This is a genomic window from Bradyrhizobium sp. AZCC 1693 (genome assembly GCF_036924745.1).
Taxonomy (GTDB): Bacteria; Pseudomonadota; Alphaproteobacteria; order Rhizobiales; family Xanthobacteraceae; genus Bradyrhizobium.
Genome location: NZ_JAZHSD010000001.1, coordinates 2,489,943 through 2,547,613 on the forward strand (window position 1 = coordinate 2,489,943; position 57,671 = coordinate 2,547,613).

General features: G+C 63.7%; 43 protein-coding genes and 3 pseudogenes (2 of these 46 cut by a window edge). 20 read left to right on the forward strand and 26 right to left on the reverse strand.

The window, feature by feature from the left end; genetic code table 11:
* The 6 genes and pseudogenes from V1293_RS12080 to hpaR form a co-directional block, all read right to left on the reverse strand.
* Positions 1-1,001, reverse strand: a pseudogene (locus V1293_RS12080) (circularly permuted type 2 ATP-grasp protein) (it extends 1,511 nt beyond the left edge of the window).
* 28 nt (positions 1,002-1,029) lie between these two features.
* The gene (locus V1293_RS12085; RefSeq protein WP_334509706.1) at positions 1,030-4,305 is read right to left on the reverse strand and encodes a transglutaminase family protein; all 3,276 of its coding nucleotides are present in this window, start codon (positions 4,303-4,305) and stop codon (positions 1,030-1,032) included.
* Between the two features lie 237 nt (positions 4,306-4,542).
* Complete coding sequence (locus tag V1293_RS12090; RefSeq protein ID WP_334509708.1) at positions 4,543-6,066, reverse strand: UxaA family hydrolase; 1,524 nt, start codon at positions 6,064-6,066, stop codon at positions 4,543-4,545.
* A gap of 182 nt (positions 6,067-6,248) precedes the next feature.
* Positions 6,249-7,028, reverse strand: a complete 780-nt coding sequence (locus tag V1293_RS12095; RefSeq protein ID WP_334509710.1) for an HpcH/HpaI aldolase family protein — start codon at positions 7,026-7,028, stop codon at positions 6,249-6,251.
* A 51-nt stretch (positions 7,029-7,079) separates the two neighbouring features.
* Positions 7,080-8,165, reverse strand: a complete 1,086-nt coding sequence (locus tag V1293_RS12100; RefSeq protein ID WP_334509711.1) for a malate/lactate/ureidoglycolate dehydrogenase — start codon at positions 8,163-8,165, stop codon at positions 7,080-7,082.
* 201 nt (positions 8,166-8,366) lie between these two features.
* Positions 8,367-8,903 (reverse strand): homoprotocatechuate degradation operon regulator HpaR, encoded by a 537-nt coding sequence (gene hpaR, locus V1293_RS12105; protein ID WP_442894234.1) that lies wholly within the window; start codon positions 8,901-8,903, stop codon positions 8,367-8,369.
* A 135-nt stretch (positions 8,904-9,038) separates the two neighbouring features.
* On the opposite strand from hpaR, the gene hpaH reads away from it, so the two are divergent.
* The 6 genes from hpaH (at position 9,039) to V1293_RS12135 (ending at position 15,420) form a co-directional block, all read left to right on the forward strand.
* Positions 9,039-9,845, forward strand: coding sequence for a 2-oxo-hept-4-ene-1,7-dioate hydratase (gene hpaH, locus V1293_RS12110; protein WP_334509712.1), 807 nt, complete (start codon positions 9,039-9,041; stop codon positions 9,843-9,845).
* A gap of 29 nt (positions 9,846-9,874) precedes the next feature.
* Positions 9,875-10,273 (forward strand): 5-carboxymethyl-2-hydroxymuconate Delta-isomerase, encoded by a 399-nt coding sequence (locus V1293_RS12115; protein ID WP_334509713.1) that lies wholly within the window; start codon positions 9,875-9,877, stop codon positions 10,271-10,273.
* Positions 10,266-11,801 (forward strand): 5-carboxymethyl-2-hydroxymuconate semialdehyde dehydrogenase, encoded by a 1,536-nt coding sequence (gene hpaE / locus V1293_RS12120; RefSeq protein ID WP_334509715.1) that lies wholly within the window; start codon positions 10,266-10,268, stop codon positions 11,799-11,801. The genes V1293_RS12115 and hpaE overlap by 8 nt, the downstream gene beginning before the upstream one ends.
* Positions 11,802-11,900: 99 nt before the next feature.
* Positions 11,901-12,884 carry a 3,4-dihydroxyphenylacetate 2,3-dioxygenase gene (gene hpaD / locus V1293_RS12125; protein WP_334509717.1) on the forward strand — a complete coding sequence of 328 codons (984 nt, stop codon included), beginning with the start codon at positions 11,901-11,903 and terminating at the stop codon, positions 12,882-12,884.
* A gap of 11 nt (positions 12,885-12,895) precedes the next feature.
* Positions 12,896-13,765 (forward strand): fumarylacetoacetate hydrolase family protein, encoded by an 870-nt coding sequence (locus V1293_RS12130; protein WP_334509719.1) that lies wholly within the window; start codon positions 12,896-12,898, stop codon positions 13,763-13,765.
* Between the two features lie 29 nt (positions 13,766-13,794).
* Positions 13,795-15,420, forward strand: coding sequence for a thiamine pyrophosphate-dependent enzyme (locus V1293_RS12135; RefSeq protein ID WP_334509721.1), 1,626 nt, complete (start codon positions 13,795-13,797; stop codon positions 15,418-15,420).
* 112 nt (positions 15,421-15,532) lie between these two features.
* Here V1293_RS12135 and V1293_RS12140 read toward each other — a convergent pair whose 3' ends face one another.
* The 5 genes from V1293_RS12140 to V1293_RS12160 form a co-directional block, all read right to left on the reverse strand.
* Entirely contained in the window at positions 15,533-16,768 is a 1,236-nt protein-coding gene (locus V1293_RS12140) for an MFS transporter (protein ID WP_334509723.1), read from the reverse strand.
* Between the two features lie 239 nt (positions 16,769-17,007).
* Positions 17,008-17,661, reverse strand: a complete 654-nt coding sequence (alkB, locus tag V1293_RS12145; protein ID WP_334516708.1) for a DNA oxidative demethylase AlkB — start codon at positions 17,659-17,661, stop codon at positions 17,008-17,010.
* Between the two features lie 12 nt (positions 17,662-17,673).
* Positions 17,674-18,414 (reverse strand): 2OG-Fe(II) oxygenase, encoded by a 741-nt coding sequence (locus V1293_RS12150; RefSeq protein WP_334509725.1) that lies wholly within the window; start codon positions 18,412-18,414, stop codon positions 17,674-17,676.
* A 178-nt stretch (positions 18,415-18,592) separates the two neighbouring features.
* Positions 18,593-19,279 (reverse strand): DUF2848 domain-containing protein, encoded by a 687-nt coding sequence (locus V1293_RS12155; RefSeq protein WP_334509727.1) that lies wholly within the window; start codon positions 19,277-19,279, stop codon positions 18,593-18,595.
* Positions 19,272-20,621, reverse strand: a complete 1,350-nt coding sequence (locus V1293_RS12160; RefSeq protein WP_334509729.1) for an amidase — start codon at positions 20,619-20,621, stop codon at positions 19,272-19,274. Before V1293_RS12160 ends, V1293_RS12155 begins: the two co-directional genes overlap by 8 nt.
* A 201-nt stretch (positions 20,622-20,822) precedes the next feature.
* On the opposite strand from V1293_RS12160, the gene V1293_RS12165 reads away from it, so the two are divergent.
* From V1293_RS12165 to V1293_RS12180, 4 genes and pseudogenes are all read left to right on the forward strand, one after another.
* The gene (locus V1293_RS12165) at positions 20,823-21,236 is read left to right on the forward strand and encodes a Zn-ribbon domain-containing OB-fold protein (RefSeq protein WP_057863339.1); all 414 of its coding nucleotides are present in this window, start codon (positions 20,823-20,825) and stop codon (positions 21,234-21,236) included.
* Positions 21,237-21,241: 5 nt separating this feature from the next.
* Positions 21,242-22,375, forward strand: a pseudogene (locus V1293_RS12170) (thiolase C-terminal domain-containing protein); the annotation flags it as partial.
* A gap of 115 nt (positions 22,376-22,490) precedes the next feature.
* Positions 22,491-23,405 carry an SDR family oxidoreductase gene (locus tag V1293_RS12175; protein WP_334509731.1) on the forward strand — a complete coding sequence of 305 codons (915 nt, stop codon included), beginning with the start codon at positions 22,491-22,493 and terminating at the stop codon, positions 23,403-23,405.
* 381 nt (positions 23,406-23,786) lie between these two features.
* Complete coding sequence (locus V1293_RS12180; protein WP_442894344.1) at positions 23,787-24,722, forward strand: SMP-30/gluconolactonase/LRE family protein; 936 nt, start codon at positions 23,787-23,789, stop codon at positions 24,720-24,722.
* Between the two features lie 187 nt (positions 24,723-24,909).
* On the opposite strand, the gene ppc is transcribed toward V1293_RS12180, so the two are convergent.
* The 3 genes from ppc to V1293_RS12195 form a co-directional block, all read right to left on the reverse strand.
* On the reverse strand, positions 24,910-27,702 hold the full coding sequence (gene ppc, locus V1293_RS12185; protein WP_442894345.1) for a phosphoenolpyruvate carboxylase: 2,793 nt from the start codon (positions 27,700-27,702) through the stop codon (positions 24,910-24,912).
* A gap of 255 nt (positions 27,703-27,957) precedes the next feature.
* Positions 27,958-29,499: an acyl-CoA synthetase gene (locus V1293_RS12190; protein ID WP_334509737.1), complete on the reverse strand. Its 1,542-nt coding sequence runs from the start codon at positions 29,497-29,499 to the stop codon at positions 27,958-27,960.
* A 128-nt stretch (positions 29,500-29,627) separates the two neighbouring features.
* A complete protein-coding gene (locus V1293_RS12195; protein ID WP_334509739.1) occupies positions 29,628-30,443 on the reverse strand; it encodes a crotonase/enoyl-CoA hydratase family protein in 816 nt (271 codons plus the stop codon).
* A gap of 101 nt (positions 30,444-30,544) precedes the next feature.
* On the opposite strand from V1293_RS12195, the gene V1293_RS12200 reads away from it, so the two are divergent.
* On the forward strand, positions 30,545-31,417 hold the full coding sequence (locus V1293_RS12200; protein ID WP_334509741.1) for an SDR family oxidoreductase: 873 nt from the start codon (positions 30,545-30,547) through the stop codon (positions 31,415-31,417).
* Positions 31,418-31,673: 256 nt separating this feature from the next.
* On the opposite strand, the gene V1293_RS12205 is transcribed toward V1293_RS12200, so the two are convergent.
* Positions 31,674-32,990 carry an ISNCY family transposase gene (locus V1293_RS12205; protein ID WP_334508238.1) on the reverse strand — a complete coding sequence of 439 codons (1,317 nt, stop codon included), beginning with the start codon at positions 32,988-32,990 and terminating at the stop codon, positions 31,674-31,676.
* 195 nt (positions 32,991-33,185) lie between these two features.
* Here V1293_RS12205 and V1293_RS12210 point away from each other — a divergent pair, with 195 nt between their 5' ends.
* On the forward strand, positions 33,186-34,766 hold the full coding sequence (locus V1293_RS12210) for a fatty acid--CoA ligase (protein ID WP_334509743.1): 1,581 nt from the start codon (positions 33,186-33,188) through the stop codon (positions 34,764-34,766).
* A gap of 166 nt (positions 34,767-34,932) precedes the next feature.
* Here V1293_RS12210 and V1293_RS12215 read toward each other — a convergent pair whose 3' ends face one another.
* Entirely contained in the window at positions 34,933-36,207 is a 1,275-nt protein-coding gene (locus V1293_RS12215) for an acyl-CoA dehydrogenase family protein (protein ID WP_334509745.1), read from the reverse strand.
* 224 nt (positions 36,208-36,431) lie between these two features.
* Here V1293_RS12215 and V1293_RS12220 point away from each other — a divergent pair, with 224 nt between their 5' ends.
* Entirely contained in the window at positions 36,432-37,211 is a 780-nt protein-coding gene (locus V1293_RS12220) for an enoyl-CoA hydratase-related protein (RefSeq protein ID WP_334509747.1), read from the forward strand.
* A 140-nt stretch (positions 37,212-37,351) separates the two neighbouring features.
* On the opposite strand, the gene V1293_RS12225 is transcribed toward V1293_RS12220, so the two are convergent.
* The 3 genes from V1293_RS12225 to V1293_RS12235 are packed head-to-tail and all read right to left on the reverse strand — an operon-like array spanning position 37,352 to position 39,508.
* Positions 37,352-37,732: a DUF6285 domain-containing protein gene (locus V1293_RS12225; RefSeq protein WP_334509749.1), complete on the reverse strand. Its 381-nt coding sequence runs from the start codon at positions 37,730-37,732 to the stop codon at positions 37,352-37,354.
* A gap of 1 nt (position 37,733) precedes the next feature.
* Complete coding sequence (locus V1293_RS12230) at positions 37,734-38,720, reverse strand: phosphotransferase family protein (protein ID WP_334509751.1); 987 nt, start codon at positions 38,718-38,720, stop codon at positions 37,734-37,736.
* Entirely contained in the window at positions 38,717-39,508 is a 792-nt protein-coding gene (locus tag V1293_RS12235; RefSeq protein ID WP_334509753.1) for an enoyl-CoA hydratase/isomerase, read from the reverse strand. The genes V1293_RS12230 and V1293_RS12235 overlap by 4 nt, the downstream gene beginning before the upstream one ends.
* Positions 39,509-39,674: 166 nt before the next feature.
* Here V1293_RS12235 and V1293_RS12240 point away from each other — a divergent pair, with 166 nt between their 5' ends.
* Positions 39,675-40,454 (forward strand): SDR family NAD(P)-dependent oxidoreductase, encoded by a 780-nt coding sequence (locus V1293_RS12240; protein ID WP_334509755.1) that lies wholly within the window; start codon positions 39,675-39,677, stop codon positions 40,452-40,454.
* 378 nt (positions 40,455-40,832) lie between these two features.
* Here the strand turns inward: V1293_RS12240 and htpX are convergent, their stop codons facing one another.
* Complete coding sequence (gene htpX, locus V1293_RS12245) at positions 40,833-41,774, reverse strand: zinc metalloprotease HtpX (protein ID WP_334509757.1); 942 nt, start codon at positions 41,772-41,774, stop codon at positions 40,833-40,835.
* 317 nt (positions 41,775-42,091) lie between these two features.
* Here htpX and V1293_RS12250 point away from each other — a divergent pair, with 317 nt between their 5' ends.
* The 3 genes from V1293_RS12250 to V1293_RS12260 all read left to right on the forward strand — a co-directional run bounded on the left by V1293_RS12250 (position 42,092) and on the right by V1293_RS12260 (position 44,766).
* On the forward strand, positions 42,092-42,472 hold the full coding sequence (locus V1293_RS12250; protein ID WP_334509759.1) for a VOC family protein: 381 nt from the start codon (positions 42,092-42,094) through the stop codon (positions 42,470-42,472).
* 278 nt (positions 42,473-42,750) lie between these two features.
* Entirely contained in the window at positions 42,751-44,025 is a 1,275-nt protein-coding gene (locus V1293_RS12255; RefSeq protein ID WP_334509761.1) for an acyl-CoA dehydrogenase family protein, read from the forward strand.
* Positions 44,026-44,145: 120 nt separating this feature from the next.
* Positions 44,146-44,766: a flavin reductase family protein gene (locus V1293_RS12260; RefSeq protein ID WP_334509763.1), complete on the forward strand. Its 621-nt coding sequence runs from the start codon at positions 44,146-44,148 to the stop codon at positions 44,764-44,766.
* Here V1293_RS12260 and V1293_RS12265 read toward each other — a convergent pair.
* Together V1293_RS12265 and yghU are read right to left on the reverse strand one after the other, a co-directional pair.
* Complete coding sequence (locus tag V1293_RS12265) at positions 44,763-45,515, reverse strand: alpha/beta fold hydrolase (protein ID WP_334509765.1); 753 nt, start codon at positions 45,513-45,515, stop codon at positions 44,763-44,765. The two genes, V1293_RS12260 and V1293_RS12265, sit on opposite strands and share 4 nt — an antisense overlap.
* A gap of 21 nt (positions 45,516-45,536) precedes the next feature.
* A complete protein-coding gene (yghU, locus tag V1293_RS12270) occupies positions 45,537-46,430 on the reverse strand; it encodes a glutathione-dependent disulfide-bond oxidoreductase (protein ID WP_334509768.1) in 894 nt (297 codons plus the stop codon).
* Positions 46,431-46,687: 257 nt separating this feature from the next.
* On the opposite strand from yghU, the gene V1293_RS12275 reads away from it, so the two are divergent.
* Positions 46,688-47,839, forward strand: a complete 1,152-nt coding sequence (locus V1293_RS12275; RefSeq protein WP_334509770.1) for an aminotransferase class V-fold PLP-dependent enzyme — start codon at positions 46,688-46,690, stop codon at positions 47,837-47,839.
* A 134-nt stretch (positions 47,840-47,973) separates the two neighbouring features.
* Here the strand turns inward: V1293_RS12275 and V1293_RS12280 are convergent.
* Positions 47,974-49,633: pseudogene (locus tag V1293_RS12280) on the reverse strand (flavin-containing monooxygenase).
* A gap of 231 nt (positions 49,634-49,864) precedes the next feature.
* Between V1293_RS12280 and V1293_RS12285 the strand changes: the two are divergent.
* Positions 49,865-50,998: a nitronate monooxygenase gene (locus V1293_RS12285; RefSeq protein WP_334509774.1), complete on the forward strand. Its 1,134-nt coding sequence runs from the start codon at positions 49,865-49,867 to the stop codon at positions 50,996-50,998.
* A gap of 132 nt (positions 50,999-51,130) precedes the next feature.
* Positions 51,131-52,669, forward strand: a complete 1,539-nt coding sequence (locus tag V1293_RS12290; RefSeq protein WP_334509776.1) for an acetyl-CoA acetyltransferase — start codon at positions 51,131-51,133, stop codon at positions 52,667-52,669.
* 170 nt (positions 52,670-52,839) lie between these two features.
* On the opposite strand, the gene V1293_RS12295 is transcribed toward V1293_RS12290, so the two are convergent.
* From V1293_RS12295 to V1293_RS12305, 3 genes are all read right to left on the reverse strand, one after another.
* On the reverse strand, positions 52,840-54,588 hold the full coding sequence (locus V1293_RS12295) for a methyl-accepting chemotaxis protein (RefSeq protein ID WP_334509778.1): 1,749 nt from the start codon (positions 54,586-54,588) through the stop codon (positions 52,840-52,842).
* A gap of 261 nt (positions 54,589-54,849) precedes the next feature.
* Positions 54,850-55,575 (reverse strand): helix-turn-helix domain-containing protein, encoded by a 726-nt coding sequence (locus V1293_RS12300; protein WP_334509780.1) that lies wholly within the window; start codon positions 55,573-55,575, stop codon positions 54,850-54,852.
* Between the two features lie 694 nt (positions 55,576-56,269).
* Positions 56,270-57,671, reverse strand: partial view of a methyl-accepting chemotaxis protein gene (locus tag V1293_RS12305; RefSeq protein ID WP_334509783.1) — the 3' portion only. Its footprint extends 299 nt past the window's final position; 1,402 of the gene's 1,701 nt are visible here — the last part of the coding sequence; the start codon falls outside the window, past its right edge; it ends in the stop codon at positions 56,270-56,272.

The window sequence follows — 57,671 nt, forward strand, 5'->3', positions numbered from 1 at the left end:
CCCGGCATGTTGGCGACGACGACGCCGTTCTTGCGCAGCACGTCGACCAGGCCGGGCACGCCGAGATGCGACGACGCATCGAGTTCGAGCGGGTCGAGAAAATTCGAATCGACCCGGCGCAGCAGCACGTCGAGCCGCTTCAGGCCGGCGACGGTGCGGATGTAGATGCGGTCGCCGCTGACGGCGAGATCGTCGCCCTCGACCAGGAGAAAGCCGAGATAACGCGCCAGGGTGGCGTGTTCGAAATAGGTCTCGCTGAAGGCGCCCGGCGTCAGCAACCCGATCCGCGGCTCGTCGCGGTCGGCGCTGGCGCGCAGTGAATCCCGGAATGCCTCGAAGAACGGCGCCACGCGCTCGACATTCATCGACTTGTAGAGGTTGGAAAAGGCGCGCGACAGCACCAGGCGATTTTCCAGCGCGTAGCCCGCACCGGACGGCGCCTGTGTGCGGTCGTTGAGCACCCACCAGCGCCCATCGGGGCCGCGGCCGACATCGGCCGCATAGAAATGCAAATAACGGTTGCCCGGCGGTTTGACGCCGCAAACCGCGCGCAGATATTCGTTGCTGCCGGCAATCGCAGCCGCGGGCACCGCGCCATCGGTGACCAGCCGGCCCTCGCCATAGAGATCGCGCAGCACCATTTCGAACAATTGGGCGCGTTGGGCGATGCCCGCGGTCAGTTGCTGCCAATCGGCCTCGTCGATGATGAGCGGCAAATGGCTGAGCGGCCAAAGTCGGTCGGCGGTCTCGCCGGGCGCGCGATAGGTGACGCCGGCCTCGCGCAGATGCCGGTCGGCGGAGGCGAAGCGGCGCTCGATATCGGCTGGCGACAATGCGGCGAAGGCATCGAAGAAACGGCTCCACGCCGCACGGGGTGCGCCGTCCTGACCGATATATTCGTCAGGGATTCCGGGCAGCCGCGCATAGTCGCGCGTCCATTGCGCGATCCGGCGCTGGCCCGGACGGGCCTTGCTTTCCTGATTGCTGCCTTGGTCTGCCATTCCGATTCCCCGAGAGCGCCGCTCCCGATTAGATCAGGAGCGGCGTCCTCAAGTCGAGCGTCAAAGGGAATTCATTTGTGCGTTCCTCGGGCGCAGGCTCGATCCTGCCCGGGGTGTGACCGTGGTCCTGAAACCGGGCCAGCCGCCGGGCTTCCGCCTCATAGGAATTGACCGGCTTGGTATCGTAACTGCGCCCGCCGGGATGGGCGACATGGTAGACGCAGCCGCCGAGCGAGCGGCCGTTCCAGGTATCAATCAAGTCAAATGTCAGCGGTGCGTGAACCGGAATGGTCGGATGCAGGCCCGAGGCCGGCTGCCAGGCCTTGAAACGGACGGCGGCAACGGCCTCTCCGGAACGCCCCGTCGGCGTCATCGGCATCCGCCGGCCGTTGCAGGTCACGACATGGCGTCCCTCGACGAAGCCGGTTGCCTTGACCTGCAGGCGTTCCACCGAGGAATCGACATAGCGCACGGTGCCGCCGGCCGAACCCTCTTCGCCGAGCACATGCCAGGGCTCCAGCGCCTGACGCAATTCCAGCGCGACGCCGCCATGATGGACGCGGCCGAACACCGGAAAACGAAACTCGAGCTGCGCCGAATACCATTCCGGCGAGAACTCGTAGCCGGATTGCCTGAGTTCATCGAGCACACCAAGAAAATCCTCCCAGAGGAAATGCGGCAGCATGAAGCGATCGTGCAGCGCGGTGCCCCAGCGCACGAACTTGCCCTGTTGCGGTTCTCGCCACAGCTTTGCGATCAGCGCACGGATCAACAATTGCTGCGCCAGCGACATCCGCGGATCGGGCGGCATTTCGAGCGCGCGGAATTCGACCAGCCCGAGGCGGCCGGTCGGCCCATCGGGCGAATAGAGCTTGTCGATGCAGATTTCGGCACGGTGGGTATTGCCGGTGATGTCGACCAGGATATGCCGGAACAGTCGATCGACCAGCCACAACGGGGCCTCGATATCGGGCGGCGGCACATGGGCCAGCGCGATTTCCAGTTCATAGAGCCCGTCATGCCGCGCCTCGTCGATGCGCGGGGCCTGGCTGGTCGGGCCGATGAACATGCCGGAGAACAGATAGGACAGCGACGGATGGCGCTGCCAGTACAGAACGAGACTCTTTAGCAAGTCGGGGCGGCGCAGGAACGGCGAATCCTGCGGCGTCGAGCCGCCGACCACGACATGATTGCCGCCGCCGGTGCCGGTGTGGCGGCCATCGACCAGAAAACGGTTGGCGCCGAGCCGGACTTTTGCGGCGTCTTCATACAGGCCAAAGGTGATATCGACCGCCTCGCGCCAGTTTTGCGCCGGCTGGACGTTGATTTCGATGACACCGGGATCGGGCGTCACCTTGATCACCTCGACACGCGGATCGTAGGGCGGCCCGTAGCCCTCGACATGAACCGGGACCTGCAGTTCCTCGGCGGTCGCCTCCACCGCCGCGATCAGTTCGAGATAGTCTTCGACCTTTTCGACCGGCGGCATGAAGACACACAACACGCCGTCGCGGATTTCGACCGACGCCGCCGTGCGTACCGGCTTGGGCTTCGGTTGCGGCTTCGGTGCTACTTTCGAAGGCACGCCTTCTGCCGCAGCGTCCTTGTCCTCGACGGCCAATTCGAGCCGCGGCTCCATCGGATCCTGCTCGACGACATAAGGGTATTCTTCCGGCGGGACATGCGGCAGCGACGACATCGGCAGCCGCAGACCGAGCGGAGAATCGCCCGGTATCAGGAACAGATGGCCGCGCCGAAGCTGCCAGCATTCGCTCATCCAGCCGGAAGCGTCCGCGCCCGCGTGCTGAACCGGCAGCACGAATCCCTTGGGCTTGTTCAACCCCTCGTCGAACACCCGCGCCATGCGTGAGCGCTCTTCCGCGTCGGCCAGCCTGGAGTCGCTGGGATCGACATTGACCGGCAGCCCGGCTTCCTTCTGCAACCAGTGCGCAGGATCTTCATATGCCGGGATGACATAGCCGACACCGAGACCTAGCCGCCTCGCAGTGCCTTCCATGAACGCCTTCGCGTCTTCGATTGTCGACTTGCGCGGGCTGTCGATCTTCGCGATCAGCTCGGCGTTTTTCCAGATCGGCACGCCGTCCTTGCGCCAATAGAGACCGAAGGCCCAGCGCGGCAGGCTTTCGCCCGGATACCATTTGCCCTGCCCGTAATGTAACAGCCCGCCCGGCGCGAAACGCGCATGCAGCTTGCGGATCAGCTCGTCCGCCAGCGCCTGCTTGGTCGGGCCGATGGCGGCGATGTTCCATTCCGCTGATTCCAGATCGTCGACGGAGACGAAGGTCGGCTCGCCGCCCATGGTTAGCCGCACGTCGTCGCGGCTGAGATCGGCGTCGACCTGTTCGCCGAGCGCATCGAGGCGCCCCCAGGATTCATCGGAGAACGGCCGGGTGATCCGCGGCGCCTCGCGGATGCGCCGGACACTCATCTCGAAACCGAATTCGACATTGGCAAAGCCGGCGCTACCCGAGATCGGCGCTGCCGATCGGTAGTGGGGCGTGGCGGCGACGGGGATGTGCCCCTCGCCCGTCAGCATGCCCGAGGTGACGTCGAACCCGATCCAGCCCGCGCCGGGAAGATAGACCTCGGCCCAGGCGTGCAGATCGGTAAAATCGCTTTCGACCTCGCGCGGGCCCTCGACCGGGTCAATGTCGGGACGCAATTGCATGAGATAGCCGGAGACGAAGCGCGCCGCGAGGCCGAGATGCCGGAAGATATGGATCAACAGCCATGCCGAGTCGCGGCACGAGCCGAAGCCGGAAGCCAGCGTCTCCTCCGGCGTCTGAATGCCCGGCTCCATCCGGATGACGTAGCTGATCTTCTTCTGCAGTTGCGCGTTGAGCTCGACCAGGAAGTTGACGGTGCTGTCGGCCTCGCGCGGAATCTCCTTCAAGTAAGCCGCGAACAGCGGCCCCTGCTCTGAGGTGGCGAGATACGGCGCAAGCTCGGTCTTCAGATCGTTGGTGTACTGAAACGGAAAAGAGGTGGCGTAACTCTCGACAAAGAAATCGAACGGATTGACGACTGTCATCTGCGCGGTGAAGTCGACTTCGATCTTCAGCTCAGACGTCTTCTCCGGAAACACGAATCGCGCCAGCCAGTTGCCTTGCGGATCCTGCTGCCAGTTCACGAAATGATTTGTTGGCGTGACCTTGAGCGAATAGCTCAGGATCGGCGTGCGCGTATGCGGCGCCGGGCGCAGGCGAACGGTTTGCGGGCCGAGATCGATCGGTCGGTCATATTTGTAGTGCGTGACGTGGTGTAGTGCGACGAAGATCGACACGGACCGGAGACTCCAGCGGCTTTTTTAAGCAGAACACCGGTTCCGGGTGGGATCAAGCATTAACAACGGGCACGGTGTGCCTACGGGAAGTGCGGAACGCAGTCGTCCCTGCGAACGCAGGGACCCATACCGCGTGATCTATCGGGAAGGCAGTTTGGTCGACACTTCCCGCAATAACAAAGGCCGGTGGTTATGGGCCCCTGCGTTCGCAGGGGCGACGCGAGAGGAGTGCGAGAACTACATCGTCGCCCCAAGCACCCAGGGCGCGAACTCGGCGCCGCCGAAATCAAAACTCTCGCTCTTGGTCGGCTGTCCGGATGCCGTTTTCAGCATCAGCTCAAAAATGCGCTGGCCGCATTGCTGCACGGTTTCCTCGCCGTCGAGGATGGTGCCGCAATTGACGTCCATGTCGTCTTCCATTTTCTTGTACATCGGCGTGTTGGTCGCAAGCTTGATCGATGGCGCGGGCTTGCAGCCGAACACGCTGCCGCGGCCCGTGGTGAAGCAGACGAGATTGGCGCCGCCGGCCACTTGGCCCGTGGCCGCCACCGGGTCGTAGCCGGGCGTGTCCATGAAGACAAAACCCTTCTTGGTGATGGGTTCGGCGTAATTGAGCACGTCGACCAGATTGGTGCTGCCGGCCTTGGCCATCGCGCCCAATGATTTTTCCAGGATCGTGGTCAGGCCGCCGGCCTTGTTGCCCGGACTCGGATTGGCGTTCATCTCGGCGCCCTCGCGCCTGGTGTATTCCTCCCACCAGCGCATCAGCCCGACGAGCTTTTCGCCGACTTCGCGGCTGACCGCGCGGCGCGTCAACAGATGCTCGGCGCCGTAGGTCTCCGGAGTTTCCGAGAGGATCACCGTGCCACCGTGGGCAACCAGGAGATCGCTCGCCGCACCCAAGGCCGGATTGGCCGATACGCCGGAGTAACCGTCGGAGCCGCCGCATTGCAGCGCCACCGTCAACTCGCTGGCCGGCACCGGCTCGCGCTTTACTTTATTGGCGTCGGTCAGCGCCTCCTTCACGAAGGCGATCCCGGCCTCGACCGTCTTGCGGGTGCCGCCGACTTCCTGGATGTCCATCGCGCGCAAGCGGCCAGCGAGTTTCTGTTCCTGCATCAGGCCGCCGATCTGGTTGACCTCGCAGCCGAGGCCCAGCACGACGACGGCGGAGAAATTCACATGCCGCGCGTAACCGCCGAGCGTCCGGCGCAGCAGCGCCAGCGGCTCGTCCTGCGTCATGCCGCAGCCGGTCTTGTGGGTCAGCGCCACTACGCCGTCGACATTCGGGAAATCGGCCAGCGGGTTATCGCCGGTAAATGGATTCTTCTTGAACATGTCGGCGACGATGCCGGCGACATGGGCGCTGCAATTCACCGAGGTGAGGATGCCGATATAGTTGCGCGTCGCCACCCGCCCGTCGGCGCGGCGGATGCCGTCGAAGGTTGCCGGCAGATCGAAATTCGGCACCGGCTTGACGTCGACGCCGAACGCATAATCCTTGGCGAAATCGCCCATGCCGCAGTTTTGTGTATGAACGTGCTGGCCCGGCGCGATCGGCGCGGTGGCAAAGCCGATGATCTGGCCGTAGCGGCGCACCGGCTCGCCCACGGCAATCGGTTTGATCGCAACCTTATGACCGGCCGGGATCCGCTCGGTTGTAGTCACGCCGTCCGCCACCACCATGCCCGGCGGCAGGCTCGCGCGCGCGATCAAGACGCCGTCGTCGGGGTGCAGGCGGATGACGGGGGCCGGGGTCATTTGGGTGTCTCCTTGGTTCGCTCACCTCTCCCCGTCCTTTACGGGGAGAGGTCGAATTCTCGCAACGCGAGAATTCGGGTGAGGGGCATGGCACAATGTCAAACGCTAACACAGCATTCGCGGATAGAGGCCCTTCACCCCGCCCTCTCCCCGCAAGAGCGGGGCGAGGGAGAAGTAAGAGCTTACGCCTTCCCGGCCGAATCCTTGCGGGTCTGGTTCACCTGCATCCTGGCGTAGGTCGACATCAGCCCGACTTCGTTCGAGAGCGTCACGAGCTTGAAGCCCATGTTGATGGCGCGCACCGCGCCTTCGGCGCCGGAACAGTGGATGCCGGGATTGAGGCCGCGCTTGCCGCATTCCTTGACGATCTTCTCATAGATCTTGAGGATTTCCGGCTCGTCGCGGTCGAGCTTCGGCACCAGGCCGTAGGAGAAGCCGAGATCGGACGGGCCGATATAGACGCCGTCGATGCCTTCGACGTCGAGGATCGCTTCCATGTTCTCGACCGCGGTCCTGGTCTCCATCATCGGCAGCAGCACGATCTCATCGTTCGCCGTCTGCTGATAGGTGCCGGCCGAGCCGTACATGCCGGCGCGGATCGGACCGTTGGAGCGGACGCCCTTCGGCGGATATTTGGCGTAGGAGACGAGGTTCTTGGCTTCCTGCGGGGTGTTGACCATCGGGCAAATCACGCCATAGGCGCCGCCGTCAAGCACCTTGCCGATGATGCCGGGCTCGTTCCAGGGCACGCGGACCATCGGGGTCACGGGATGGGCGTGCATCGACTGGAAGCATTGCACCATCGACAGATAATCCTGCACGCCGTGCTGCATGTCGACGGTGACGCTGTCGAAGCCGCATTGCGCGATCACTTCGGCAGAGAAGCCGGATGGAATCGCGAGCCACGCGTTTACCACGGCCTTGCCGGAGGCCCATGCTTTCTTGACGTTGTTGGTAGCCATTGATCGCTTTCCCTTTGTGATCGTTACGATTGTTGGAGTTCGCGGAGTTGATTAGCTGGTGGCGCGCTGGATGCTGGCCTCGCTGACGCCGACCTCGCGGGCGGTGTTGACGATCGCAGCCCAGGTGTCATCCGGCAGCGGTACGCCGTTCCTGGTGCGCTCGGCGCGTGTCTTGCGTTCGGGGTCGCCGGGGACCAGCACGGCATCGACGCCAGTGATCGGCTTGGTCTTCCGGATGAAGTCGGTGTAGCGCGAGATTTCGTCGTCGAAGTAGCCAGTGGTGTCGATCACCTTGGGGTCGACATAGAAGGCGAGCATGCCATTGGCGAACTGGCGGCCGCCCGAGGTGGCGCCGGTACCAGTCAGCGCGCCGCCGAGCAGCTCGCAGATGAAGGCCAGCCCCGATCCCTTGTGCTCGCCGAACGCGCGGATCGCACCGGTGCCCTTGGTATGGTCGCGCGGCCCATCCGGCGTGTAGGGACCATAGAGCACGGACGGCTCCTCGCTCAGCGTGCCATCGGCATCAACGAGCGCACCGGTCGGCAGCTTCTTGCCGCCACGGCTCGCCACCAGCACCTTGCCCTCGGCGACAATCGAGGTGGCGAAATCGAGCACGATCGGGTCCTGCCCCTTGCGCGGAATGCCGACGCAATAAGGCGCGGTCGAGAGCCGCTTCTGCACGCCGCCAAATGGCGCGACCAAGAGCGAGCCCGCGGCGTTGACGAAGTGGACCGACACCAGCCCTTCGGCGGCGGCCATTTCGGCCCAGTCGCCGACGCGGCCGATGTGTCCGGCGTTGCGCAGCGCAATCGCCGACAACCCCGCCTTCTTGCATTTCTCGATGCCGGTCCGCACCGCGAACGGCGTCACGGTCTGGCCATAGCCGAACTTGCCATCGACCACGGCGAGCGACGGCGTATCGACGACGATCTCGGGGGTCTGGTTGGGAACGACGTTGCCGGTCTTCTTCCAGCGGATATAGACCGGAACCCGGATCACACCGTGGCTGTCATGGCCGGTGAGATTGGCCGTCGTCAGATAGGTCGCGATGCGCCGGGCTTCCTCGGGCGAGGATTCCGAATGGGAAAACACCTCTGCGACGAAATCGATCAGATTGTTGAGTTGGATGGTGACCATTTTCGGATTTCAGCCCTGACCTTGCACCGGGAAAGCCGGCGATATCAGCGGCAAACCCTGGAACTCCCACACCGGTTTTGATGACCGGCTTGGCCGGCACTTTGAGCGAAAAATCGCGCGCGTGTCCACCATTAGACAAATGATTGCAATCATTTGCGCGGCCGTTATGCATCGGGCCGGTAGCTTCATGCAAATTTGCGTTTACTCGTCGGTATCAGCCTCTGCCTCACCGGCCACTTCCATTTCCGCAAGGCCACGTTCGAGCTCGGCCAGCATGTCCTGTAGCTCGGCGAGCTTGCGCGCGCCGTAGCGATTGGTGATCTCGGCGTAGATTGCTTCCGAGGTCGGCGCGACGGCCTCGATCAGCTTCAGCCCCTTGGGCGAGATCGACACCACGCCGCGGCGCAGATCGGCCTCGGCGGTCCGCCGCTCGATCAGATCGCGCGCCTCGAGGTCGCGCAGGATTCGCGACAGGCTCGGTCCCAGCAAAAACGCGACGCGCGCCAGCTCCGTGACCTCGATGGTATCCACCGCCGTCAGCGCGCGCAGGATCCGCCACTGCTGCTCGGTCAGCCCATGGTTGCGCAAGGACGGACGGAACTGGCGCATCACGGCTTCGCGCGCACGCAGAAGCGACATCGGCAGCGAGCGGGAGAATTCGCGCATCGGTACGCCACGCATCTCGCCCGCTTTGCCGGCGCCCCCATGCGATCCGTCCGGCGATTTCTTGGCTGCCATCTTCAGTCGTCCGCCATCAGGAATCGTTGATCGAGAGAAGGATAAAGTTTTGCGTTGCAACAAGCACCAAATCAGTTTGCGCGATATCACTTAACATGTTAAACATATTTCAGCACCCTCTTTTTGCGAATGCATATGGCCCTTTCCCAGGACGAAATCCGCAAGTCCGCCGAACGGCTCGATCGCGCCGAAAAGACCCGGAAACAGATCCGGCAGCTTTCGCTCGAACATCCCGGCATAAGCATCGAAGACGCCTACGCTATTCAGAAGGCTTGGGTCGATATGAAAGTAGCCCAAGGGCGTGTCGTGAAGGGCCACAAGATCGGCCTGACCTCGAAGGCGATGCAGAGCGCGCTTAACATCGACGAGCCCGATTCCGGCATCCTGCTCGACGACATGTTCTTCGCCGATGGCGGGCTGGTGCCATCGGACCGTTTCATCGCTACCCGCGTCGAGGCCGAACTCGCCTTCGTGATGAAGTCGCGGCTTTCGGGACCGGACTGCACGATGTTCGACGTGCTCAACGCCACCGATTTTGTGGTGCCAGCGCTGGAGATTCTCGATACGCGGGTTGAACGCGTCGACCCGCAAACCAAATCCACCCGGAAGATTTTTGATACCATCGCCGACAACGCCGCGAATGCCGGCATTGTGCTCGGCGGCCGCCCGATCCGGCCGATGGACGCCGATTTGCGCTGGATCGGGGCGCTCTGCTTCCGCAACGGCCAGCTCGAGGAAACCGGGCTTGCGGCCGGCGTTCTCAATCATCCCGCCACGTCAGTCGCCTGGCTTGCCAACAAGATCGCGCCGAACGGGCTGGCGCTGGAAGCCGGACAGGTGGTGCTGGCGGGGTCGTTCATTCGCCCGATCGAGACCCGCAAGGGCGACACGATCCAGGCGGACTATGGACCTTACGGTTCCGTGAGCTGCTACTTCGCCTGACGCGTTAAGAGAGCTGGAGTCATCGCAACATGCCGCACTTCACGATTGAATATTCAGGCAATCTCGACGGGCGCGTCGACATGGGCGCGGTCGTGGAGCTGGTTCGCAAGGCCGCGGTCGAGACCGGCATCTTCCCGCTCGGAGGTATTCGCGTCCGCGCCGTCAGGTGCGAGCACTATGCGATCGCCGACGGCCGCCAGAATTACAGCTTTCTCGACATGGTGCTGCGGCTCGGCGAAGGCCGCGACCTCGCCACCCGCAAGAAGGCGGGCGAGCATATATTCAAGGCCCTGTCGGCCTATCTCGATCCGGTGTTCGCGAACCAAAAGTTCGCGCTGTCGTTCGACATGCAGATCAACGACAAGGAAACCAGCTGGAAACGCAACAACATCCACGAAGCTCTGAAAGTGGAGGTTCTCAATGGATAAGGCGACACCGAAGGACCTGTTTCAGGCCAACCGCGACCGCGCAGCCCCCCTGCTGGCCAAGCTGAAGAGCGAGGCCATCGGCCACATGATCGACGGCAAGACCGTGCCGTCGGTCTCCGGCCAGACGTTCGAGACGAAGTCTCCCGTGGATGGTGCGGTGCTGGCGTCGGTGGCGCGCGGCAATGCCGAAGACATCGACCGTGCCGCAACCGCAGCCGCGACCGCCTTCAAATCCTGGCGCGACATGCCGGCGGCGGCGCGGAAGAAATTGCTGCATCGCGTGGCGGACGCCATCGAGGACCATGCCGACGACATCGCGGTGCTCGAATGCATCGACACCGGGCAAGCCCATCGCTTCATGGCCAAGGCCGCGATCCGGGCGGCGGAGAATTTTCGCTTCTTTGCTGACAAGTGTGCCGAGGCCCGGGACGGGCTCAACATGCCGAGCGAGGAGCACTGGAATATCTCGACCCGGGTGCCGATCGGCCCCGTCGGCGTGATCACGCCGTGGAACACGCCGTTCATGCTGTCGACCTGGAAGATCGCTCCTGCCCTGGCTGCAGGCTGCACGGTCGTGCACAAGCCGGCCGAATGGTCGCCAGTAACGGCGGACCTGCTGACAAAACTCGCGAAGCAGGCAGGCCTGCCCGATGGCGTGCTCAACACCGTCCATGGCATGGGCGAGGAAGCCGGCAAGGCGCTGACCGAGCATCCCGCGATCAAGGCGATCGGCTTTGTCGGCGAGAGCTCTACCGGCTCGGCCATCATGGCGCAGGGCGCCCCTACCCTGAAACGTGTCCATTTCGAGCTCGGCGGCAAGAACCCGGTGATCGTGTTCGACGATGCCGATCTCGACCGGGCGCTGGATGCGGTGGTCTTCATGATCTACTCGCTGAACGGCGAGCGCTGCACCTCCTCCAGCCGGTTGCTGGTTCAGGAGGGCATTGCCGACAAATTCATCGAAAAGCTCACGGCGCGAGTGAAGGCGTTGAAGGTCGGCCACCCCCTCGATCCCGCCACCGAAATCGGGCCGCTGATCCATGAGCGGCATCTGGCAAAAGTCTGCAGCTATTTCGACGTCGCCAAGAAGGACGGCGCCACCATTGCGGTGGGCGGCAAGCCGCATGACGGCCCCGGCGGCGGGCATTACGTGCAGCCGACGCTCGTTACCGGCGCGCATTCAAAAATGCGGGTGGCGCAGGAGGAAGTGTTCGGCCCGTTCCTGACCGTGATCCCGTTCAAGGACGAGAAGGACGCGATCGAGATCGCCAACGGCGTGCAGTACGGCCTCACCGGCTACGTCTGGACCGGCGACATGGGCCGCGCGCTCCGCGTGGCGGATGCGCTGGAGGCCGGCATGATCTGGCTCAATTCCGAAAACGTCCGCCATCTGCCGACGCCGTTCGGCGGCATGAAATCGTCAGGCATCGGCCGTGACGGCGGCGATTACTCGTTCGATTTCTACATGGAGACCAAGCACGTCTCGCTCGCGCGCGGGACGCACAAGATTCAGAAGCTGGGAATCTAGAACTCACCGTCGTTCCGGGGCGCGAAGCGAACCCGGAACCTCGAGATTCCGGGTTCGGTCCTGCGGACCGCCCCGGAATGACAAATCCGAGGAAACCACATGCCCGTTCCGACACACATTTTCGATCCGCCGTTCAACATCATCCGCTGCAGCCACGCCGTGCTTGATGTCGTCGACCTCAACAAGAGCCGCGCATTCTACGAGAACACCGTCGGCCTCCATGTCGAGGACAGCGACGCCACGGCGGTGTACCTGCGCGGCAGCGAGGAGCACCAGCATCATTCGCTGGTGCTGCGGAAAGCCCCTGTCGCGGCCTGCAATCGCCTCGGCTTCAAGGTCGGCAATGACGGCGATCTCGACAAGGCGGCCGCATTTTTTTCCGAGAACGGCATCACCTATGCCTTCGTTGAGCAGCCGTTCCAGGGCCGCACGCTGCAATTCACGGATCCCGCCGGCTTCCAGCTCGAACTCTACGCCTCGATGGAAAAGCGCCCGCATCTGCTGCGGCGCTACGACCTCTACAAGGGCTGCCATCCGCAGCGGCTCGACCATTTCAACGTCTTCGCGCCCGAGGTGCAGAACACCGTCGATTTCTACGCGCGGCTTGGCTTCCGCCTGACCGAATATGGCGAGGAGGACGGCCCGAACGGACGCATCGCGGCGGCCTGGATGCATCGCAAGGGCAACGTCCATGACTTCGCCATCACCAATGGCCGTGGCCCTCGCCTGCATCACATGGCCTATTGGACACCGACCGCGATGAACATCCTGCATCTCTGCGACATCATGGCATCCAGCGGCTACCTGAAGAACATCGAGCGCGGCCCCGGCCGCCACGGCATCTCGAACGCGTTTTTCCTCTATGTCCGCGATCCCGACGGCCATCGCCTCGAACTCTACACCAGCGACTATTTTACGGGCGATCACGACCATGAGCCGCTGCGCTGGTCGCTGAAGGACCCGCGCCGGCAGACGCTGTGGGGCGCGCCCGCGCCGCGCTCCTGGTTCGAGGAAGGCACGCCCTTCACCGGGCAGGCGGTGCGCGAGCCGGCCTTCATCGCCGACGTCACGATTGCGGATTGATCGGATCGCCAATGGCTCATCCCCGCCTCGCTACCTACACCGTCGACGGCACGCAGAAATACGGCTCTGTGACCGATGCTGGCATCGTCGATCTCTCGGCGCGTTTCGCAAATGACTACCCGACGCTGCGCGAAGCCATCGCCGCCGGTGCGCTGACGAAGCTTGTCGAGGATGCGGCGCGGCATCAGCCGGACCATGCGCTCGATGCGATTACATGGCAGCCGCCGATCCCCTCGCCCGAAAAGATCATCTGCATCGGCGTCAACTACCCGGACCGTAACGCCGAATACAATGACGGCCAGGACGCGCCGAAATACCCGAGCATGTTCATGCGGACGCCGCGCTCCTTCGTCGGTCACAACACGCCGCTGGTGCGCCCGCGCGCCTCGGCCCAGCTCGACTACGAAGGCGAGCTGGTGCTGGTCATCGGCAAGGCCGGCCGGCATATCAAGGAGAGCGACGCGCTGGACCACATCGCAGCCGTCACGCTCTGCAACGAGGGCACCATCCGCGACTGGGTCCGCCACGCCAAGTTCAACGTCACGCAGGGGAAGAATTTCGATTCCACCGGCAGCCTCGGCCCGTGGCTCGTGCCCTACACCGGTGAAGGCCAGATCGCCGACATCCGCCTCACCACGCGGGTCAATGGCGAGACGCGGCAGGACGACCGCACGGGGCGACTGATCTTCGGCTTCCGATACCTCATCAACTACCTCTCGACCTTCACCACGCTGGTGCCCGGCGACGTCATCGTGACGGGAACGCCAACCGGCGCCGGTGCGCGCTTCGAGCCGCCGCGCTATCTGAAGCCCGGCGACGTCATCGAGGTTGAGGCCGAAGGGGTCGGCGTGCTCAGAAACGGCGTGGCCGACGAAGCCTGATAAATCCCTGCAAGCGATTGGACAGAACGATGAAATCAACTTCCGGCGGCGAAGCGATCGTCAATGGCCTCGTCGCGCATGGCGTCGACACCGTGTTCGGCCTGCCCGGCGCGCAAACCTACGGCCTGTTCGATGCCTTCCATCAGGCGCAATTGAAGGTGATCGGCGCGCGGCACGAGCAGGCCTGCGGCTACATGGCGTTTGGTTACGCGCGGTCCTCGGGGCGCCCCGGCGTGTTCAGCGTGGTGCCCGGCCCCGGCGTGCTCAATGCGGGCGCGGCGCTGCTCACGGCATTCGGCTGCAACGAACCGGTGCTGTGCCTGACCGGTCAGGTCCCGACGGCGTTTCTCGGCAAGGGCCGCGGCCATCTGCACGAGATGCCCGACCAGATCGCGACGTTGCGCACGTTTGTAAAATGGGCCGACCGCATCGAATATCCCGACGTCGCACCGTCCATGGTATCGCGTGCGTTTCAGGAGATGCTGTCGGGCCGCCGTGGCCCGGCCTCGCTGGAAATGCCGTGGGACGTGTTCACGCAGCGCGCCGAGGTCGGACCCGCCAAAGTGTTCGATAGCCTGCCCGCACCGCAACCCGACCCCGACCGCATCAAGGCCGCGGCTGCGCTGATCAAGGACAGCAAGCGGCCGATGATCTTCGTCGGCAGCGGTGCGATCCACGCGCGCGAGGAAATTCTCGAACTGGCGGAGATGATCGACGCCCCCGTGGTGGCGTTCCGCAGCGGGCGCGGCATCGTCTCCAACGCCCATGAACTTGGCCTGACCATGGCGGCGGCCTACAGGCTGTGGCCGACCACCGATCTGATGATCGGGATCGGCACGCGGCTGGAATTGCCGACGATGTCGCGCTGGCCCTATCGCCCGGATGGGCTGAAATCCGTTCGCATTGATATCGATCCCGTCGAGATGCGGCGGTTCATCTCCGACGCGGCTGTCATCGCGGATGCCAAGGCCGGTACCGCCGATCTGGCGGCGGCCGTGAAGAAGGCCGGCTACAGCAAGAGCAGCGGCCGGCGCGGCGAGATCCGCGAGGCGACGGCGGCAGCGCAACAGGAGATCCAGAAGGTTCAGCCGCAGATGGCGTATCTGAACATCCTGCGCGGGGTGCTGCCTGATAATGCGATCGTCACCGACGAGTTGTCACAGGTCGGCTTCGCCTCCTGGTACGGCTTTCCGATCTACGAGCCGCGCACCTTCATCACCTCAGGCTATCAGGGCACGCTCGGCTCGGGCTTCCCGACCGCGCTCGGAGCCAAGGTCGCCAATCCGGACCGGCCGGTGGTTGCGATCACCGGCGACGGCGGCTTCATGTTCGGCGTGCAGGAACTGGCGACCGCCGTGCAGTTCGGGATCGGCGTGGTGACGCTGGTGTTCAACAACAACGCCTACGGCAATGTCCGGCGTGACCAGCGCGAGCGTTTCGACGGCCGCGTGGTGGCGTCCGACCTCGTCAATCCGGATTTCGTGAAACTTGCGGAATCCTTCGGCGTTGGCGCGGCGCGCGTCACCTCGCCGGATCACTTCCGCCCGGCGCTGGAAAAGGCGCTGGCCGACGGCGGGCCCTACGTGATTTCCGTGGAGGTGCCAACGGATTCGGAAGTGAGCCCGTGGGCGTTCATCCATCCGGCGAAACCGTAGATTAACACCGTCGTTCCGGGGCGCGTCGAAGACGCGAACCCCAATGTGCAATTGCACATTGTGGAACCTCGAGATTTCGGGTTCGATGCTTCGCATCGCCCCGGAATGACTGCTAGACCTGCCTCGCCACACTCCGCTGCATCCGCGAGGCCGCAATCACCAGCAGGCCGGCACCGGCGACGGACCAGCACGCCACCGGCGCCCATTGCAGCAACGGCGCGTATTCCGGCAATTTCTGCAGGCCGCCGGCAACCGCCGCCATCCGTGCAAAGGTCGCGAGCGCCAGCGCGGAAAACACCAGCCCGACGACCTTGCCCTCGGCGCCGGTCTCCCCGATCGCCAGCGCCGCCGAGACCGCGGCCATCAGCATGCAGCCCCACGCAGCACCAGCAATGAACTGCGCCGCGATCAGCATGTTGAGGTTGCCGGCCGTTTCCGCGCCCAGCACCGCCAGCGCGCCGAGCAGGCCCGCAGCGCCCATCACGATCAGCCCGCCACGATGCTTGACCACGACGCTCGCCGGAAACATCGCGATGTTGAAGCCGATCCAGAATACCGGCATCAGCCATGGCAGCTCATCCGGTTTTGCGAACCGCAGATAAAACGGCGTGCTGTTGATGGAAAAATGCAGTTGATAGCCAAGCGACAGAATGACCATCGAGGCAATGAAGAACATCGGCACCTGGCCAAGCGATTTTGCCGGCGCGGCGGGTGACTTCGCGGCGGGAGGTGATTGCGCGAGGTCACGTTCGACCTTCGACAAGGCAAGCGTCGTGATCAGCAGCACCACGCCTGAGACCACAAAAGGCAGCCGCGGGTCGTGATTGCGCAGCACCACGCCGAGATAGGGCGATACCGCGCCGGCCAGTCCGTAACCGAGCATCGCCAATGCCGACAGAAACGGGATCGCCGGCCGCGCGGCGTATTTGCCCAATAATGTCAGGGGCGGCGCGCGCAAGGCCGATGACGTCACGACCCAGATCAGGATCAGTCCGATGAACCAGACCTGCGCACCCGGCCCGGTACCCGCCACGAACGGCAGCGCGACGAAGGCCGCGCAGGAGATCGCGGTCAGGACGCCGACGAAGACGCCGAGCTTGCCGACGAACGGCGCGATCCTGTCGGCGGCAATTCCCATCGCGGTGTCGGTGATGGTGAAGATCGCCTGATCCAGCATCAGGATCAGGATCACATATGACGGCGCGATCCCGACATCGGCGCACAGTTTTGGCAGGTAGATGACGTAGGTGGTCCAGCCCAGCGTGAAGACCAGCTGCAGCACGGCGAGGTAGACGCCGGCGCGGTTGGCGCTGGAATTGGTCTCGGACGTTACCTCTGATGCGGTCATGTCGGCCCCCGGCCCGCCAACCATAGACCACAGGAACCATGGATGGAACGCCCCTTCCCTTCTCCTCTTGTGGGAGAAGGTGGATCGCTGACGCAAAGCGGCAGCGAGACGGATGAGGGGTCTGTCTCCGCGGAGAGAACCCCTCATCCGGCGCCATAGCCGATGCGAAGCATCGGCGTTCTAAGAGACGGCGGCCAAAGGCCGCCTATGCCACCTTCTCCCACAAGGGAGAAGGAAGATCAGCGTGCTTTTCGAAAAGTCAGGTTGATGCGCTGGCGGCCCATGACAGCATGTTCGCCATCGGCGAGCGGGGCGACGCCGTGGAAGAACAGCCGCGACGGGCCGCCCCAGACCACGACGTCGTCATGCTCCAGCCGGTAACGGTTCGGCTTGTCGGCCCGCTTTGGCCCACCGAACAGAAATATCGCGGGCAGCCCCAGCGACACCGATACGATCGGCGCGGTAAAATCCAGCTCGTCCTTGTCCTGATGCAGCGACATCCGCGCGCCGGGCGCATAGCGGTTGATCAGGCAGGCATCTGGCGCAAAACCCTCAAAGCCGCCCGCAGCAGCGGCCTGCTCCGCCACCTGACAAAACACCCCCGGCATCGCCGGCCACGGCTGTCCGGAATTGGGATCGATGCCGTCGTAGCGATAGCCGCTATGATCCGTGACCCAGCCTGCGTTGCCGCAATTGGTCATCGCCACCGACATCTGGTGACCGCCTGACGTGAACATGCGCCGGAACGGCGCCTGTGCGATGATCTCGTGGAGCGCTGCGATGACTTCATTTTCAAACGGCTTGGCGAATCCGCGCAGCAGCACCGCGCCATCCGCCAGCGCTTCGCGGGACGGGCGCACATCCGGAACGGCCTCGAACAAATCCGCAGTCAACTCAGTCCGCACTCATTTGGCATCGTGAAAGATCACGCCGACTGTATGGCGGTGGCCGGAGCGGATCCGGCTGACGCCGTGACGCAGGGTAACGCGATAGGGCCCGCGCGTCCCCTGCACCGGCCGGTGATGCACAGCAAAGGCGACCGCGTCGCCCTGCCTGAGCGGAACCACTTCAGGCCGCGACTGCATCCGCGGCCGCTGCTCCGTCAGCACGAACTCACCGCCGGTGAAATCGCGCCCCGGTTCCGACAGCAGGATAGCAACCTGCAGCGGAAACACGTGCTCGCCATAGAGGTCCTGGTGCAGGCAATTGTAGTCGCCCTCGCCATATTGCAGCAGCAGCGGCGTCGGCCGCGTCTGCCCGGCGGCGTGGCAACGCTTCAGGAACGTCTCGTGCCGGTTGGGATAGCGGATGTCGATCCCCATCGTCTCGTTCCAGCGATTGGCGACGGGGTGAAGCCGCGCATAGAGCGCGGGCCGCAACTCGGCGATCAGGTCGGGCAGCGGATAGGCGAAATATTTGTATTCGCCGCGGCCAAAGCCATGACGCCCCATCACAATCCGGCTGCGGAATTTCTTGTCGTCAGGATAGAGCTCAGCCAATGCGGCGCATTCGTCCAGCAACAGCAAGCCTTTCAGGACGGCGCAGCCCTGCGCGTCGAGGTCGGCGGTCGCCTGCGCCCAGTCGATGGCGTCGACGCGGGCGGCGATGTCGGGCGGACGGTCGATATCTCTCGCGGTTGCTCTCATGGGAGGCAGTTTCGCAAATGGCACCGATGCGCGCCACCCGATTTCCGGCAGGCCGTCGTCCCTGCGAACGCAGGGACCCATAACCACAGGCCGTCGTGATACGGCGGCTGTGGCTCCAGCTAGTCCTAACAACAAACGACGGTGGCTATGGATCCCCGCGTTCGCGGGGTGAGACACCTCAGCCCAGCACCGGCATCGTGATCACATCATAGCCGTGGCTGATCTTTCGCTTCAGCACGGGATCCTCCAGTTCGAACTCGAAGCGATCAGCCGGGCGGATGCCGCCCTTGGCTGCAAACGTGCCGCCGAACATGGCGCAGCCGTCGGGCAGGCCCTTGGCCCCGAAACCGCGCTCAATCAGCTCCTTAACCGGCAGCATGGCATCGAGCGTGCCCTCCTGATACAGCACGCGGGCGCCGTCGATGACGGCCCAGGAGCGCAGGATCAGCCGGTCCCAATGCGCGATGACGTCTTCCAGTTCCCACAGCACGGAGGCCACCGGCTTGTCGCACATCTGTTTTGATACCGTGACGCTGTAGCTTTCCACCTTGCGGTCGGTATGGTCGGAGCCGCAACCGACGAAGATGCGGCCCTGCCAGCCGATCAGCACGAACTCGACCTCGCCGCTGGAATTTTCGCCGGAGACTTCGATGCGGTCGGCCTGCGTAATCCGCCGCGCCGAGCATCGGTAGTAGATCGGCGTCGACGCAGGCCGCGCGATGCCGATCGCTTCGAGTTCGGCGATGTGCTTGTCGCGCGCCACCGGATCGCGACCGGTCCAGCCGGCGATCACGGCGTGGTCGATCGCAAGCGTCAGCGGCGTCAACATACCCTTGTCGTCGACGTTGAAGGTCAAATCAAACACGGATGATATTCTCCATTCCGGCAGCCAATTCGAAAACGCGGCGGTCCGATCCGCCTGCGGCAGCCAGCATCAGCCCGACCGGCACCTCACCTTCGCGATGCGCCGGCAGCGAGATCGCACAGCCGTCGAGCATGTTGATCAGCGTGCAATTGCGCAAAGAACGCAAATTCTGGGTGGCGAAGGCCTGGTCGTCGGCGAGCTCGGCGATCCTGGGCGGCGTATTCGCTGTTGTCGGCAGCACCAGCGCGTCATAGGGCGCGATGCGCTGTTCCGTTCGCGTAATGAACGAACGGCGCGCCTTCAGGATGTCGATATAGTCGGCCGCGCTGATGCTTTCGCCGCGCAGGATGCGGACGCGGACGCGAGGGTCGTAGACATCGCCTTTGCTGGTGAGCAGGTAGCGGTGCCAGGCGTAGCTCTCGGCGGCGGCAAAACCTCCCTTGCTGTTCATGACGCCGATATCGTGAAATTCCGGCACCTCGATCCGCTCGATCAACGCGCCCTGCCGCGACAGCGTTTCCAGCGCACGCTCGAAGGTCTTTGCGACGTCTGCGTCAAGATCATCCAGCGCGATCGTGGTCGGCACCGCCAGCCGCATGCCCTTGACCGGGCGCGGCGGCAATGGCTGCACGGCATTATCCGCAAGCACGGCGTCCAGCACCGCGCAACAATCGACACTGCGCGCCAGCGGCCCAAAACTGTCGAGCGAGAACGACAACGGCACGCCGCCATCAAGCGGCACGCGGCTTTGCGTCGGCTTGTAGCCGACGATGCCATTATAAGCCGCCGGAATCCGGCACGAGCCGCCGGTATCGGTGCCGAGCGCGCCATGGGCCATGCGATCGGCGATCGAGACCGCCGCACCTGAGGACGAGCCGCCGGGCACGTGGCCGACGCTGCGATTCCACACGCTCTTCGGCGTGCCGTAATGCGGATTGATGCCGATGCCGGAATAGGCGAATTCGGTCATGTTGGTGCGGCCGATCACGATGAAGCCGGCCCGGCGCAGCCGCGCCACCACAGGCGCATCGGCCTCCGCCGGCGCGGAATCCTCCAGCGCGCGGGAGCCGGCGCGGGTCACCTGCCCCTTGATGTCGTAGAGATCCTTGATCGACACGGGAATGCCGGCATAGGGCGACGGCGCAGCGTTGGCTTTCCGCAGATGATCCATCGCATCTGCCGCGGCGAGCGCCGCATCCTTGTCGACATGAATGAAGGTCCGTGCGCCTTCGCCGGCGGGATCGGCAATCCGTGCGAGGCATTCCTCGACCAGTTTGCGCGCGGTGGTGCGCCCAGTGTCGAGATCGGCGGCCAGGCTGGCGAGTGTCGGATGGTTCAACATGGTGTTCTTGATTACTTCCTGTGCGATTTACCGTGGCGCGGACTATCTCCGATGACGGGCTGGCATACAAGCGCTCTCGCGCGCAGGGAATGCGGCCATGCGACAGCACCGCTGCTGGGACCGTTGACGGAGATCGGTCAATGTCGCATCAAGATCGCAACAAGCGGGTGAACGCCCGTACTCCCAAGGAGAATAGCCGATATGGCGGAGCCTGCGCGCGCAAAACCAAAACCCACGCCAGAAACGCAGCATTTCTGGGATGGAACGCAGGCCGGCGAGTTGCGCCTGCAGCGTTGCGATGCCTGCGCCAATGTCTATTTCCCGCCGCGCCCGTTCTGCCCGTCCTGCGCCTCGCGCAAGGTCAGCGTGTTCAAGGCCAGCGGCAAGGGCAAGCTCTACAGCTATGTCATCAACCACCGCCCGGCGGCGCCCGGCTTCACCCCGCCTTATGCGATCGCGGTCGTCGAACTCGACGAAGGTCCGCGCATGATGAGCAACATCATCGACTGCCCGCAGACGCCGGAGGCGCTGGAGCTCGACATGAAGCTCGAAGTCGCGTTCGAGAAACTCGACGACAAGATCACCCTTCCCCTGTTCCGTCCGGCGAAGGGCTAAGCACCATGCGCAAAAATGCAGTCGCCGTCGTCGGCGCAGCCGAGACCACCGAACTCGGCGTCATCCCCAACATGTCGCAGATCCAGTTGCACGCCGATGCGGCGCTCAACGCCATCGCCGATGCCGGACTGAAACTGTCCGATATCGACGGCATCGCGACCGCCGTGGAAACCCCGCAGCAGATCGCCCATTACCTCGGCATCACACCGACCTGGGTGGATGGTACCTCGGTCGGCGGCTGTTCGTTCATGCTGCATGTCCGCCACGCGGCGGCCGCGATCGAGGCCGGTCTCTGCAAGACCGTGCTGATTACCCACGCCGAGAGCGGCAAGTCGATGATCGGCAAATTGCCGCGCTCGACGCCGCCTGACAGCCTCAACGGCCAGTTCGAAGCGCCCTACGGCGTCTACGGCCCGCCCAGCATGTTCCCGATCCCGGTGCTGCGCTACATGAAGACCTACGGCATCACCCATGAGCAGATCGCCATGGTCGCGGTGGTGCAGCGGGAATGGGCCGCGAAGAATCCGCGCGCCACCATGAAGGCGCCGATCACGGTCGAGGACGTGCTGAACTCGCGGATGATCGCCTACCCGTTCCGCATCCTGCAATGCTGCCTCGTCACCGACGGCGGCGGCGCGCTGATCCTCACCTCCGCCGACCGCGCCAAGGACTTTCCGAACAAGCCGGTCTATATATCAGGCACCGGCGAGAGCGTGGAAACGCCGATGGTCAGCCAGATGGAGACGTTCAACTCCTCACGCGCCTTCAAGGTCGCGGGTCCCACTGCGTTCCGCGAAGCCGGCATCACCCACAAGGACGTCGATCACCTGATGATCTACGACGCCTTTGCGCATCTGCCGCTGTTTGGCCTCGGCGATCTCGGCTTCATGCCGCACGAGGAAACCGGAAAATTCATCGCCGACGGTAACACCCGTCCTGGCGGCAAGCTGCCGCTCAACACCAATGGCGGCGGCCTCAGTTATATGCACTCCGGCATGTACGGCATGTACGCGCTGCAGGAGAGCGTGCGGCAAATGCGCGGCATCGCACCGGCGCAGGTCAAGGACGCGAAGATTTCGGTCTGCCACGGCGTCGGCGGCATGTTCGCGGCGTCAGGCACGATCATCTTTACGAACGAGAGTAATCACGTCGGTCATTCCGGGGCGATGCGCAGCATCGAACCCGGAATCTCGAGATTCCGGGCTCCCGCTTCGCGGGCCCCGGAATGACCGACAACAACAGGAGACTCCCCACATGGCAAAATCACTGCAAGACAAAGTCATCATCGTCACCGGCGCGGGCCGTGGCATCGGACGCGAGATCGCGCTGCTCTGCGCGGCCGAAGGCGCCAAGGTCGTGGTCAACGATCCCGGCGTTGCCGCTGATGGCGCCGGATCGAGCGCGTCGCCCGCCGAGGAAGTGGTCGAAGAGATCAAGAAGCGCGGCGGAATTGCGGTCGCCAACTTCGAGTCGGTGGCGGAAGCGATTCCCGCGAGCAAGATCGTGAAGACGGCGACCGATCATTTCGGCCGGCTCGACGGCGTCGTCAACAATGCCGGCATTTTGCGCGACATGATCTTCCACAAGATGAGCGTGGAGGCGTTCGAGGCCGTCATCAAGGTGCACCTGATGGGCTCGTTCTACGTCTCTCACGCCGCGGCGCGGATATATCGCGAACAGGAGAGCGGCTCCTTCGTGCACTTCACCTCGACTTCGGGCCTGATCGGCAATTTCGGCCAGGCCAACTACGCCGCCGCCAAGCTCGGCATCGTCGGGCTGTCGAAGTCGATCGCGCTCGACATGGGCCGCTTCAACGTGCGCTCGAACTGCGTCTCGCCGTTCGCCTGGACCCGCATGATCGGCACCATCCCGACAGAGACCGAGGCCGAGAAGGCGCGCGTCGAGAAGATCAAGCAGATGGGCCCGGAGAAGATCGCGCCGGTGTGCGCCTATCTGCTTTCCGATGCCGCCAAGGACGTCACCGGACAAATCTTCGGCGTGCGGATGAACGAGATCTTCCTGTTCAGCCAGAATCGTCCGCTGCGCTCGGTTCACCGCGGCGAAGGCTGGACCCCGCAGACCATCGCCGAACACGGCATGCCGGCACTGAAGGGATCGTTCTCCAAGCTCGACCGCTCTGCGGACGTCTTCACCTGGGATCCGATCTGAGGAACGTCGATCTCGTCGTCCCTGCCAAAATGCGAACGCAGGGACGACGATTCTCCGCTATCTTCCAGTTGTTTCACCACAGGCCGCCCGCTTTATGCCGGAATGCGGGCCGATGTTTTTCCTCCCAACAAAAATGCACGGGAGGAAATCATGACAACCTCGCTGACCTTTCCTGATTCCCAGCAACAAGGCGGCGGTTTCGACCGTCGCAAGATACTGACCGGCGCGGCAGCACTCGCCGCCTCCGCCGTGACGATGAAGACGGCTTCTGCCGCCTCCGTGGCGCCGCTTGGCCAGACCGGCGCGCCGACCACGGCAACGCAGCCCCTGCCGCTCGGCCCGCTTCCCGGCGCCCGCTATCCGGACTCCCGTCTGGAGTCGATGAAGAAGCCGAAGGTATCGTTCGGCCCCACCGGTTTCCCGGCCTTCGCCGGCACCATGGCCGTCGAGCGCGTCGCGACCGGGTTCCGCTGGGCCGAAGGCCCGGTCTACTTTCCGGCCGGGCGATATGTTCTGTTTAGCGACATTCCCAATAACCGCATCATGCGCTTCTCGGAGGATGACGGTCACGTCAGCGTATACCGCCATCCGTCGATGAACTCGAACGGCAACACCATCGACCGCGAAGGGCGCCTGATCACGTGCGAACACAGCGGCCGACGGGTCACCCGGACCGAACTCGATGGCTCGATCACGATCATCGCCGACAAGTACAATGGCAAGAAACTGAACTCGCCGAACGACGCGGTCGTCGCGGCCGACGGTTCGATCTGGTTCTGCGACCCAGCCTACGGTATCGGCGGCTATTACGAGGGCATCAAAGCCGAGCCCGAGCAGGAAAAGAAAAACGTCTACCGGGTGGATCCGAAATCCGGCGACATCAAGATGGTGGTCGATGACTTCGTGGAGCCGAACGGCCTTTGCTTCTCGCCTGACGAGAAGAAGCTCTATATCTGCGATACCGGCTTCACCGACGGGCCGGACAACCCGTCGCATATCCGCGTGTTCGACGTGGATCTCGCGGCCGGAAAGCTTTCGAACAGCAAGGTCTTTGCGGACATGCCCAAGCCCAGCATTACCGACGGGCTGCGCTGCGACACCGCCGGGCGCCTTTGGTGCTCCGTGGGTTGGGGCGATCAGAATGAGGATGGCGTGCGCTGCTACACGCCGGACGGCGATCTTCTCGGCAAGATCCACATCCCGGAAACGGTCGCCAATATGTGCTTCGGCGGCCAGCAGCGAAACAGACTTTATATCTGCGGCTCGTCATCGCTCTATGCCGTCTACACCAGTGCGCAGGGCGCCATGAAGCCGTGAGAGGCGCCGAGGGCGCGAATAATTGTTGAACCTCCGATTCCACCACGAGTCGTCCCCGCGCACGCGGGGACCCATAACCACAGGGCTCGGTTGTTGCAGGATGGTCTCTCCCATCCTGCCTTACTGATAGATCACGCGGTATGGGTCCCGGCGTTCGCCGGGACGACCGTGGAGAGAGTGGCCTCTCTCAGCCGCTGTTCCGTAATCCCGCAGAAATTCCATTGATCGTGAGCTGAATCCCGCGCAGCACCTGTTCGTCCGGACTGTGCGCGCGGTGCTCCTTGAGCAATTCCACCTGCACGTGATTGAGCGGGTCGAGATAGGGGAAGCGGTTGCGGATCGATCGTTCCAGCAGCGGGTTGCCCTGCAAGAGGCGCTCGTGCCCCATGATGTCGAGCAGCGTCTCGATCGACGAATGCCATTCGCGCCGGATGCGCCCAAAAATGCTTTCGCGCAACTTCACGTCAGGCACCAGCTCGGCATAGCGCGAGGCGATCGCGATCGAGCTCTTGGCCAGCACCATGTCCATGTTGGACAACAACGTGCGGAAGAACGGCCATTCGCGATAGAGTTCCTGCAGGAACGGCATGCCCTGCTCCGGATGCTCCGCAATCCAGGTCTCGACCGCGGAGCCGAAACCGTACCAGCCCGGCAGCATCAGCCGGCATTGCGCCCAGCTGAACACCCAGGGAATGGCGCGCAGGTCCTCGATCTCGCGGGTCTTCTTGCGCGAGGCCGGACGGCTGCCGATGTTGAGCGTCGAGATTTCGGTGATGACCGTGGAGCCCCAGAAATAATCGGCAAAGCCTTCGGTCTCGTAGACCAGCCCGCGATAAGCCCTGAACGCCAGCGCGGAGAGCTGCTCCATCGCGGTGAGATATTCCTTGCGCGGCGCGCTCTGCCGCGGATGCAGCAGGCTCGCCTCCAGCGTCGCGGCAGCGAGGATTTCCAGATTGCTGCGGCCGACCTCGGGGTTGGAGTATTTGCTGGAGATGATTTCGCCCTGCTCGGTGATGCGGATCTGGCCGTTCACAGCGCCGCCGGGCTGGGCGATGATGGCGTCATAGCTCGGGCCGCCGCCGCGGCCGACCGAACCGCCGCGGCCGTGGAACAGCCGCAACCGCACGCCGTGGCGCTCGAACACGTCGACCAGTTCGATTTCGGCCTTGTAGAGCTCCCAGCCCGAGGTGACGAAGCCGCCATCCTTGTTGCTGTCGGAATAGCCGAGCATCACTTCATGGACGCCGCCGCGGCTGTCCACCAGCCGGCGATAGTCGTGCAGCGACAGCATCCGGTCCATGATGCCGGAGGACGCCTGCAGATCCTCGATGGTCTCGAACAGCGGCACGATGTTGATGGCGCTGCGGCCGGAGGGGTTGATGAGGCCGACCTCCTTCAGAAGCACCGCCACCTCCAGCATATCGGACATGCCCTTGCACATCGAGATGATGCATTGGTGGATCACATCCGTGCCAAACCTGGCATGGGCTTCGGCGGCAGCGCGGAACACAGCGAGTTCGCCCAGCGTTTCCTCGCTGTACTTGACGAAGGCCGAGCTGAGCGGCCTTGCACTGCGCAGCTCACCCAGCAGCAGATTGACGCGGGCTTCTTCGTTGAGGTCCAGATAGGACATCCCGGCGATCGCCGCGTCGAACAGTTCCGCCACCGTGCGCTCATGCACCGCGGAATTCTGCCTGATGTCGAGCCGCGCGAGATGGAAGCCGAAACAATCCACGGCCCGGCGCAACGACCGCAGCCGTCCGCGCGCGATCACGCCGGAATTGTTCGCGATCAGCGAGCGATCGAGCACATCGAGATCGGCCTTGAACTCCTTCACGCTCGCATAAGGCGCGGCCTCGCCCACCGGGCGGCGCGTAGTTTCAACCTCCAGCCGCACCGCGGTCGCGGTCAGCCGGGCATAGATGCCGGACACCGCCAGCCGATACGGTTCGCCGCTTCGGTGCGGCGAGGTATCCGGCGAGCGCCCGGCCAGCGCGCGCAATTCGTCGGAGACGTCGGCAAGATGCGCCGCCAGCGACAGTTCCGAACCAAGGACGTGCAGCTCCTCCAGATAGAAGTTCATCACCCGGCTCGACTGCAGGCGCAGCGTGCCGCGCATCACGTCGGCCGTCACGAACGGGTTGCCGTCGCGATCGCCGCCGATCCAGCTTCCCATGGTCAGGAACGAGGCCAGTTCACCCGGCGCGCCGCCCTCCTCCAGGTTCAGCCGGTCTTCCAGCGCGCAATGCAGCCGCGGCACCTCGTGCAGGAAGGTGTAGTCGTAGAATGACAGGCCATTGGCGACCTCATCGAGCACGGTCAGCTTGGTCCGGCGCAGCAGATTGGTCTGCCACAGCGTCAGCACGGCGCGGCGCAGTTGTTCGGCGCTGGCTTCGGCTTCCTCCGCCGTGAGCTGGACGCGTTCGCGCCGGTCGAGCAATCCAGCGATTTCCATCTCGCGGTCGATTGTGCTCTTGCGGCGAACCTCGGTGGGATGCGCGGTCAGCACCGGGCTGACCTGGGCCTCCCCAAAGAAGCGGCGCAGGTCGGCGGCGCTGAATCCGGCCGTCTTTGCGTGTGACAACGTCTGTGTCAGCAGGCTCGGCCGCGGCCCGCCGGGACCACGACCGCGCATCTGGCGGATGTTGTTCTGGTCCTCGGCGATGTTGGCGAGATGCGAGAAATAGCTGAAGGCGCGGACGATCCGGACGGTATCGCTGATCGACATGCTGTCGAGGATGGTTTCGAGTTCCCGCCGCGCCAGCTTGTCCTCGTCGCGGTGGAACCGGATCGAGGTCTGCCGGATGCGCTCGACCAGGTCGAACACGTCGGCCCCCTCCTGGTCGCGCACGGTATCGCCGAGAATACGGCCCAGCAGGCGGATATCCGTCCGCAGCCGCGCGTCTTCCTCCAACGCCAGCGTTTCCTCGGTACGGTCGAACCGGACCTCGATCTCGGGAGACATGGTCTGGGAAGACACTATCTGGGAAGTCATGGCTGGCCACCTCAGAAATTGCCCGGCAATTCCGAGTGTGCAATTTTTTTACCGCAGTGCAAGATAAAGATGGAGGATAAAGATGGAGGCGGCTCTTCGTCGTCCCTTCTCTTGCGTCGTCCCTGCGAAAGCAGGGATCCATAGCCACCGGCCATGGGGCTCGCACGAGGTCTTAGCCGATGTGGCCATCAGAGAAGCCGCGGAGTATGGGTCCCTGCTTTCGCAGGGACGACGAGATACCTAAATCCTCCGCCCGGCCTGCTCCCAATAGGGATCGCGCAGCCGGCGCTTGAAGATTTTGCCGGAATCTTCTCGCGGCAGGTTGGACTGGATTTCGATGTGCTTCGGCACCTTGTAATCGGCCAGCGATAGCTTGAGCTGGGCGCGGACGGACGCGATGTCGAGCGTCACGCCCGGCTGCGGCTCCACCACCGCCATCAGCGCCTCGCCGAATTCCGCGTCGGGAATGCCGAACACCGCGCAATCATGCACGCCCGGTATCGCGTGCAGCGCGGCCTCGATCTCGGCCGGATAGATGTTGACGCCGCCCGAAATCACCATGTCGCGCTTGCGGTCGCAGATGAAGACATAGCCGTCGGCGTCGATGTAGCCGACATCGCCCGAGGTGATGAAGCCGTCGCGATCGATCTCGGCGCGTTTTTCCGGCTTGTTGTGATAGGTGAAATCAGGATTGCCTGATATGCGCGAATAGATTTCGCCGATTTCGCCCTGCGGCAATTCCTTGCCGTCGTCGCCGATGAAACGCAATTCCGCGCCGGGCGAAATCCTGCCGACGGTGCCGGGCTTTCTCAGCGCGTCCTCCGAAGTGGCGAAGGTGACGGCGCCCGACTCGGTCGAGCCGTAGAATTCGTAGATGATCGGCCCCCACCATTCGATCATCGCGCGCTTGACGTCGGCTGGACAGGGCGCGGCGGCATGGATGATGTGGCGCAGCGACGACATGTCGTATTTCTTGCGGACCTCCTCCGGCAGCTTCATCAGCCGGATGAACATGGTCGGCACCATGAAGATGGTGTCGATCTTCTCGGTCTCGATCACGCGCAAAAATTCTTCCGCGTCGAAGCGCGGCATGATCACCAGCGCGCCGCCAAGGCGGCCTGCGCGCAGGCCGAACGAATTCGGGGCGGAGTGATACAGCGGCCCGGGAAGCAGCGCGCGGGCGCCCGGCTTGAGGCCATAGATCATCCCGCGCATGCGCTCGGCATTGGCGCTCTGCTCCGGCGTCGGGGCAAACCGGCGCACGCCCTTGGGATGGCCTGTGGTGCCCGAGGTGTAGATCATGTTCTGCGGCTGCGGCACCGCCGGCCCGTCATAGCGCGGGTGCTGCTTTAGCCAGGATTCGAAATCGATCGCGAAATCGGGCGTGGTGAGGTGATCGGGATTGATCTTGTAATTGGCGATAATTTCCGGCGGCGTCGGTACGCTGATTGCCGTGACGCCCTGCGGGATCGCCTCGCGCAACTGGTGCAGCATGTCGGCATGCGCGATCAGCACCGAGGTGCCGGAATCCTTCAGCACATAATTGATCTCTTCCGGCTTGAAGTGCCAATTGACGGGCACGCCATAGGCGCCGAGCCGCATCGCGGCATAGGCCGCCTCGATGAAGGCGATGTCGTTGCGCATCAGCATGGCGACGCTGTCACCCTGCTTGACGCCGAGTTTTTGCAAGCCGCTGGCGATGCGCTCAGAGCGATCGGCGACCTCCGCATGGTCGCGCCGTCGCGGGCCGCTGATGATGCCATGGAAGGGGGAGTCGGTCATTGCCTTGTTCTTTTTTCTTACGAGAATTTTTCAGATCGTCATGGCTGGGCTTGTCCCGGCCATCTACGTTCTTGCTCGCGGTTACAAAGGACGTGGATCACCGGGACAAGCCCGGTGATGACGGCGAATTAGCCCACGTCCGCAAACCGCGGCGCGCGCTTTTCCATATTCGCGCGCACCGCCTCAGTCTGGTTGGGACTGCCGAGCAACTTCTGCTGCTCGACTGACTCGGCCAGCAGCGCCGGAGCTGGGTCGACAGACAGCTTGTTCAGCATGCGCTTGGCGGCGCGGATCGCATCCGGACTCTTGCCGGCGATTTCGCGCGCGACCTCGAAGGCCGCAGCAAGCGGGTCGTCACAGATCCGCGTCGCGAGACCGTAGCTCATGGCTTCCTGCGCCGAGAAGATGCGCCCGGTATAAGTGAGGTCGCGCAGGATATCGTCACGGACGAGACTCGCGAGGATCGGCGTGCCGGCCATGTCGGGCACCAGGCCCCATTTGATCTCCATGATCGACATCCGCGCGTCGGGCGTGAGGAAGCGCATGTCGGCGCCGAGCGCGAGCTGGAAGCCGCCGCCGAACGCCACGCCCTGGATCGCGGCGATGACAGGCACCGGGAGCTGGCGCCAGCCCCAGACCGCAGCTTGCGGAAAGTTCGCCAGCCCATGCGTGCGTGCAGTGAGGTCGCGTTTCTCGCCACCGGCGATCCCGTTACCGCCGCTCTCCTTCATCGCGGCAAAGCGTCCCATATCGAGCCCGGCACAGAATGCCCGCCCCTCCCCGGACAATACTACCACCCGGACGCCTTTTTCATGGGCAAGCCGTTCGGTCGCGGCCACCAGCGCCTCAAACATCGCGGCATCGAGCGCGTTCATCTTGTCGGCTCGCACCAGCCGGACGTCAGCGATGCCGTCCGAAATCGATATCGAGACGCGTTGCTCCATGAGAATTCTCCTCCACACTTCGTTCTTGGCGCTTTACAGAACGGCCGTTGCCGGTTTTAGTCAATCGACCAATTAACAGACAATCCCCTTGGGTGGAAACGATGTTCAACGATCAGCTTCTCGCCGGGCGGCGCATTCTCGTGACCGGAGGCGGCACCGGCCTCGGCAAGTCCATGGCCGCACGGTTTCTCCAACTGGGAGCCGAGGTCCACATCTGCGGCCGACGCAAGACCGTGTGCGACGAGACTGCGACCGAATTGATGGACCTGCATGGCGGGCGTGTGATCAGCCACGGCGTCGACATCCGCAATGCGATGGCGGTCGACGAAATGATCGAACAGATCTGGACCGAAGGTCCCCTCACCGATCTCATCAACAATGCGGCCGGCAACTTCATCTCGCGCTCGGAAGAGCTCTCGCCGCGCGGTTTTGATGCCGTCGCCAACATCGTGATGCATGGCACGTTCTATGTGACACACGCCGTGGGACGGCGCTGGATCGCCGGTAATCATCGCGGCAACGTGGTGTCGATCACCGTGACCTGGGTGCGCAACGGCTCGCCCTATGTGGTGCCGTCGGCGATGAGCAAATCCGCGATCCACGCCATGACGATGTCGCTGGCGGTCGAATGGGGCAAGCACGGCATCCGCCTCAACACCATTGCGCCGGGCGAAATCCCGACCGAGGGCATGAGCAAGCGCATCAAGCCCGGCGACGAGGCCGGCGCGCGCACCCGGGCGCAGAACCCGATGGGCCGCGTCGGCACCATGGAGGAATTGCAGAACCTGGCGGTGTTCCTGATCTCCGGCGGCTGCGACTGGATCAATGGCGAGACCATCGCCATGGACGGCGCGCAGGCGCTCGCGATGGGCGGCAATTTCTATCAGTTGCGCGACTGGAGCGACGACGACTGGAGCAAGGCGCGCGACTCGATCAAGGCGCAGAACGAAAAGGACCGCGCGGCGCGGGGGTGAGCTGTCGTCCCTGCGAACGCAGGGACCCATAACCACCGTCGTTCGTTTTGCGAAGGCAACTAGCGCCATCGTCTCACTGATCGGCCGCGGCGTATGGGTCCCTGCATTCGCAGGGACGACGTGCTGAAGAGTTGCGGCCACTCTCGCGTATGTCCGTAGCGGGTGAAGTTGTCGTATTTTTGTAGCTCGTGATCTGTCGCCTTCGTTGTTGAGTTTCGGAGGAGCCGGAAGGCGTGGACGGTTTCCTCCGGGTTGGTCATGCCACGGATATTGCTGCCGGGTTAGCCCTCCTGGTCGGTTTCTTTGTTCGACTTGAAGCCCGTTTCTCCGCCCCGACCCGCGCTATCTCGACGGCGGCGCGCGCAGGGGCGGTCAAGGACGCGCGCTTGCGCGCCCGCAAGGGCTTGTCCTTGACGGCTCCGAGCACGCTGCCAGGCTGAGGCGCGTCGGGGCTGATCTGGTGTCCGTCGGCGGCAAACGTCGCCAATCGGTGCGGGCCAAGGAACACGCTCGCGGTGCCATCGGGATACTCATGGACCCGCACCAGGGCTTTGACGAAGTGGGGCCTGAGCCGGCTCTCCGGCAGCTGCAGCCGCCGACCGTTCCATGCGATCGTATTGTCGTTGGCGACGGTTCGGTCTTCGATCACGCACAGCGCTTCGCGCCAAGCCTCGTGGCGATCGGCGACGAACGCCGTGCCCGGCTGTTCGGCCTTGATCGCAAACGCCGCGTTATGCTCGGCCATGTAATGCGCCCTCAGCCACGCATTGGCGGCTTCGACCGTCCTGATCCCGGCGAGCCGCAGGTCCTTCGGCAGCCGGCCCTGCAGCGTGCCGAACATCCGCTCGGAGCGCCCGCGCGCCTCCGGCGAATAGGCTGCGATATGCTCGATCCCAAGATGCGATAAAGCCCGTCCCACCTGGGTTTGTTGCGTCTTCGAGACCTTCTCGCCAGCCTTCGGGGTGTAGAAATAATGGCTGCCGCGATCGGTGTAGAGCGCGCAGAACAGGCCGCGCCCGCCAATCACTTCGCCCAAGGCCTGGAACGTCGACGCCGTGCCTTCTTCCTCGACCAGAAACATCGAGTAGATCTCGCTCGTCGCATCGTCCAGCGTGACGATCAGGTCCATCGCCGGCAGACCTTCGATCCAGGCGTGGCGCGACCCGTCCTGATGCAGCAGCATGCCCGGAAGCGGCCGGCGCGGACGCTTCTTGCGGTGCGCCGAACGCTTCGGCGCCTTCCGCACCAAGCCCGCCGCGTGCAAGGCCAGCTTCGTCACCGTGTAGCCAAGCACATAGCCATGCCGCTTTTGCAGCTGCTCGTGGAAGTGCTTCACCGTGAAGTCCGCGTACCTGTCCCGGAACAGCCCCAGCATCCGCTCAAGCTCTTCCTCCGGCGCGCGCCGCGGCGATCGCCGCCCCATACGGAGGTCGACAAGCCCGTCATCGCCCTCCGCCTCATAGCGTTCCGCCCAACGTTGAAACGTCCGCACGTTGATCCCGAGAAGCTCAGCCGCGGCCGCCTGCGTCAGTTCCTTCGCCTCCGTCCGATCCAGCAAATCCGAAAACCGCATCCGTCGTACACCCTCGTGAATGGATGCCGTGCCCATCGTGCCCCCTTTGTTCCAGGGCACCAAAAACACGACACTTCACGAGCTACAAACACACGACAGATCACGCGCTACTGACACGGCCACTCTCGCGTATTGTCTTTGTTGCCGGATGACGCCAAACTCCGCGTAACGAAAACAAGACGCTACGGGAGAGACATGTCCGCTTCGCAGCAATTGACGAACCTTGCCGACATGGTGCGCGACCGCGCAAGAACGCGCGGCGACGCGATCGCCTATGAATTCGAGGGACGCCAGACCAGCTTCGCCGAATTCGACGCCAACACCAACCGCGTTGCGAACGCGCTGATTGCGCTCGGCGTCAAGCCGGGCGAGCGCATCGCCTATCTCGGCAAGAACAGCGACTTCTATTTCGAGCTCTTGATGGGCGCGATGAAGGCCAAAGTAGTGATGGCGCCGGTCAATTGGCGCCTCGCCGGCCCCGAGGTCGCGTTCATCGTCGGTGACTGCAAGGCGCCGGTGCTGTTCGTAGGACCCGAGTTCGTCACCCAGGTCCGCAACATCAAGGCGCAATTGCCTGACGTGCGCACCATCATCACCACCGAAGGCGGCGCGCCGGAATGGCAGGATTTCGCGGGCTGGCGCGATGCTGCGAGCAGTGATGACCCGAAGGTCCCGATCAACCCCAACGACATCGCGATCCAGCTCTATACGTCGGGCACCACCGGCAAGCCCAAGGGCGCGATGCTGTCGCACGCCAACTTCCTCAATCTGGTGAACGCCGGCGACGAGGCCGAGAAGCCCGAGTGGAACAAATGGACCAGCGACGACGTCTCGCTGGTCGCCATGCCGATCTTTCATATCGGCGGCTCGGGCTGGGGCGTGATGGGCCTCTACCACGGCGCCAAGGGCGTGATCGCGCGCGAGTTCGATCCGACCAAGGTGCTGGACTTCTTCGAGCAGTCCGGAATCACCAAACTGTTCATGGTGCCGGCCGCGATGCAGTTCGTGGTGCGGCAGCCGCGGGCGCGGCAGGTCGATTTTTCGCGGCTGAAATACATGCTCTACGGCGCCTCGCCGATTCCCGCTGCGCTCTTGAAAGAGTGCATCGAGGTGTTCAAGTGCGGCTTCGTGCAATTGTACGGCATGACCGAGACGACAGGCACCATCGTAGCCCTGCCGCCCGAGGATCATGTCGAGGGGTTGGAGCGGATGCGCTCCGCCGGCAAGGCGCTGCCCGGCATCGAGCTTGCGATTCTCGACCCCGATGGCAAGCGGTTGCCGCCGCGCCAGGTCGGCGAGATCGCCACCCGCTCCGGCTCCAACATGGCCGGCTACTGGAACCTGCCCGAGGCGACCGCGAGGACGCTCGGCAGCGACGGCTGGCTGCGCACCGGCGACGCCGGCTACATGGACGAGGACGGCTACCTCTACATCCACGACCGCATCAAGGACATGATTATCTCCGGCGGCGAGAATATCTATCCGGCCGAAGTCGAAAGCGCGATCTGCGACCATCCTGACGTCGCCGAAGCCGCCGTGATCGGCATCCCCGACGACAAATGGGGCGAAGCGGTGAAGGCGATCGTGGTGATGAAGCCCGGCAAGCAGGCAACCGCCGCCGACATCATCAATTTTACCCGCGAGCGCATTGCGGGATTCAAGACGCCGAAATCGGTCGAATTTCTGGAAGCATTGCCGCGCAATCCGTCGGGGAAGATTTTGCGGCGGAATTTGCGCGAACCTTATTGGGCGGGCAAGGACCGGCAGGTGAATTGATCCGTTGTCTATCAACGTTGTCGTCCCTGCGAAAGCAGGGACCCATACGCCGTGTCGCCGGTTATGTGCGAAGTGTTAGCTGCCCTTTCGTGCCTCAAACTACGTCCTGTGGTTATGGGTCCCCGCGTTCGCGGAGACGACGTGGCGAGAGAGTGGCAGGCGAAGCTCAATGCTTCCCCGCCCCCATATATCCGAACAGGAATCCCGCCACCTTGCGCTTCTGAATTTCCTCGCTCCCCTCGGTGATGCGGTAGCGGCGGTGGTGGCGGTAGATGTGTTCGAACGGCTTGTGGCGCGAATAGCCCATGCCGCCATGCACCTGCATGGCGCGGTCGGCGGCCTCGCAGCACAACCGGTTGGCCCAGAAATTACACATCGACACCCGGTCGGAGAGCGTATGCTCGACCTGCGCTTGCGTGAGTTGGTCCATCTCCCATGCCGTCTTGCGGATCAACAGCCTGAGCATTTCGGCCTGCGTCGCCAGTTCCACCAGTGGCCACTGGATGGCCTGGTTCTCGGCCAGCGCCTTGCCGAACGGCTTTCGCTCGCGTGCGTATTTGACGCTTTCGTTGATGCAGTAGACGGCGGCACCCAGCGAACTCGCCGCCTGCCGGATCCGGTTCTCATGCACGAAGCACTGCGCCAGCGATAGTCCCCGGCCGACTTCACCAAACAGCGCATCCTCAGGCACGAATACGTCCGTGAAGCTGACGCGCGGATGGTCGGTCGGCATGTTGAAGGTCCACATGTATTCTTCGACCTTCACGCCCGGGCTCTTGGCCGGCACCAGCAGGCAGGTGATGCCGCGCGCATCGCCGTCATTGCCTGAGGTGCGGGCGAACAGCGCGCAATGGGTGGCGACATGCATGCCGGTGGTCCACATCTTCTGACCGTTGATGATCCAGCCCTTGACGTTGTCGCGGGTCGCCTGGACGGCCCTGGTTTCCATATGCGTCGCGTCGGAACCGTGCTCCGGTTCGGTGAGCCCGAACGTGATGCGGTACTTTCCCGTGATCGAGCCGTCGATCATCGCCTTCTGATCGTCGGTGCCGTAGCGGTCGAGCATGGTGACGATGGGCAGATTGCCGACGATCGAATGCTCGTTCTGCAAATCGTTATGCAGGCCAAGGCCCTTTGAGGCGAAATGTTCGCGGATCACGGCCATCCAGAGATTGGAACCATCCTTGCCGCCGTAGCGCTTCGGGATCGCGAAGCGCAGATGGCCCGCGGCATCGGCAAGATTCTTCGCTTTGCGCAGCAGCGCTTCCCATTCATGCCGTGGCAGGCCGCCGTTTTCGAAATCGGTGCGCGCCCATTCGCGGCGATGGTCGAAGAAGCGGATGTTGTCATCGGCCTCCTCCAGCGGCTTGATCTCGCGCGCGATGAAGCGGTCGAGTTCATCGAGATAGGCCGTGAGGTCGGCAGGCAGGTTGAAATCCAAGGCGGTGTCTCCCGGAAATATCGTTTGTTCTTGATTTGCGTTTAGGCGCTACACAGCGCTCCTGCTCGGGTCGATTTAGGTGAGAAGACCCGGTCCAAGTCAAGCAACGGAATGAACCTTGGCACGCGCAGGCGCGTTGCGTAATTGGATGGTATCGGACGCCGCGCCGGCGCTATGATCGCGGCCAATATTCTTCTCCGCAGAAAATCGAAACGGGAGCAAGCATGGACCTGAAATTCTCTGAGGTGACGCGCAAGGGGCCGATCACGATCATCACGCTGTCGCGGCCCGAAGTGTACAATGCGCTGCATATCGACGCGCATTTCGAACTCAACAAGGTGTTCGACGATTTCTCCGCGGACCCTGCGCAGTGGGTCGCGATCGTCACCGGCGCCGGCGACAAGGCGTTCTGCGCCGGCAACGATTTGAAATGGCAGGCCGCCGGCGGCAAGCGCGGCTGGGACAAGGGCGGCTTCGCCGGCCTCACCTCGCGGTTCGACTGCGACAAGCCGATCATCGCCGCCGTCAATGGCGTGGCGATGGGCGGCGGTTTCGAGATCGCGCTGGCCTGCGACCTGATCATCGCCGCGGAGAATGCGACCTTCGCCCTGCCCGAGCCGCGCGTCGGCCTCGCCGCATTGGCCGGCGGCGTGCACCGGCTGCCGCGGCAGATCGGGCTGAAGCGCGCCATGGGCATGATCCTCACCGCGCGCCACGTCTCCGCCAAGGAGGGGCTCGAACTCGGCTTTGTCAATGAGGTGGTTCCGGCCGGCGAAGCGCTTGCCGCGGCGGAGCGATGGGCGGAGACGATCTGCAAGAATTCGCCGATGTCGATCCGCGCCTCCAAGCAGGCGATCCAGCGCGGGCTCGAGGTCTCGCTGGAACAGGCGATCGCCGAGCAGCGCGAGTACCCGGCCGTGAAGGCGATGGCGGCCTCGCAGGACTACATCGAGGGGCCGAAGGCGTTTGCGGAGAAGCGGCCGCCGAAATGGCTGGGGCGGTAGCAATTGACTCGCCATCGTCGTCCCTGCGAAAGCAGGGACCCATACCGCGTGATCTCTCTTGGCGGCGCGGTGGCAGCGATCTTTCGTCATCACGAACGCCTGTGGTTATGGGTCCCTGCGTTCGCAGGGACGACGCAGAACTAGCTACCCTTGCCCCCAAGCTCCCGCCTGTATGACGCGTAGTTCGGTTGATCGACGGCGAGCTTGTCCATGGTGGTCTGCCAGAGATGGTCTGCGAGCCCCGGCGTCTGCAAGTCGACTTCGCCCTTTGCGATCTTGTCCGACAATGCGCGGTTCAGCTCGATCAGCGAGCCATCCGAGCCGAGCAACTCTTTCAGCCGCGCGGATTCCGCGGCATCGCTCCCCTGCTCCTGCGCCAGTTGTCGCGTCACGAGATCCAGCGCATTGATGCCGACGCGGAGCTTGAAGGCGTTGTGGCCCTTGATGGCCGGCGCGATCTCGTTGCGGAGGAAATCTGCAACCGCCTTGATCAGTTCGGTGGGTGTCGGCTCGTCCTGCATGTTACCGTCCTCTCGGAGCTAGCAGCCTCAACAGATCGATTTCCGTTTCCGACGAGCGTCGCCCGATCATGGCGCGCTCCATCGAATGATCAGGGCCTTGCCGGAACCGCTGCATCATGCCGCAGCACATGATGCCCCAGCGCAGCGTGCCCATCACTTCCCAGAACATCACGCGATCCGTGTCGACCTTCCGGCCGGCCTCCTCATAGCCTGCGAACAATTCCTCGCGCGTACCGAAACCGCCGACCGGCTTGTCGATCTCGCCGAAGCGCCAGGAGTTGACGCAGATCCACCCCAGATCCTCCATCGGGTCGCCGAAATGCGCCAGCTCCCAATCCAGCACCGCGCGCACGCCATCGGGCCCGATGATGAGGTTGCCGTGACGGAAATCGCCATGCACCAGCGTCACCTCTTTCGATGGCCCGGGATCGCGCTCGCGCAGCCAGCGCAGCGCCAGTTCGAACACCGGACGCGGCCAGCCGAAGCTGCGGTATTCGCGTTCGAGGTCGGCGATCTCCTTTGTCGCCGTCATCTCGCGCAGTTTTGGTAGTTTCGACGCCGGCAGACCGTGGATTCCGGCGACGACACGGCCAAGCTGCCGCGCCAGGATCGGCCGCGCGTTCGCAAATTTCTCATCGCGCAGAATCTTGCGCGCGATGGTTTCGCCCTCGATGCGTTGCATGATGAAGCCGGTGCCGAGTTCGTCCTCAGGCTTGAGCACATGCATCACGCGCGGCGACGGCAGGCCGGCGTCATGCGCGAGCTGCATCAGTGTCGCCTCGGCATCGAGCCCGGCCGCCCGGCCCGGCGACGCGCCAAAGCCCGGCGGCGCGCGGCGCAGGATGGCGCCGATATTGCCGCTCCGGTGCACGATGTCGAACGTCCAGGTCTCCTGGCTGGCGCCGCCGGAAAGTTTTGCGGCACCAGTCACGCCGGTCGCCCCCGGATACCAGGAGGCGACGCAGCGTCCGAGTTGTTCCTCGATCATTTGCCCCTGAACTTGGCGGGGCGCTTTTCGAGGAATGCGCTGACGCCTTCCTTGAAGTCTTCCGCCGCGCCCGCGATGCGTTGCGACTCGAATTCGAGGTTGAGCTGTTCCTCAAAGGAATTTTCCGGGCTGTCCCAATAGAGCTTTCGGATCAAGGACAGCGCGATCGTCGGGCCATTGGCGAGGTCATGCGCGAGCTTCATCGCCTCCTCCATCAGCACCGCATCGTCATAGACGCGGTTGACGAGGCCCCATTCCAGCGCCTTCTCCGCCGGCAGCCGCTCGCCCATCAGCGACAGTTCGACCGAACGCGCCTTGCCGATCATGCGCGGCAACAGCCAGGTCGAGCCGCAATCCGGCACCAGGCCGATGCGGCGGAACGCCTGCAGGAAATAGGACGAGCGTGCGCACACGATCATGTCGCCCATCAATGCAAAGCTCATCCCGGCGCCGGCGGCGGGGCCATTGACCGCCGAGACGATCGGGCAATGCAGCCGGCGCAGCCGCCGCAGGAACGGATGAAAGCCGATTTCCAGCGATTGCCCGGCATTGCTCTTGCCGGCTTTCTGGTTGTTGCGGCCCTGCAGGTTGGCGCCGGTGCAGAACGCGCGGCCGGCGCCGGTCAGCACGAGGCAGCGCACCTCCTCCCGCTTGTCGTCGATCGCATCGAGCGCCTCGCCGAGACCGCCCAGCATGTCCATCGAGACCGCGTTCATGACCTCCTGATGGTCAAGCTTGAGAACAGCGACCGGGCCATCGAAATCGAGCGTGACGTGCTTGAACTGCATTGCTTCCTCATGACTTGTGTTTACGCGCTATTTCGCTGCGCGGAAGATCGGACGATGTCTCGCCCATATTTGATTTTCCGGGCGCGCTTGTCCATGCTTGCAACAGAACATCTGCCCGCCATCGGGCGCACGCCTTATCGCGCCCCAAAGCAAATGGAAACATCCCATGAGCATTTTTGATCTCTCCGGCCGTACGGCGGTCATCACCGGCGGCAACGGCGGTATCGGCCTTGGCATCGCGCAGGCGCTGAACGCGCAAGGTTGCAACGTCTCGATCTGGGGCCGCAACGCCGACAAGAACAAGGGTGCGGCGGCAACCATGTCGGCCGGGCCCGGCAAGGTGCATACCCAGATCTGCGACGTCTCCGATCCCGCTTCCGTCAAGGCGGCGATGCAGGCGACGCTCGACACGTTCGGCCGGGTCGACGGCTGCTTTGCCAATGCCGGCATCGGCGGCGGCGGACGGCGCGCCTTCATCGACCGCACCGAGGAGGAATGGCGGCGCATGTTCGCGACCAATCTCGACGGCGTCTTCCATGTGTTTCAGGCCGCCGCCCGCCATATGACCGAACGCGCCGAGGCCGGCGACAGATTCGGCCGGCTGGTCGCGACCTCCAGCCTGGCGTCGCTGTTCGGTACCGCCCGCAACGAGCACTACGCCGGCACCAAAGCTGCGCTGAACGCGCTGTGTCGCGCGCTTGCCGTTGAGCTCGCGCGCCACGGCGTCACCGCGAATGCGATCCTGCCCGGCTGGATCAAGAGCGACATGACCGCAGGCATCATGGGCAACGACAAATTCGTCGCCAACGTGATGCCGCGCATTCCCGTGCGCCGCTTCGGCGAGCCCACGGATTTCGGCGGCATCGCCGTGTACATCATGAGCAAGGCGTCGTCGTATCATACGGCGGATTGTTTTGTGATCGATGGCGGGTACACGGCGTTTTGAGGCTGGGTGTGGGTGTGAGAAGTCTCGCCACACCAAAGCCGTCGTCCCCCGCGCAGGCGGGGGATCCAGTACGCCGCGGCTTATCGATTCAATCATGAGCGTCTCTGGAATACTGGATCACCCGCCTTCGCGGGTGATGACGACATGTTAAGCGGAATATTTTTGCGAGAAGGGCTGGACAGGTTTGGACTGATTTGCCCGTCGTGTTGATTTGTCGCACGCGCGCAAGCGAGATTGCACTTGCGTACAAAGCAAATCAGTTCGCAGACCGTAGGGTGGCAAAGCGCAGCGTGCCCACCATTTGGAGATGCGATCGGTGATAGGTGGTGGGCACGGCGCTGACGCGCCTTTGCCCACCCTACACGACTGCGCGTCAACCTATCCCCACGGGCCGCGCGAGGCCGAGGGCCGGCCCCAGGGGCTGCGGCGCGGATAGTTGCCGCGGGCGCTGACGGAAGGCGTTCCGCCATGCGCGCCCATTTCCGCCGCGAGCTGCTGCAACGCGGCGATGCGGTTCTCCGTGGACGGGTGCGTCGTGAACAGATTGTCCATGCCGTGACCCGACAGCGGGTTGATGATGAACATGTGCGCGGTGGCCGGATTGCGCTCGGCTTCCGGGTTCGGAACCACATGCGCGGCATTGGCGATTTTCGACAGCGCGGATGCAAGCCACATCGGCTGGCCGCAAATGCGCGCGCCGAGATCGTCGGCGGCGTATTCGCGGGTCCGGCTGATCGCCATCTGCACCAGCATGGCGCCGAGCGGCGCCAGGATCATCATGGCGATCGAGCCGATGATGCCGGGGCCGTGGTTGTTGTCGCGGTGGCCGCCGAAGAACATGCCGAACTGCGCCAGCATCGAGATCGCGCCGGCGATGGTCGCGGTGATGGTCATCAGCAGCGTGTCATGATTCTTGATGTGCGAGAGCTCGTGCGCGATCACGCCGGCGAGCTCCTCGCGGCTGAGCGACTGCATCAGGCCCGTGGTTACGGCGACCGCCGCATTCTGCGGATTACGGCCGGTGGCGAACGCATTGGGTTGCGCCTCGTCCATCACGAACACGCGCGGCATCGGCAGGCCGGCACGGCCGGCCAGTTCGGCCACGAGATGGACGAGATCGGGCGCGCTGTTGCGGTCGACCTCATGGGCGCCGTACATCGACAGCACCATGCGGTCCGAATTCCAGTAGGCGAACAGGTTGGTCGCAGCCGCAATCACGAGCGCGATCACGGCGCCGCCGGCGCCGCCGATCAGATAGCCGACGCCCATGAAGAGGCCGGTAAGACCGGCCAGCAGAATGGCAGTCTTCAGGTAGCTCATTGTCGTCTCCTTGCCGCCCACAACCGGACGCCGGGGCTGGAATCCCAAAGGTAGGAATTCCCCCGGCGGCGCTTCAAGATGCCGGGGTGCGTCGAGGCGCCGCGCTTGGCGGAAGGACCTCGGGCTGGATTACCGAAACGTAACCTGACGGCTCCGGGTACGTCCCTGACCTCCCGCCGGTTGCCCATCACCTGCTTGTGCAACGCCAATGGCGCCGTCTACATTGCCGGCAACGGGCAGTGTGCGGGGTTGTTCCTTGCGAAAGCGCAGCAGCAATTGCGGCTGTTCGTCCTGAAAAACTGGGGAGGAATTGAAGAATGTTTTCGCATGTGATGATCGGCACCAACGACCTCGAAAAGGCCAAGGCGTTCTACGACGCATTGCTCGGCACGCTGGGCGTCCGGCCGGCCAGAGTCGACGGCCACCGTATTTTCTACTTCACCAAGACCGGCGTGTTCTCGGTGACGAAGCCGATCAATGGCCAGGCGGCGACGCCGGCGAACGGCGGCACCATCGGCTTTGCGGCGGAGTCTCCCGAGCAGGCCGACGCGTGGCACGCGGCCGGCATCGCCAACGGTGGCAAGACTTGCGAAAATCCGCCCGGCATTCGCGAAGGCTCTGCGGGTAAACTCTATCTCGCCTATTTGCGCGATCTCGACGGCAACAAGATCTGCGCGATGCATCGGATGGCGACGTAGAAGCGGTTCTTCGTCATGGCCGGGCTTGTCCCGGCCATCCACGTCTTCGTCGCAAAGAAGGAGAGACGTGGATGCCCGGGACAAGCCCAGGCATGACGAGCTAGATACTGAAGCACCACTTACTTTGGTGACCGCTTTCGCAACTTGCCATGAGGCGGAAAATCGCGCCCCTTTCGCGCGCGCTTGTACAAGCCCCTCCCCGCCGTCTACATTGCCGGCCACCGAGCCGAGTGCGCGCCCGCAAGATCAACGCTCTTGCGCAATGGGAGGAATAATCCATGAAACACGCCTATATCCCGCGAACGACGACCTACAATCTCAATCCGGGCGAAGAACTCAACGATTTGCGCATGTCGGACGAAGTCCGTCCGCTGTACGAGCACGTCAAGAAGTTCATCCGCGAGACGGTTGACCCGATGTCGGTCGAGTTCGTGCGGCTCGGCGAGGGCAAGAAGGATCGCTGGAGTTTTACCGAGGGCCAGCTTGCGGTGCTGCAGAAGGCCAAGGACAAGGCCAAGGAAGAAGGCCTGTGGAACTTCTTCCTGCCCGACGATGAGACCGGCCAGGGCCTGAAGAATCTCGATTACGCCTATATCGCGGTGGAGCTCGCGAAAAATCCGCTGGCCTCCGAGACTATGAACTGCTCGGCGCCGGACACCGGCAACATGGAGGTGCTGGAGCGCGTCGGTACCAAGGCGCAGAAGGAGAAGTGGCTGAAGCCGCTGCTCGCGGGCGAAATTCGCTCCGCTTACGCGATGACCGAGCCGAATGTCGCCTCGTCGGATGCCAAGAACATCTCGACCACGGCCAAGCTGGTCGGCGACGAATGGGTGATCAACGGCGAGAAGTACTACATCTCCGGCGCCGGCGATCCGCGCTGCAAGATCATGATCGTGATGGTGAAGACCAATCCCGACGCGCCGCCGAGCAAGCAGCAATCGCAGATCCTGGTGCCAACAGACACCCCCGGCGTCGAGATTTTGGGCCCGATGCACGTGTTCGGCCACGACCACGCGCCGCGCGGCCACATGCACCTGCGCTTCAACAATTGCCGGGTGCCGAAGGAAAACATGCTGCTCGGCGAAGGCCGCGGCTTTGAAATCTCGCAGGTCCGCCTCGGCCCCGGCCGCATCCATCACTGCATGCGCACGATCGGCAAGGCGGAAAAGGCGCTCGACCTGATGGTGTCGCGCGGCCTCACCCGCGAGGCCTTCGGCAAGAAAATCGCCCATCTCGGCGGCAATCTGCAGATCATCGCCCAGGCGCGCTGCGAGATCGAGGCGATGCGGCTGATGGTGTTGAAGGCCGCGAAGGCGATGGACGTGCTCGGCAACAAGGAAGCGCGGATCTGGGTCAGCATGGTGAAGGCCATGGTTCCGGAGCGCACCTGCAAGATCATCGACCAGGCGATCCAGATGCACGGCGCGACCGGCATTTCGCAGTGGAGCCCGCTCGGCGAAATGTACCAGGACGTCCGCCACCTCCGCTTCGCCGACGGTCCGGATGAGGTGCACTGGATGGTGGTCGGCCGGCACGAGCTGAGCATGCCGTAGCGCTGAGCTCGTAGGATGGGCAAAGGCGCGCAAGTGCCGTGCCCACCACACCTTGCGCCAGCGCTGAATGGTGGGCACGCTGCGCTTTGCCCACCCTACGGAAGCTACGCGAGTCCCCACATGCAATACGACCCCAGCGACTTGAAACCCCGCGAGCGCTACAAGGTGCTCACTTCCTTCGTGCTGCCGCGGCCGATCGCGTGGGTGACGTCGATCGGCCCCGCCGGCGTCGTCAACGCGGCGCCGTTCAGTTTCTTCAACGTATTCTGCGAGGATTCGCCGCTCTGCATGTTCGCCGCCAATCTGCGGCCCGACGGCCGTGTTAAGGATACCGTGATCAACATCCGCGCGACGAACGAGTTCGTGGTCAACATGACCGACGAGGCGCTGGCGCATGCGATGCACGAGAGCAGCGGCGACTTCCCGCCTGAGATCGGCGAACCGGATTACCTGAATCTCAAACTGGCGCCTTCGACGAAAATCGCCGTGCCGCGGCTGGCGGATGCGCCGTTTTCGATGGAGTGCAAGACCTGGAAGGAAATCGACGTCAACGGCGACCGGCTGCTGGTCATGGGCGAAGGCATCCACTTCCATATCCGCGACGAATTGTGGGACCACGCCGCAATGCGCGTGCACATGGAGCGCTATCACCCGATCGGCCGCATGTTCGCGGACCGCTATTGCCGGACGGATGATCGCGTGGTGTTTCCGCCGGCCGAGGGGGCGAAGGCCGGCGCCTAAGCCGGCTGGTGCGCGCGCAGGAAAGACCGGATCTGGCGCACTGCGAGCGGCACGCGCTCATTCGGCTCCTTCCACGGAAACAGGCTGACTTCCGCGTTCGGCGCGAGCAACGCGCTCTCCATGGCGACCGCGTAAGGGTGCGCCGGGATGTCATCGGGCAGGATCAGCACCGGCGTCTGGCAGCTCCGCACAAAATCGCGCGTGACCGTGAAGACGAAATCGGGGTTGGTGCGGTACATCTTTGTCAGGAACTTCTCGGCCATCTCCATCGTGATGTCGGGCCGGCGCTTTGTCAGTTCCGGCGCCCAGCCCTTCATGTTGTTGTCGTAGAACAGGTCGCGCATCTCGGGACGCGAGCCCGACGGCATGGCCAGCACGCCCGCCACGACGCGGTCCGGCGCGCGCTTCAAGAGATTCCAGATCAGGGGGCCGCCGATGCAGAAGCCCAGCACCATGAATTTTTCGAAGCCCAAATGATCCATCAGCGCAAGCTGGTCGTCGGTGTGGGAATCCCAGGGTCGGTCGATCTCGACCGGACCGGACGACTGGCCGGGTGGCGCGTTGCGCAGGTCGTAGGCGATGCAGCGGTACTCGTTGCCGAACTCCTTGATGGCGTTGAAGGGCGGATAATCGCCGGTGATGCCCGAGATGTTCGAGTTCAATCCACCGCCCGCAATCAACAGCAGCGGGAAGCCGGCGCCGGCTTCCTCATAATGGATGCGGACGGCGCCCTTTTCGAAAAAGCTCATCGCGTTCTCCCTGCCCGCACTCTACGCCTTCGCCGGCTCGCCGATCTTGTCCTGCGTCCTGGTGTCGAAATCGCTGGCCTCGTGCCGCTCGTGCAACTGGCTCGCCGGATCGCCCGAGATGCGGTTGACCATGCGGCCGCGCTTCACCGCCGGGCGTTTTGCAATCGCGTCGGTCCAGCGCTGCACGTTCTTGTATTCATGCACCGAGAGGAATTCGCCGGCGCCGTAGACCAGGCCTTTCGCCAGCGCGCCGTACCATGGCCAAGTGGCCATGTCCGCGATCGTGTAGTCGCTGCCTGCGAGATATTCATTGTCGGCCAGACGCCGGTCGAGCACGTCGAGCTGGCGCTTCACCTCCATCGCATAACGGTCGATGGCGTATTCGATCTTGGTCGGCGCATAGGCATAGAAATGGCCAAAGCCGCCGCCGAGAAACGGCGCGCTGCCCATCTGCCAGAACAGCCACGACAGGCATTCGGCCCGCGCCGCGCCGCCGGCCGGAAGGAAGGCCCCGAATTTTTCGGCGAGATGCACCAGGATCGCGCCGGACTCGAACACACGGATCGGTGTCGGCCCGCTGCGGTCCACCAGCGCCGGGATTTTCGAGTTCGGATTGACGGCGACAAAGCCGCTGCCGAACTGGTTGCCGTCGATCTTGATCAGCCAGGCGTCATATTCCGCGCCGCTGTGGCCGGCGGCCAACAGCTCCTCGAACATGACCGTGACCTTGACGCCGTTGGGAGTGGCCAGCGAATAGAGCTGGAACGGATGCCGGCCGACCGGCAGTTCGGCCTCATGCGTGGGACCGGCGATCGGGCGATTGATGGCGGCGAACCGGCCGCCGCTTTCCTTGTTCCAGGTCCAGACCTTTGGCGGCTCGTAAGCGGTAGGTTCGGTGACGGGGGCGTCGGTCATTCGGGTTGGCTCCAGGCTTAATTCAGCCGTCTCGCTGCTTAAGTGAACTGTCGCGCGGCGGCTGGCGCAATCCATGTAAGGTTTCGTATCAGCACCGCAACCAGACAAAAAGCGTGCAAAAAATCAGGGGAGGAATGCGCCATGCTATGCCTGCCATAGTCGCACGGCGTGGCAAGTGTACTCGGAGCAATGCTTCTGTGGCTGGCGTAGTCGAGATCGGCCATAATGGATGGGTCGCGACCAAAGAGACCATCCAAATGCTCCCATCACAGCGTGCCTTGTTCGAGATACCGCGCCAGATCTGCTACCTGAATGCCGCTTCCTACAGCCCGCTGCCGCTTCGAACGCTGGAGGCCGGCCGCGCCGCGGTTCTTCGCAAGGGCACGCCGTGGACGCTCGATGCCTCCTTCGCCAACCAGCAGCATGAACGCGCGCGCCTTGCCGCTGCCCGGCTGATCAATGCCGAGCCTGCCGATATCGCGCTGATTTCCTCGATCAGTTACGGCGTTGCGACCGCCGCGAAGATACTGCCGATCACCCGCGGCACCCGCGTGATCGTGCTGGAGAACGATCATTCCTCGCCGGTGCTCGAATGGCAGACGCGGGCCGAGACGGAAGGGTTCACCGTCGAGACGGTCCGGCAACCTGACGATGGCGATTGGACATCGGCGGTTCTCGAAACCATCGAACGATCCGGTGCCCCGCCGGTCAGCCTGGCCTCGATCTCATCGGTGCACTGGTCGGACGGCGGGCTGATCGACATCGACAAGGTCGGCGCGACGCTGCGGCAGCGGCGCGCGGCCTTCCTTGTCGACGCGACGCACAGCACTGGCGTGCTGGCAACCGACGTGAAGCGTCTCGATCCGGATTTCGTGGTCTTCCCGACCTACAAATGGTTGCTCGGCCCGTACGGCCGCGCCTTTCTCTATGTTGCGAAACGCCATCAAGGCGGCATCCCGCTCGAGCAGACCGCGTCCGGCCGCCGCAACGTGCGCGCCGAGAACGCGGTCTATTTCACCGATCTCAGTTACGTTCCCGACGCGCGGCGCTTCGACATGGGCGAGCGCGATCATTTCATCTCGATGGAGATGGCCTCGATCGGCATGGAGATGATGGCTGACTGGGGCGCACCGGCCGTTGTGCAGCGTCTCACGATGCTGACAGAGCGGATCGCGCACGCCGTGCACGGCATCGGCGTCAGCGTGCCCGAGCTTCGTCTGCGCGCGCCGCATATATTGAGCCTCGCCTTCAAGGGCGGAATGCCGGCGGGCCTCGTCGAAGGATTGGCAAGCGAAGGCGTCTACGTCGCGCCGCGCCTTGGGCGCATGCGCATCTCGCCCCACGTCTATAATGACGAGGCTGATGTCGATCGGTTTGTTGAGGTTTTGACGCGGCGGCTGCGGGGCTGACATGCAGGGTGGGCAAAGGCGCGTTTGCACCGTGCCCACCATCTTGCGGCGTGGCATGAATATGGGCACGCTTCCGCCTTCGCTCGTGGAGCTACGGCGGACAAGTCGCTTTGCCCGCCCTACGAAAGCGGGACTTACGACACCGCCACCTTCCGCGGCCGCTCCGCCCGCTCCATCACAAATCCCTCATAGCCCTTTGGCCGCCACATCATTGCAGATCTGCCGGTAAGGACCGACGCCGCCGATATAGGGCATGAAGATGCGCGGCTTGCCGGGGACGTTGGCGCCCATGTACCAGGAATTGGCCTGCGGATAGAGCGTGGTGTAGGCGACCTCGTTGACGTGGGCGACCCATTTGTCTTCGGCGTCGACCGCCGCCTCCATGGTGTCGAGGCCGCGATCGCGCATATAGGCCATGCAGTCGGTGATCCAGTCGACGTGCTGCTCGATCGAGACGATCATGTTCGACAGCACCGACGGGCTGCCGGGCCCGGTGATGACGAAGAGGTTGGGGAAACCTGCGCTCATCAGGCCGAGATACGTGCGCGGGCCCGCGGACCATTTCTGGTTCAGTGTCTGGCCGTTGCGGCCTCGGATATCGATTTTCGCCACTGACCCCGTCATGGCGTCAAAACCGGTCGCCAGCACCAGCGCGTCGACTTCGTATTCCTTGTCCGCGACGCGCACCGCGTTTTCGGTGATCTCCTCGATCGGGTTCGACTTGATGTCGACCAGCGTCACGTTGGGGCGATTGAAGGCCGCGAAATAATCGGTGTCGATGCAGATGCGTTTTGACCCGATCGGATGGTTATTCGGCTGCAGCAGTTTTGCGGTCTGCGGGTCGTTCACAATCTCCGCGATCTTTTCGCGGACGAAATTGGCGGCGGTGTCGTTGGCGGTCTTGTCGAGCGCGAGGTTGTTGTAGACCGACATGAAGGTGAGCCCGCCGCGGCTCCAGCGCGCCTCGTATTTGGCGCGACGTTCGTTGTCGCCGTCGTCGAGCGCGCCGCGGTCGGGCATCTCGGTATAGATGCCGTTCTTCGCCACCTCGCGCGCAAAGCGCCTGATCTCGGGATAATTGTCGCGAAATTTTTGCCGCTCCGCCTCGCTCAGCGGCGCATTTCGCGCAGGGATCGAGAAGTTCGCGGTGCGCTGAAACACCGTGAGCTGGCTCGCCTGTTCGGCGATGACAGGCACCGACTGGATCGCCGACGATCCGGTGCCGATGACGGCGACGCGCTGGCCGGTGAAATCGACCTCTTCATGCGGCCAGTGGCCGGTGTGATAGACCTTGCCCTTGAAGCGATCGAGGCCCTTGATGTCGGGCATCCGCGCGTTCGACAGGCAGCCGGTGGCGAGAACGATGAATTTTGCGGTGACTGCCTTGCCGTCGGAGGTCGTGACCGACCACAGCGAAGTCGCCTCGTCGAACGCGGCGCTGTCGACACGGGTGTTGAACTGGATGTCAGGGCGCAGGTCAAAACGGTCGGCGACGTGGTTGGCGTATTTCAAAATCTCCGGCTGCGGCGCGTAGCGCTCGCTCCAGTCCCATTCCTGCTGCAACTCTTCCGAGAATGAATAGGAATATTGCATGCTCTCGACATCGCAGCGCGCGCCGGGATAGCGGTTCCAATACCAGGTGCCACCGACGCCGCTACCCTGCTCGTAGACCCGCGCCGTCATCCCCTGCCCGCGCAGCCGGTGCAGCATGTACATGCCGGCAAAACCTGCGCCGACCACGACGACGTCGTAGGTCTCGGTGGATTTGGTGGCGGTGGACGGCATCGCGGACATGAATATGGGCTCCCTGATATTCTCTTTGATTTGGCAAGCAGCATTCCTTCCGTAGCGCCAAAGCGCAAGACGCAAATCGGCTGGCTGGCCTTGCATATTTTGCGAGGTGGAATGTGCGCTCCTCGGGAGGGCCGTCCCGCTTGGCATGCATGGCCCCGATGGGCTAGCGTTCGGTCACACACAAACCAACAATGAGCGGCCGGCCCGCGGCCGCCACAGGGAGCGACAACCATGAAATCGCCGATCTGCGACATGCTGGGAATTGAGTTTCCGCTGCTCGCCTTCAGCCATTGCCGCGACGTGGTCGCCGCCGTCAGCCGCGCCGGCGGGTTTGGCGTGCTGGGCGCGACCGCGCATTCGCCGGAGACGATCGAGCAGGAACTGAAATGGATCGACGATCATACCGACGGCAAGCCCTACGGGCTCGACGTGCTGATCCCCGAAAACATCTCGACCGCGGGCGAAAAGGACGTCACCTGGAAAAGCCTGGAGGCGCGGATCTCGCCGCAGCATCGCGACTTCACTCGCAACCTCCTGAAAAAATACGGCGTCGAACTGACGACCACCGACGTCGCCGACAACCAGCCGCAGCCGTTCGACGCGCAGCGCGCGTTAGAAGTGCTCGACGTTTCGTTTCGCCATCCGATCAAGCTGATCGCCAACGCGCTCGGCGTGCCGCCGAAGGCGATGATCGACATGGGCAAGAAGCACGATGTCCCGGTCGCCGCACTGGTCGGCGCCAAGGAACATGCGCTGCGACAGGTCGCGGCCGGCGTCGACATTCTTGTGGTGCAAGGCACCGAGGCCGGCGGCCATTGCGGCGAGGTCTCGACCATGGTGCTGGTGCCCGAGGTGATCAAGGCGATCAAGCCAATCCGCGACGTGCCGGTGCTAGCCGCCGGCGGCATCATGACTGGCCGGCAGATGGCGGCGTGCATGGCGATGGGCGCGGCCGGCGCCTGGACCGGCTCGGTGTGGCTGGCGACGGTGGAATCGGAGACCACTGAAATCTTCCGCGAAAAGATGATCGCGGCATCCTCGCGCGACGCGGTGCGTTCCAAGGGCCGCACCGGAAAGCCGGCGCGGCAATTGCGCTCGGTGTGGACCGACGCGTGGGATCGCGGACCTGACAGCCCCGGCGCGCTGCCGATGCCGCTGCAAAGCATCATCAGCCGCGACGCCTTCAATTCCATCGACCGTGCGGCGGCGGCAGGGAACGCGCAGGCGCGCGACCTCGTGACGTACTTCGTCGGCCAAGGCGTCGGCCTGATCGACAGCGTCAAGTCCGCCGGCGCGGTGGTGCAGGAATTCAAGGAAGATTTTGCCGATGCGGTGGAGCATATGAATGCGTTGATGGAGGAGTGATGGCGAAAATCTCGTAGGGTGGGTAAAGCGGAGCGTGCCCACCACTTCCGAGCAAAATGCTAGATGGTGCGCACGGCGCAAGGGCGCCTTTGCCCACCCTACGAGTCTCTCTAGAAAGTGAAACAAGAAAAGATGTCCAACTCCCCTCTCCCCGAAGACCGCATTCCCGTCATCGTCGGCATCGGCGAAGTCGTCGACCGGCCCAAGGACATCGTCGCTGGGCTGGAGCCGCTGGCGCTGCTCGAACAGGCCGTGCGACGCGCGGAAGCGGATAGCGGCGCAAAGCTGCTCGGCGAACTCGGCTCGCTCGACGTGGTCAATTTCCTGAGCTGGCGCTACCGCGATCCCGAGAAGCAGCTCGCCGCGCGGCTCGGCGCCGATCCGGCGCATTGCTACTACGGCCCGGTCGGTGGCGAGAGCCCGATCCGTTACATCCACGAAGCGGCGAAACGCATCGCGCGCGGCGAGTGCAGCGTGGCGGTGGTCTGCGGCGCGGAGGCGCAATCGACCGCGACCAAGGCCGAGCGCGGCGGCATCTCGCTGCCGTGGACGCCGTTCGCGCATGACGTCGAGGAGCCGAAGCGCGGCGCGGCATTCCAGAAGCCGATGGCGGTGAAGCTCGGCGTGTTCCGGCCCATCACGGTCTATCCGCTGTATGAATCCGCCACATCAGCACATTGGGGCCAGACGCCGCGCGAGGCGCTCGCCGAATCCGGCGCGTTGTGGTCGACCTATTCCAAGGTCGCGTCCGAGAATCCGAATTCGTGGCTGAAGAGGCGTTTTGCGCCCGAGGAAATCACCACGCCGACGCCTGAGAACCGGCTGATCGCCTGGCCCTATACAAAGCTGATGGTAGCCAATCCGACCGTGAACATGGGTGGCGCGGTGCTGCTGACGTCGCTGGCAAAAGCCCGCGCGGCCGGCGTGCCCGAAGATCGCCTGATCTATCCGATCGGTGGTGCCTCGGCGGAAGAGCCGCGCGACTATCTTGTTCGCGACCAGTTCTACGAAAGCCATCCGCAGAACGCCGTGCTGAAAGCGGTGATGGATCTGGTCGGGGGCGACGGCAAAAAATTCGACGCCATCGAACTCTATAGCTGCTTTCCCTGCGTTCCCAAGATGGCGCGGCGGACGCTTGGCCTTGGGCCCGACGTGCAGCCGACGGTAACCGGCGGCCTCACCTTCTTCGGCGCGCCGCTCAACACCTATATGACGCACGCAGCCGTCGCGATGGTGCGCAAGCTTCGTCAAAGCGGCAAGCTCGGCCTGCTCTACGGCCAGGGTGGCTTCGTCACCAAGCATCACGGGCTGGTGCTGTCGCGCGAGGCGCCGAAGCAGGCGCTCGAGCAGGACACCAGCGTGCAAGCCGAGGCCGACCGCAACCGCCGCAAAGTGCCGGACTTCGTCACCGAAGCTTCAGGCAAAGGCAAGGTCGAGAGTTTTACCGTGATCTACAAGGGCAAGGGCGAAGTCGAGCATGGCGTGGCGGTGCTGCGCACCGAGGCCGATGCGCGGGCGCTGGCCCGCATCCCCGCCAACGACACGGCGGCGCTCAAGCATTTGTTGAACATGGATCGCACGCCGGTGGGATCGGTTGGCGCGATCGTCACAGCGGAAGATGGCGTGCTGGAGTGGCGGGAAGATGGCGTGCTGGAGTGGCGGATGGGGTAATTCGTGTCCCGGACGCGGTGCAGCGCGTAGCGCTGCTCCGCAGAGCCGGGACCCACCGACAATGCGAAGCTCGTAATGTAGGCCCCGGCTCTGCAGCGCATCACTGCGTGCTGCACTGCGTCCGGGGCACGAGCGAGAACTCCGGCTTCTCCGAAGCTACCGCCCCCTCCTCACGCCGCCCGCACCGTATCCAGGAACTTGCCGACCTCGAGCTTGAGGCGGTTGCTGTCGGACGACAGCGACTGTGCCGCTGAAAGCACCTGCGACGACGCGGAGCCGGTCTCGCCGGCGCCGCGCTGCACGTCGGTGATGTTGGAGGAGACCTGCTGGGTGCCCTGGGCGGCTTGCTGCACGTTGCGGGAGATTTCCTGCGTCGCCGCTCCCTGCTCCTCCACCGCCGCCGCTATCGTCGATGCGATCTCCGACAGCCTTTCGATGGTGCCGCTGATTGCCTGGATCGCGTTCACCGACTCCTGGGTCGCGCCCTGGATACTGGTAATCTGCTGGCCGATCTCGCCGGTGGCCTTTGCGGTCTGTTCGGCGAGCGCCTTCACTTCCGACGCCACGACCGCGAAACCGCGGCCGGCCTCGCCCGCGCGCGCCGCCTCGATGGTTGCGTTGAGCGCCAGCAGATTGGTCTGGCCGGCGATGGTGTTGATGAGTTCGACCACGTCGCCGATGCGGGCGGCCGCCTTCGACAATTCGCTGACGCGGTCATTGGTGTGACGGGCCTGGTCAACGGCCTCGCCGGCCATCCGGGCCGATTCCTGAACCTGGCGGCTGATCTCGTTAACCGAGGAAGACAGCTCTTCCGTCGCTGAAGCCACCGACTGCACGTTGGTGGATGCTTCTTCCGAAGCCGCGGCTACCATGGTCGTCACCTGCTGGGCGCGCTCGGCGGTCGCCGTCAGCGTGCCGGCCGAGGCTTCGAGTTCGGTCGAAGCGGATGACACGGTTTCGACGATCTCGCCGACAGCGGCCTCGAAGGAGTCGGCCAGCCTGACCATTTCGGCCTTGCGCTGTTGCGCCGCGATCTGGTCCTGCTTGATCTTGGCTTCCGCCTCGTCGCGCGCCTTCTGCTCCGAGACGACCTTGAACTTCTCGACGGCGCCGGCGACCGCGCCGAGTTCGTCCTTGCGGCCAAGCCCGGGCAGCACGACGGCGAAATTGCCGCCGGCGAGTTCGTCCATCGACACGCTCAACGCACGCATCGGGCGCGCGATCGTGAAGAAGGAGAAGATGCTGGTTACGATCAGCAAAAGGACGGTGCCGAGACCGATTGCCAGGGACTCCCATTCGGCCGTGGCCATCTCCCGGACGCCCTGGGCCGCTTGCTCTTCAACATTGTGCTTGGCGAAATCGGCGACCTGGTTGGCGAGCGGCTCGATTTCAGCCGCGATCGGCAGCGTGACTTCGCGGGCGATGCGGACAGCCTCTTCATTCAGCTTCGCAATGCGCGCCGTGGCGTCGGCGCCACCTGCGGCCGCGATCATTTCACCGCGCACAGCCGCGATCTGCTGAGCTCCTTTCGAGTAATCTGCCGCCCTCGTCTTGAGCTTCTCGATGCGGGCGCGATTCTCGGCGGACTTGGATAGTTTGAGCATCTTGTCGGCAAAATGCTCCAACGACTTGAGCCGGGCCGAGATATAATCGTTGGCCTTCTGAATATCTGCCGCATTGCTGGCGAGACGAAGATCGCGGATGCCGATCTGCATGCCGCGGAGCGACGCCTTCGCATCCACCGCGTCGCGCGCGATCGTCTGCTGCCCCGACATGCGAACGTCGAGATCGCGCATCGCCGTGTTAGCGCGCATCTGGGTGATCACCATGGTGGCAACGAGCAGAACGCCGAGGCCCGAGGCGATGCCGAGCTTGGCGCCGATGGATAGATTCAGAAGGAAGCGGGTGATGCCCGACATGATAGACGTCCTTGAAAAAACAGCAGGGGTTAGTGAAATCGCAGCGATGCCGTTGTTTCCCGCGCAGCGGGATCACGGTTGAAAAGCGCCGGGCCGGATAATCAGACGAGCCGGTTCGTTGCGGACGAAGGGCTCCTGCGGCGGCTTCGCCACAGAGCGGCACTCATGCCGCTAAGGTTTCATACGATGGTTAATCATGGGCTAAGCGGAGATACTTGGGGAAATCGTAGAACTACGGTATCGCCGCTCGCTTCGCCGATATTACGACTGACTGTCCGTATTCTTACGTGCCGCCGACAACGTCTGCTGCGGCGTTTCGCCGAACAACTCGCGATACGACGCGGTGAACTCGCCCATGTGCCAGAAGCCGTGCACGAGCGCGATGGCCTTGATCGATTGCAGCGACGCGCCCCGCAGAAGTTGCTGGCGCACGTTCCACAGCCGCCGCAGGCGCGTGTAGCGATGCACGCTCATGCCGCGAATCGCAACCACGGCGTTATGCAGCGTTCGTACCGAGACCCCAAGCTGCCGTGCCACGTCGGCGCTGTACAGCGTCTTGCCGGAATTGGCAGCAACGAACTCGTCGAATTTTCGAACCAGCGCCAGATAGTGGCTCAGGCTCAGGCGCTTGCTTTCCGCCGGCGTCGCCGCAGCCATCGCGAGATCGACCGCCTGCAGAATCGATTCTTCAATACTCTCGATCACGTTCGGCTGGGCGAGAGTATCAGGCGAATGCGATGCGAGCATCAGCACATCACGCAACGTTGTCCGGAGCGCTTCGAATTTGGCGGCTTCCGTTGCAATCAGCTGGGCGCGGTCGAACTCGCCCGGCCAGCCGCGATCGTCGACGGAATCGAAATTCACCAAGGCGACCAGATTGGCCTGCTGCTCCACAATCTCACACTGCGCGCGGCCCTTGACCAGCAGGAGCGCCGGCGCGCGGCCCTCCACACCGTTCAGGATCAGCGACGCCGCATCGTCCATCATCAGGCCGACGATCGCTCCGGTCGTGGAATACTGCATCTGAAGAATGCGCGGGAATGTCCGCTGCAGATAGATCGTGCAAGACTTCAGCTTCAGCGACGCGAACGACGCGGCGAAGCCGCGGTAATCGAGCGGAATGCTGTTCGCCTCGCCCAATCCTTCGATGCTCCGGAAATGATCGATATCCGGAGACCGGCTGATTTTTACGAAATCAGACTCAGCTAGTTCATCAAGCAACGACACGCGGCGGTGATCCGAGCCGTCGGTAGCGATCGTCGCGACAACGAAAAAAAACGCTAGCCGGAATTGAGAGGAAACTTACGCGCAACTTGACCATGGCGGATGGGCGCCTCGATGCGCCCTGCCATCGGATGAAGCGTCTTGAGTTCTGGCCCGTCGTCATTGACACGCAGAACACATGGCATCAGACCGTCTGACTCAGACCTTCCCGATGCCATTGTATATTACCAAGTTTTCCCGATTTCGGAAATTCGTTCGCCACAATCGGCATCAGTTTCACTCAGGGCGATTGGTCGGCCATGCCGCAATCGCAATTTTACGATCTAGGGATGTCTCCTGCGCCTCGTGCAGCCGGAAAAACCGGCTGCCCGCTGCAGCTCGCGTTCCTGATTCGGGTCACCGGGCTCGCGAAGCCGGCATGAAGAACCGGCTTCGGACCGCACCGTCGGTTGCGAAATCAGGCCGCCCGCACCGAGTCGAGGAACCTGCCGACCTCGAGCTTGAGGCGGTTGGAGTCGCCCGACAGCGATTGCGCCGCCGCAAGCACCTGCGAGGACGCCGATCCGGTTTCGCTGGCGCCGCGCTGCACGTCGGTAATGTTGGAGGAAACCCGCTGGGTACCCGTGGCCGCCTGCTGCACGTTGCGGGAGATCTCCTGCGTCGCGGCGCCCTGCTCTTCCACGGCGGCTGCGATGGTCGACGAAATCTCCGACAGTTTTTCGATCGTGCCGCTGATGGCCTGGATCGCGTTCACCGACTCCTGCGTCGCCGCCTGGATGCCGGTGATCTGTTGTCCGATCTCGCCGGTTGCCTTCGCGGTCTGCTCCGCCAGCGCCTTCACTTCGGAAGCCACGACCGCAAAACCGCGGCCGGCCTCGCCGGCGCGCGCCGCCTCGATGGTGGCGTTGAGCGCAAGCAGGTTGGTCTGGCCTGCGATGGTGTTGATCAGTTCGACGACGTCGCCGATGCGGGTTGCCGCCTTCGACAATTCGCTGACGCGGTCGTTGGTGACGCGCGCCTGATCGACGGCGTCGTTGGCCATCCGCGCCGATTCCTGCACCTGGCGGCTGATCTCGGTGACGGACGAGGCCATCTCCTCGGTGGCGGAAGCCACCGACTGCACATTGGTGGAAGCTTCCTCGGAGGCCGCCGCGACTGCGCTCGTGAGTTCCTGCGCGCGCTCCGCGGTCGACGTGAGCGTGCCCGCGGATACTTCGAGCTGGCTAGATGCCGACGATACCGCTTCGACGATCTGGCCGACGGCGGCTTCGAAATCGTTGGCCATCTTGTGCATCTCCGCCTTGCGGCCGCTCGTCGCGCGGGTCTCCGCCGCGCGCTGCTCGGCCTCCAGCGTCCTTTGGGCAACGGCATTGCTCTTGAACACCTCGACTGCCTTGGCCATCTCGCCGACCTCGTCGCCGCGTCCGACGCCGGGCACCTCGACGGCAAGGTTGCCGCCGGCGAGATCGTTCATCGCGACCGTCATCCGTTGCAGCGGACCGGTGACGCTGCGCGCCACGAAGATCGACACCACGAGCATAAACAGCAGGATCACGCCGGCGACGATCAGGGACCGCTGGGTCGAAGTCCAGGTCTGCGCCTTCAGGTCGTCGATGTAGACGCCGGTGCCGACGAGCCAGTTCCACGGCGCGAAGCCGACCACGTAGGACAATTTCGGCTGCGGCTTGTCGAAGCCCGGCTTGGGCCACTCATAGGGAACGAAGCCTGAGCCGCTCTTTTTGACCGTATCGACGAAATCGACGAACAACAGCTTGCCGTTCGGGTCCTTGTAGGCCGACAGATCGTTGCCGTTCATTTCCGGCTTGATCGGATGCATCACCATCTTCGGATGCATGTCG

Excerpts from the sequence above, each read along its gene's own strand:
- V1293_RS12150 (WP_334509725.1), bottom strand. The coding sequence starts at position 18,414 with ATGAGAGCAACCGCGAGAGATATCGACCGTCCGCCCGACATCGCCGCC.
- hpaH (WP_334509712.1), top strand. The coding sequence starts at position 9,039 with ATGGCCCTTTCCCAGGACGAAATCCGCAAGTCCGCCGAACGGCTCGAT.
- hpaE (WP_334509715.1), top strand. The coding sequence starts at position 10,266 with ATGGATAAGGCGACACCGAAGGACCTGTTTCAGGCCAACCGCGACCGC.
- V1293_RS12220 (WP_334509747.1), top strand. The coding sequence starts at position 36,432 with ATGGACCTGAAATTCTCTGAGGTGACGCGCAAGGGGCCGATCACGATC.
- V1293_RS12095 (WP_334509710.1), bottom strand. The coding sequence starts at position 7,028 with ATGGCTACCAACAACGTCAAGAAAGCATGGGCCTCCGGCAAGGCCGTG.
- V1293_RS12275 (WP_334509770.1), top strand. The coding sequence starts at position 46,688 with ATGCTCCCATCACAGCGTGCCTTGTTCGAGATACCGCGCCAGATCTGC.
- yghU (WP_334509768.1), bottom strand. The coding sequence starts at position 46,430 with ATGACCGACGCCCCCGTCACCGAACCTACCGCTTACGAGCCGCCAAAG.
- V1293_RS12140 (WP_334509723.1), bottom strand. The coding sequence starts at position 16,768 with ATGACCGCATCAGAGGTAACGTCCGAGACCAATTCCAGCGCCAACCGC.
- hpaR (WP_442894234.1), bottom strand. The coding sequence starts at position 8,903 with ATGGCAGCCAAGAAATCGCCGGACGGATCGCATGGGGGCGCCGGCAAA.
- V1293_RS12230 (WP_334509751.1), bottom strand. The coding sequence starts at position 38,720 with ATGATCGAGGAACAACTCGGACGCTGCGTCGCCTCCTGGTATCCGGGG.
- V1293_RS12180 (WP_442894344.1), top strand. The coding sequence starts at position 23,787 with ATGAAGAAGCCGAAGGTATCGTTCGGCCCCACCGGTTTCCCGGCCTTC.
- V1293_RS12205 (WP_334508238.1), bottom strand. The coding sequence starts at position 32,990 with ATGCGGTTTTCGGATTTGCTGGATCGGACGGAGGCGAAGGAACTGACG.
- V1293_RS12115 (WP_334509713.1), top strand. The coding sequence starts at position 9,875 with ATGCCGCACTTCACGATTGAATATTCAGGCAATCTCGACGGGCGCGTC.
- V1293_RS12285 (WP_334509774.1), top strand. The coding sequence starts at position 49,865 with ATGAAATCGCCGATCTGCGACATGCTGGGAATTGAGTTTCCGCTGCTC.
- V1293_RS12135 (WP_334509721.1), top strand. The coding sequence starts at position 13,795 with ATGAAATCAACTTCCGGCGGCGAAGCGATCGTCAATGGCCTCGTCGCG.
- V1293_RS12300 (WP_334509780.1), bottom strand. The coding sequence starts at position 55,575 with ATGATGGACGATGCGGCGTCGCTGATCCTGAACGGTGTGGAGGGCCGC.
- V1293_RS12200 (WP_334509741.1), top strand. The coding sequence starts at position 30,545 with ATGTTCAACGATCAGCTTCTCGCCGGGCGGCGCATTCTCGTGACCGGA.
- V1293_RS12175 (WP_334509731.1), top strand. The coding sequence starts at position 22,491 with ATGGCAAAATCACTGCAAGACAAAGTCATCATCGTCACCGGCGCGGGC.
- V1293_RS12255 (WP_334509761.1), top strand. The coding sequence starts at position 42,751 with ATGAAACACGCCTATATCCCGCGAACGACGACCTACAATCTCAATCCG.
- V1293_RS12090 (WP_334509708.1), bottom strand. The coding sequence starts at position 6,066 with ATGACCCCGGCCCCCGTCATCCGCCTGCACCCCGACGACGGCGTCTTG.
- V1293_RS12290 (WP_334509776.1), top strand. The coding sequence starts at position 51,131 with ATGTCCAACTCCCCTCTCCCCGAAGACCGCATTCCCGTCATCGTCGGC.
- V1293_RS12190 (WP_334509737.1), bottom strand. The coding sequence starts at position 29,499 with ATGACCGACTCCCCCTTCCATGGCATCATCAGCGGCCCGCGACGGCGC.
- V1293_RS12295 (WP_334509778.1), bottom strand. The coding sequence starts at position 54,588 with ATGTCGGGCATCACCCGCTTCCTTCTGAATCTATCCATCGGCGCCAAG.
- V1293_RS12130 (WP_334509719.1), top strand. The coding sequence starts at position 12,896 with ATGGCTCATCCCCGCCTCGCTACCTACACCGTCGACGGCACGCAGAAA.
- V1293_RS12265 (WP_334509765.1), bottom strand. The coding sequence starts at position 45,515 with ATGAGCTTTTTCGAAAAGGGCGCCGTCCGCATCCATTATGAGGAAGCC.
- V1293_RS12240 (WP_334509755.1), top strand. The coding sequence starts at position 39,675 with ATGAGCATTTTTGATCTCTCCGGCCGTACGGCGGTCATCACCGGCGGC.
- hpaD (WP_334509717.1), top strand. The coding sequence starts at position 11,901 with ATGCCCGTTCCGACACACATTTTCGATCCGCCGTTCAACATCATCCGC.
- V1293_RS12225 (WP_334509749.1), bottom strand. The coding sequence starts at position 37,732 with ATGCAGGACGAGCCGACACCCACCGAACTGATCAAGGCGGTTGCAGAT.
- V1293_RS12260 (WP_334509763.1), top strand. The coding sequence starts at position 44,146 with ATGCAATACGACCCCAGCGACTTGAAACCCCGCGAGCGCTACAAGGTG.
- V1293_RS12195 (WP_334509739.1), bottom strand. The coding sequence starts at position 30,443 with ATGGAGCAACGCGTCTCGATATCGATTTCGGACGGCATCGCTGACGTC.
- V1293_RS12100 (WP_334509711.1), bottom strand. The coding sequence starts at position 8,165 with ATGGTCACCATCCAACTCAACAATCTGATCGATTTCGTCGCAGAGGTG.
- V1293_RS12160 (WP_334509729.1), bottom strand. The coding sequence starts at position 20,621 with ATGTTGAACCATCCGACACTCGCCAGCCTGGCCGCCGATCTCGACACT.
- V1293_RS12250 (WP_334509759.1), top strand. The coding sequence starts at position 42,092 with ATGTTTTCGCATGTGATGATCGGCACCAACGACCTCGAAAAGGCCAAG.
- htpX (WP_334509757.1), bottom strand. The coding sequence starts at position 41,774 with ATGAGCTACCTGAAGACTGCCATTCTGCTGGCCGGTCTTACCGGCCTC.
- V1293_RS12210 (WP_334509743.1), top strand. The coding sequence starts at position 33,186 with ATGTCCGCTTCGCAGCAATTGACGAACCTTGCCGACATGGTGCGCGAC.
- V1293_RS12165 (WP_057863339.1), top strand. The coding sequence starts at position 20,823 with ATGGCGGAGCCTGCGCGCGCAAAACCAAAACCCACGCCAGAAACGCAG.
- V1293_RS12235 (WP_334509753.1), bottom strand. The coding sequence starts at position 39,508 with ATGCAGTTCAAGCACGTCACGCTCGATTTCGATGGCCCGGTCGCTGTT.